We start from the raw sequence: 53,590 nt of genomic DNA on the forward strand, positions 1-53,590 counted from the left end.
CGTCGCTGGCGGGGCTGTCTGTTGCCGAATATGCGCCAAACTTGGTGAAAAAGACCGTGGTCGGTACGGGGCATGCCGAAAAGGACCAAATCCGTGCCATGGTGAAAGTGCTGATGCCAAAGGCGGTTTTCAACAGCGATGATGCTGCTGATGCATTGGCCATTGCCATTTGCCATGCCCATCACCGAAAAGTGGCTGCAACAGTCATGAACAAACGGGGTGCAGCATGATCGGTAAGCTGAAAGGCACCATAGATAGTTACGGCGGTGACCATGTCATTATCGATGTGCATGGTGTCGGGTATCAGGTGCATTGCCCATCTCGGATCTTGCAGAGTTTGCCGCGTGCTGGCGAAGCGGCGGTCCTGTTCATTGAAACGGTTGTCCGCGAAGACATGATCCGCCTGTTCGGGTTTGGTGATGAAGCTGAACGAGAGTGGTTTCGCCTGCTGACGACCGTGCAGGGTGTCGGTGCAAAAGTCGCTCTTGGTATTCTTGGGATTTTGAAGGCAAGTGAAATTGCCAATGCGATTGCCTTGTCGGACAAGGCGACCATCACGCGGGCACCAGGGGTAGGTAAGCGGGTGGCTGAGCGCATCCTTTCAGAACTCAAGGACAAGGCACCCAGCTATGCGAGCGTTGATGATGCGACGGTCGCTGTCAGCCAGAGTGTCTCAGACGATGTTGCTGCGAGACCTGTTGCTGAAGCGGTGTCTGCCTTGACCAATCTCGGCTACGGTCAGCCGCAGGCTGCCGCTGCTGTCGCGAGAGCGGTCCAAAGCGCGGGCGAGGATGCCACGACTGAAACCCTGATCCGCCTCGGTTTGAAGGAACTGGCGCAATGATTGCCTTCACTTATGCCGCCATTGCCATCTTTTTTATCGTCGCTGGCCTCGGGGGCATCATGTATCTCGACCATCGGTTCTCCCTGACGGTTGTCGGGCGAAACTACGCCATGAAAGGGCGTAAGATCGAAACGGATGATCCTTATGTTCGCAGTCAGTATCGCAAATACTATGCGATGCGTGTTGCCTACTCGCTGTTCTTGCTGGTGCTGCTGTTTTGGATGGTAAGTCATGTCGGATGATCAACGGCTTGTTACGCCGGAAATCCGGGGCGATGAGATCGACAGTACCATGCGTCCGCAGGCACTGGATAACTTTGTCGGTCAGGCGCAGGCGCGTGCTAATCTGAAGATTTTTATCGAGGCAGCCAAGGCTCGGGGCGAGGCGCTTGACCATGTGCTGTTTGTTGGCCCTCCGGGTTTGGGCAAGACAACACTCGCGCAAATCATGGCGCGGGAACTTGGTGTCAATTTTCGGGCGACCTCCGGACCGGTGATCGCCAAATCTGGGGATTTGGCCGCACTTTTGACCAATCTGGAAGAGCGGGATGTTCTCTTCATTGATGAAATTCACCGTCTTAACCCAGCAGTTGAAGAGGTGCTTTATCCGGCAATGGAGGACTACCAGCTTGATCTGATCATAGGGGAGGGGCCTGCCGCCCGTTCCGTGAAGATCGATCTTGCCAAGTTCACGCTGGTTGCTGCAACCACTCGATTGGGCCTTTTGACCACACCCTTGCGTGATCGGTTCGGGATACCGGTGCGGCTGGAGTTTTATACGCAGCCTGAGCTTGAACACATCGTCAAACGAGGTGCCCGCATTGTGGGTGTCGGAATGGCTGATGATGGTGCAACGGAAATTGCAAAGCGTTCTCGTGGAACACCGCGTATCGCAGGTCGCCTGCTGCGCCGGGTCCGGGATTTTGCAATTGTTGAGGGCGTTGATAGCGTTGACCGAGCGCTGGCCGACAAAGCGCTGTCGCAGCTGGAAGTGGATGCTGCCGGGCTGGATAGCCTTGATCGGCGTTATCTCAATCAGATTGCGCGCAACTTTGGGGGTGGGCCGGTAGGCATTGAAACGATTGCAGCGGCCTTGTCAGAGCCGCGCGATGCCATCGAAGAAATCGTTGAACCCTACTTGATCCAGAATGGGTTTTTGCAACGAACGCCGCGCGGCCGGGTTTTGACCAATGTTGCGTTCTCCCATTTGGGGCTCGCTGTTCCTGACCGCCCGGATATGCCGCAACTCGGCCTGTTCAGTGAACCGGACTAGTCGGCTACTCAACTACCCGGGCAATTGAGGAGACAGATGTGAGCAATTGGCCGGATTTGGCAGGACGCCTCGAAGATAGCACGCATATCCTTCCCGTTCGGGTCTATTACGAAGATACAGACTTTACCGGGATCGTTTATCACGGATCTTATGTGCGTTTTTTTGAGCGTGGCCGTTCCGATATGCTCCGGATGATCGGCATTCACCACGCTGAATTGCAAGAGGGTGGGGCAGACGGTCGCTCACTTGCTTTTGCAGTCCGTGGCATGACCCTCGATTTTGCTCGACCTGCAACGATTGATGATGTGCTCACAGTGCGCACACAGCTATTATCGGCACGCGGCGCAAAAATCGAACTCCATCAGGAAATCTGGCGGGAAGTCGAAAAACTTGTCAGTGCAAATGTCACAGTCGCGGTGATCACATCTGAGGGCCGGCCAACGCGTCTCACAGAACGGATGCGTGAAAGCCTTGGCAAAATCACCCCGGCCAGCTGAGGCTTTTTGTCCCGATTATCCGTCAAGTTCGCAATATTACTAAAAAGTTATCGGGAATCCGCGCCCTGTTAAGGCTGCGGTAACCATAATTGATTCCTCTAGGGCTGATGTAATTCGAAGCAGGAAGTCCCAGTTTCGCCAAAATCCGGCGTCAAGGAGGCTGCGAGACTGGCCTGCGGGTCAGCGCTGTATTTGCCTGTCTTGAAAAGCGCGCGGTATTTTTTCGACCAAGAGGTCTAAGGGTTCAATGGAACAACTTGTTCAGACGACACTGTCGGCGCCAGAAGGGGATCTGTCTTTCTTCTCGCTGTTTTGGCAAGCCCATATTGTCGTAAAGATTGTCATGCTCGGTCTGGTCGTTGCATCTGTATGGTGCTGGGCGATCATGATTGACAAGGCGTTGCTTTATATGCGCGCCAAACGTCAGATGAACCGCTTTGAAACGGTGTTCTGGTCAGGCAGTCTCTGGAAGATCTCTATGGAACGCTGCAGAACCGGACCAATCACGGTATGGCCGCGATTTTCGTTGCTGTCATGCGCGAATGGAAGCGCAGCCATGAAGGCGCGCGCCCGGCCATCGCCAGCCTGCAGCAGCGCATTGACCGCGTGATGGATGTCACCATCCAGCGTGAGGCCGAGCGGCTTGAAAGCCGTCTGTTGATCTTGGCGTCTGTCGGCTCTGCCGGACCATTCATTGGCCTGTTCGGAACTGTCTGGGGCATCATGACCGCGTTTCAGGCAATCGCGAATGCAGAAAGCACAAACTTGGCTGTCGTTGCGCCTGGTATTGCGGAAGCGCTTTTTGCGACCGCGCTGGGCCTGCTTGCCGCAATCCCGGCGGTGATCGCCTACAACAAGTTTTCCTCAGACGTTGGCAAGGTTGTAGGCCGAATGGAAGGCTTTGCGGACGAGTTTTCTGCAATCCTGTCCCGTCAGATAGACCAGAGCGTATAAGCCATGGGCATGAATGTCGCATCCGGGGGCGGGTCAGGTGGTGGACGGAGACGCCGCCGTCGGCGTAGCCAACCCATCAGCGAAATCAACGTGACGCCATTCGTGGATGTCATGCTGGTGCTGTTGATCATTTTCATGGTTGCAGCGCCACTTTTGACTGTGGGAGTGCCGATTGATTTGCCCGAGACACGGGCAAAAGCACTGGAAGGCGACACTGAGCCGATAACGATTTCGATCAACTCCGCAGGACAGATCTTCATTCAAGACACCGAAATCGCGTTGGAAGAAGTGGTTCCGAAACTCGGGGCCATTGCTGAAAATGGCTACGAAGAGCGGATTTATGTGCGCGGTGATCAAACCGCTGACTATGGCACCATGATGAAGGTCATGGGCCGTATCAATGCTGCCGGGTTCAAGCGCCTTGGCCTTGTGACCCTTGAAGAACAGGATTCGTAACGCGCCATGCGTGTCGGTCTTATTGCATCCGTGGCGGGCCATTCGGCCATTTTCCTCTGGGGGCTGATCGTCTTTCCGGGTGCTGACACCTTGCCGACGCCGTCTGTGGATCCGCTTCCTGTCGAACTCGTTCCGATTGCAGAGCTGACGCGCTTGCAAAAGGGCGAAAAGACTGCCGAGGAAATTCGCGAGGTTGCAGCTCTGCAGCCAAGTGAAACGCCTGTGGAAGATGTTCCCACTCCGGCTGAAAGGCCAGGTGAACAGCAAGTCCAGCAACCGACACCGCCAGCCCCGGCGCCCGAACCTGCCCCGGAACCTGAACCAGAGCCCGTGGCAGAACCGGAACCGGCACCAGAGCCGGAACCTGAAGTCGCACCTGAACCCAGCCCTGAGGCGGAACCTGCACCTGCTCCGGAACCGCAGCCAATCATCACGCAGGCGCGGCCACGGACCAAGCCGAAGCCACCGCGTCCAGAGCCGCAGCGCCAAGAGAATTTCAACAGCCAGATCTCGGCGCTTTTGAACAAGGTTGAGCCGGAAGGTGGGGCCTCGTCTGCTTCGCAAGAACCTGTGTCACTTGGATCTCGCCGTGGGCAGGAAAATGTCCAGATGACACAGTCAGAGCTGGATGCCCTGCGTGGTCAGGTATCGGCCTGTTGGAACCCACCTGTTGGGGCTGCAGGAGCGGAAGACTTGCGGGTGCGCGTCCGGTTTAATCTTGATCAATCCGGAGGTGTATCGGGCAGTCCGGAAGTGATCAACAACAGCTCAAATCCGGCCTTCCGGGCCGCTGCGAGCAGTGCCGTGCGCGCTATCATGCGCTGCGCGCCTTATTCCCTTCCCATTGCCAAGTATGATGCGTGGGAGGAAGTCATCCTGAATTTCGATCCCAAGGAGCTTTTGGGCGGTTAGTATGTCGCATTACCAAGGAGTCGAAGGCCTTATGCGTTCAACAGTCAGTATTCGCGGTTTGCAGTTGGCCGCTCGTGTCGCGTGCTTGATGCTGGTGGCCTTTGCGGGTTTGCTTACGGCCCTTGGCCCGGCGCGTGCCTTGATCGAGCTTGATATTACCCAAGGCAACATCGAGCCCCTGCCGATTGCCCTGCCTGATTTTGCAGCGGCTGGCAGTGACCCAAAGCTTGCATCGGACATGATCGGTGTAATCACGGCAGACCTGAAACGCTCTGGTCTTTTCAAGCCATTGGATCCGGCCAGTTTCATCCAGAAAAACATGGATGTGAACACCACGCCGCGTTTCGGGGATTGGCGGACAATTGGCGCTCAGGCTCTGGTCAGTGGCACTGTGTCCAAGCAAGCCGATGGTCGCCTGCGGGCTGAGTTTCGGCTCTGGGATGTCTTTGCTTCTGAGCAGATGTTGGGACAGCAGTTTTTTACCACGGAAGAAAACTGGCGTCGTTTGGCTCACATCATTGCCGATGCGATCTACGAGCGGTTGACCGGTGAAAAGGGCTATTTTGATACCCGGATTGTTTATATTGACGAAACGGGGCCAAAGGACAAACGGGTCAAGCGCCTAGCCATCATGGATCAGGATGGCGCGAATGTTCGCTATTTGACTAAAGGCGATGACCTTGTGCTGACGCCGCGCTTCTCGCCGACCAGCCAGGAAATCACCTACATGTCCTATTCAGGGGCAGACCCGAGTGTCTATCTCCTGAATATTGAGACCGGACAGCGCGAGATCGTTGGCAATTTCCCCGGTATGACCTTTGCGCCGCGGTTTTCGCCGGACGGACAAAGTGTTGTCATGAGCCTTCAGCAAGGCGGAAATGCCAATATCTTCAAAATGGATTTGCGCTCGCGTCGAACCACACGGCTTACAAACACAGCCGCAATTGATACGAGCCCGTCCTATTCGCCAGATGGCAGCCGGATCGTGTTTGAATCCGATCGCGGTGGAACCCAGCAACTCTATGTCATGAGTGGAAATGACGGGAATCCGCTGCGGATCTCGTTTGGTCCAGGCCGCTATTCAACCCCGGTCTGGTCCCCGCGCGGCGATCTGATTGCCTTCACAAAAATGCATCAGGGCCGGTTCATGATTGGTGTAATGAAACCGGATGGCAAGGGTGAGCGGATTTTGACCGAGGGCTATCACAATGAAGGTCCAGCCTGGTCACCAAACGGCCGTGTTCTGGTGTTCTTCCGCGACACACCGGGCGCAAATGGTGGGCCGCAGGTTTGGACCGTAGATTTGACGGGTTACAATGAGCAGCGTGTGAACACACCAGCCTTTGCGTCCGACCCCTCATGGTCACCCTTGATCGATTGAACCAATATGGGCGAACCGGGAATTTCTGGTTCGCTTTCGTAAATTAGGTAAAAATTTACCATGTTTGCCAACGCCGCCTTAACCATAGTTGGATAGCAGCTGGACATTCAGTCGGGCGGGTGGCTGGCAGTAGGAGATGAGAATGGCTTTAGTAAGCGAACTTGGTCGAGGTGCGAAGCTGTTCGCGACCGTGGCTATCCTGATGTTTTTGGCTGCATGTGCCCAGACCAAGCCGGATCTGGCAGGCGGCGCAGGTAATGTTGCGCCGGGCAGTGGACAGGACTTCGTGGTCAATGTCGGCGACCGGATCTATTTTGCTGAAGATCAGTCAACCCTGTCTTCGCAGGCCCGCGCCACATTGGACAAACAGGTTCAGTGGTTGAACCGTTATTCCCAATACACGGTTACTGTTGAAGGTCACGCGGATGAGCGCGGCACTCGTCAGTACAACCTTGCACTCGGGGCCCGCCGTGCGAACTCCGCTCGGGACTATCTTGTATCTCGCGGCATTTCTACAACGCGTATCAAAACCATTTCCTACGGCAAAGAACGGCCTGTTGCTGTGTGTAACAATGACAGCTGTTGGACCCAGAACCGCCGTGCTGTAACCGTGTTGAACAACGCGACAAACTAAGCCTTGGCTTCGTCAATACCGACGGGCTAATAAGACAAGTGGGCCATCAGATTACGATCTGATGGCCTTTTTCGTGATCCTGTCAAAATTTGGCCGAACTCGACGCGCCCTGTGGTATCGGTATTTGGGTGACATCTGTCGGCATGGATTTGCCGCTGCTCGGAGGAAGGAATGGGAAAAGCACGAGTGCTCGTGATGGGTTTGGCTGCATTGCTGGTGGTGATGACCAGTATGCCGTCCCAAGCGCAGCTGTTTGGAAAACGAAATGACGATTCAGCCGTTCGTCTCAATGAAATGGAAGAGCGTTTGCGTCGGTTGACCGGCCAGATCGAGCAATTGACCTATCAATTGCGCGAAATGCAGGAACAAATGCGGCGTATGCAGGAAGACAATGAGTATCGCTTCCAGCAACTTGAAAGCGCGCCCAATGGCAAACGATCCGATCTTGCACCGTCCGGAAATTCAACGGCTCAGGCCGGGTCTACGGGTATCTTGGGCACGTTGCCAGTTGATGGATCCGGCGATGGGAATTGGGATCAAACGGGTGGATATCAAGATGGAACCGGCGGAGAGACGACCGGCGGTCCCATCGACCTATCTGCGCTTGCCAATGGTCAGATCAATCCCGGTGGCAGCAATGCACTGAGGTCTGTTGCTCCTGAGCAAACGGTCCCGGATACAGGTGATCAAATTGCCGGATTGATTGCCACCGGAAATCCGCGCACCGATTATGACAGTGCTTATGGTCTTGCGGTGAACGGTGACTACCAAGGCGCTGAAAACGGTTTTCGGGCCTTTTTGTCGAACTATCCCGGGCACCAGCTCTCCTCCAATGCCCAATATTGGTTGGGCGAAAGCTTGCTTGCCCAAAACAATTATCGGGATGCGGCAGACGCCTTTCTCAAAACCTATACAGATCACCCCAATTCATCAAAGTCCGCTGATAGCCTCTTGAAGCTCGGTGTCTCTCTGCGTGGTCTTGGCGAGATTGACGCCGCATGTGCGACTTTCACAGAACTTTTGAATAAATTCCCGAACGCGGCTCCGGCTCTGCTTTTGCAGGCGCGTGATGAACAGCGCAGGGCCAATTGCGCTTAAAGCGATGGGACTTGATGTGAGCGCTCTTGCGCCGACGGATATCGATCCGCTTCTGGATATTCTTTCCCCTTATAAGTCGATCACATTAGGCGTGTCGGGCGGTGCCGATTCCCTTGCGCTTTTGTTTCTTGTGGTCGAATGGAAAAAACGGCAATCATGGTCCGGCGCACTTGATGTGGTGACTGTTGATCATGGTTTGCGGGCAGAAAGCGCGAAGGAGGCGCGGTTTGTCTCTGATATCTGCCGCAGCTTACAGGTCCGACATACAATTTTGGAATGGCGACCTGAGGGCGCACTTTCAAACCTCCAAGGCCGGGCGCGTGAAGCCCGCTATGCCCTTATCGCAGAGCACATGGAAGAGAGCAGCTCCGAGGCGCTGGTTCTCGGACATCACCTTGATGACCAAGCGGAAACATTTCTTGACCGATTGACCCGTGGGAGCGGTGTCTATGGCTTAAGTGCGATGGCTTCCGTCGAACACCAAGGTCCAAATGGGCTTCAAATCGTTAGGCCATTGCTTTCACTCTCCAAAGACCAGCTTGTTTTGTCGTTAGAGGCGAGAGGGCAAAGTTGGGTCGAAGATCAAAGCAACGAGGTTGAAGCCTATAAGCGCGTTCGCCTCAGAAAATTGCTCAAAGGCCTTTCGGATGAAGGCCTTTCTCGAGACGGACTTGCGGAGACTGCAAAGCGGATGCGAAGAGCCCGCGAGGCTTTGGAAGAGTGGGTTTCAAGCTTTTGGTCAACACGTGTGACACAGCATCCAGCAGGGCCATTGGCAATTTGTTTTGATGCCTGGCAGAATCTACCACTTGAGATGCGCCTTCGTGTGTTGTCCCAGGCTTTGTCCGCGACTGCTGGAATGGAGTATCCTTCCAGACTTTCAAAACTTGAAGCACTGGAGGCTGACCTACAAAAACAAGCTCAGCTCAAGAAAACTATGAGCGGATGCATAGTGTCAAAGACTGTCCGTCATCTTTTGGTTTGGAAAGAAGTCGGGCGAAGTGAAATTCCCTCCGTCGGCCTTGCAAAGTTCATGAATGGTTGCAGGCGGCGTATTTGGGACGGTCGGTTCGAAATAACGCTGGAAGACCAGTTCGGTGAGCTCGGAGATGCCATGTCAATCGGCCAATTGATTACGGCTCCCAAGCCGGAAGAAGAGTTTGCTGATTGTGCACCATGGCCTAAGGAGGCGTTTCGGGCATCACTTGCCATTTATGAGAACGAGCGCTTGTTGCTGGTGCCGGGCCTTTATGCGAATCGCAACCGCAATTTGGACGGTTTGAAAATTCAGATTGTGGGACGAAAGTCCTAGGCGTACAGCCGTTTTTCGGGCGCCAGATTATTTTGCCTGCCAATCAAATTCTCTTGATGAGGCGACATCGGCATAATCACCGATAAAAACTCGACTTATTTTAAGAAAAAACTCAAAGAGATTGAGCAAGAATGGCGCACCGCCTTGGCATAGCCTTCATGCCGACCTATCTTGGCTCCTAAGTGGAACCCCGTGTACAGGCCATACCGGATGGCCGAGGGAAAGAAATGAACGCACATTTTCGCAATTTCGCATTGTGGGTGATTATCGCCCTATTGCTGATCGCTCTGTTTCAGCTGTTTCAAAGCCCGGCGCAAACCGGTGCGACGAACGACATTCCGTTTTCGGACTTCCTGAACAGGGTCGAGCAAGGTGATGTCAGGGATGTCACCATTCAGGAGCAGCAGGTCACAGGACATTTCGTCAGTGGCGGAGCGTTCCAAACTTATGCACCGGACGGAGCGCAGTATGTCGAGACGCTTCAGGGTAAGGGCGTAACGATTAACGCACGACCCAAAGCAGAGGGCATTTCGCTTGTCGGGACGCTGATTTCCTGGTTCCCGATGTTGATCATCTTGGGTATTTGGCTCTTCGTTATGCGGCAGATGCAAGGTTCTGGCGGCAAAGCGATGGGTTTTGGCAAGTCCAAGGCCAAGATGCTGACTGAGGCCAATGGCCGGGTCATGTTCGAAGACGTTGCGGGCATTGACGAAGCCAAGGAAGACCTGCAAGAGATCGTCGAATTTCTTCGCGATCCGCAGAAATTCCAGCGCCTTGGTGGCCGTATTCCGCGTGGAGTTTTGCTTGTCGGTCCTCCTGGTACCGGTAAAACCCTGACAGCGCGTGCCGTCGCCGGGGAAGCAAACGTTCCGTTTTTCACGATTTCTGGTTCTGACTTCGTTGAGATGTTTGTCGGTGTTGGTGCAAGCCGCGTTCGGGACATGTTCGAACAGGCCAAGAAAAACGCACCTTGCATCATCTTCATCGATGAAATTGATGCGGTTGGTCGTCATCGTGGCGCAGGCCTTGGCGGCGGCAATGATGAGCGCGAGCAAACGTTGAACCAGCTTCTCGTGGAGATGGATGGTTTTGAGCCGAATGAGGGCATCATCATCATCGCGGCGACAAACCGTCCGGACGTTTTGGACCCGGCATTGCTGCGCCCGGGCCGTTTTGACCGCCAGATCGTGGTACCAAATCCGGATATCACTGGCCGTGAGAAGATCCTCAAGGTTCACATGCGCAAGGTGCCGTTGGCTCCGGATGTCGATGTGAAGACACTCGCACGTGGTACGCCGGGCTTTTCTGGTGCGGACCTGATGAACCTCGTCAATGAAGCAGCTCTGCTTGCGGCGCGTCGCTCCAAGCGCCTGGTGACCATGAGCGAGTTCGAAGACGCCAAGGATAAGGTGATGATGGGCGCCGAACGTCGGACGCTTGTCATGACCGAGGAAGAGAAAAAGCTGACCGCCTATCACGAGGCTGGCCACGCACTTGTTGCCTTGCATCAAGAAGCATCTGATCCAATCCATAAGGCGACGGTCATCCCTCGTGGTCGCGCGCTCGGTATGGTTATGCGCCTTCCGGAAAAGGATCAGGTTTCCCTGACGCGCGCTAAGTGTAAGGCAGACCTTGCCGTTGCGATGGGTGGCCGCGTGGCTGAAGAAATGATCTTTGGCTATGAGAAAGTGACATCGGGTGCTTCTGGCGACATTCAGATGGCTACCAAGTTGGCTCGTGCCATGGCGACCCAGTTCGGCATGTCCGACAAGTTGGGTCCTCTTCTCTATGGTGAAAATCAGGAAGAGGTCTTCCTTGGACATTCGGTTGCCAAAAACCAGAGCGTCTCTGATGAAACGCAAAAGGTGGTTGATGCCGAGATCAAGTCTTTCGTGAACCGTGGATATGAAACGGCGAAGAAGATCCTGACAGATCATGAGGATCAGCTTCACACGATTGCGCAAGGTTTGCTTGAGTATGAGACCTTGTCGGGTGACGAGATCAAAGACCTGTTGGATGGGAAGCCACCTGTGCGCGACACGGATGATGACCAGCCGGTTGGTCGCGGTTCTGCTGTTCCATCTGCTGGAGCAAAGCGCGGCGGCGATGAGCCAAGTGGTGGTGGTTTGGAGCCTCAACCACAGGCCTGACCCTGATCCATTCTCAAAATTATGGAGACGCCCGGTTGATTGACCGGGCGTTTTCTTTTCCAAACGTTACAGAAAAACACAATAATTGAACTGCCGATCAGCGTTTAAGGGATTAAGAAGCCCTCACAATACGCAAGGGATGAGTTTTTCATGCGAAAGTATTTCGGAACCGACGGTATTCGTGGTCGTGCCAATGTGCCGCCAATGACAGCAGAAGCTGCACTCAAGGTCGGCATGGCTGCTGGTTTGACCTTCAAGAACGGCGGGCACAAACATCGTGTTGTTATCGGCAAGGACACACGCCTGTCCGGCTACACGATCGAAAACGCACTTGTCGCCGGTTTTACCTCTGTTGGAATGGATGTATTCTTACTCGGTCCAATGCCGACACCCGCAGTTGCAATGTTGACCCGGTCTTTGCGGTCAGATGTGGGGGTGATGATTTCTGCATCTCACAATCCTTTTCAGGACAACGGCATCAAATTCTTCGGCCCCGATGGCTTCAAACTGTCTGATGAGGTGGAGATGCAGATCGAAAAGCTCATGGACAGCGACCTGAATTCCTACCTCCCGGATGCTTCCGAGCTTGGGCGGGCGAAACGGATCGACAGCGCTCAGCATCGTTATGTTGAATTTGCGAAGCGCACCTTGCCGCGGGCGATGAGCCTGGAGGGGCTGCGTGTCGTTGTCGACTGCGCAAATGGCGCGGCTTACAAGGTGGCTCCTGAAGCCCTGTGGGAGCTTGGCGCTGAAGTTATTTCCTTAGGCGTCGAGCCAAACGGTACGAACATCAACAAGGAATGCGGCTCCACCTATCCCGAGGCGCTGTCGCGCAAGGTGCAGGAAGTCCGTGCCGATATCGGCATTGCGCTTGATGGTGACGCAGACCGGGTCATCATTGTTGATGAAAACGGTGCGGTCATTGATGGTGATCAGTTGATGGCGGTCATCGCGCAGTTCTGGTACAAGCGGAACCGCTTGGCTGGCAACGGTATTGTTGCAACCGTCATGTCAAATCTCGGGCTGGAGCGCTATCTTGAAAGCTTGGGCCTAGGACTTGCCCGGACAAAAGTGGGGGATCGCTATGTGGTGGAACATATGCGATCTCACGGGTTTAATATCGGAGGGGAGCAGTCCGGTCACATTGTGTTGTCTGACTTTACGACAACTGGGGACGGCTTGATTGCGGCACTGCAGGTTCTGGCCTGTATCAAAGATCAAGATCGCCCGGTGTCAGAAGTCTGTAAACGGTTTGATCCGGTTCCGCAGCTCTTGAAGAACGTGCGTTATTCGGGTGGAAAGCCTTTGGAACTTGATAGTGTCAAAGCCGCTATTTCTGAGGGCGAGGCCCGCCTTGGGAAGGAAGGGCGTCTTGTCATTCGGGCCTCCGGGACAGAGCCTCTAATTCGGGTTATGGCAGAAGGGGACGATGCCGCCTTGGTGCGGGAAGTCGTCAATGAGATATCTGACGTGGTGGCGCAGTCCGCAGCCTGACTGTTGCACTTATTGAAATGATAAACAGGCGTGCTGTCGGGCACGCCTTTTTTCTTTATAAAATGTAAATAATATTTCTGAATGGTAAGGTTTAATTAAGGTAAAAAAACGCAGTTAAAGAACAGGGTTAAGTTCGTCTTAATCAATTTTCACCATGATCCCAAGGTGACTCAAGTGCGAACCGCAGCTGACATGCGGATGCTTGAACTGAAGACGAGGACATGGACATGTTTTTAAAGAGATTGTCTTTGGCTGGCGCTGCTGCGGTCATGTCAACCGCGGCCATCGCCGCCGATCTCCCGGCACCGATCATCGAACACGTGCCAGAAATACCGGCTCCAGCCGCTGTTGGCGGCGGGTTCTATCTGCGTGGTGATATCGGCTATAAGATTTATGGGGATCCGACCCAGGAATACAGCGATACCACCCTCGGCGACATTCGGTATGATCGGGAAAGTCTTGATGATACCTGGATGATTGGCGTCGGCGTTGGTTATAAATTCAACAAATATTTTCGTACTGACCTTACTATCGACTATGAAGCAGCGGCTGAAGCAGTCGGGTATGTTGAATGTGCTCATCCGTGTGGTAGCACTTCACGGGATACAGCTGACATAGATGTTTGGACAGTTATGCTCAACGGATATGTTGATCTGGCGACCTGGAACAAAATCACACCATATGTAGGCGCTGGTATCGGAGCCGCCTATGTGAACACGAGCGACTTCTATTCCGGAAGCCCAACGACTCCGTATCAATTCGACGGCTCGAACGGTGAATGGAACTTTGCTTGGGCCTTGATGGCTGGTGCTTCTTACGCCGTCACGAATAATTTCGCGATTGATGCGGGATACCGCTATAAGGATCTCGGTGAAGCCAAGACCACAATTCTTCACAATGTGGGCTCGAAAGATAGTCGGATGGAATACAAAGACCTAACGGCACATGAGTTCCGGCTAGGTGCGCGTTACACCTTTGGTGGTGGCGCTGCAGCAGCTCCTGCTTATTATCCTTCAGGACCGATCAGCAGCAACTTCTGATCGCACGCAGAAAAGAGTTTGGAAAGGGTCGGACATCTACCGACCCTTTTCTTTGCGTAAAAAGTTTGACGCGCTTCCAGAATGCCCGTACTCCTGACTGTGGGACACCCCTCCCCAACGAGGGGTAGCGAGCATTCATTTAAATCATTGTAATTATTATATTATTTTCTTTGCAGTTTTGGCGTGTGCCACTGGTGTGTCAAAAACCCGATCGATTACACCATTGTCTTCGCTTGCGTGGCCGTAGGTCCGGAAGAGCTGCTGGGTGTCTTTCCACCCTCCGCGCTTTGCAACGGTGACCGGGTCCACACCGGCCTGAAGCATTGTCGTCGCAAAGCCGTGACGGCAGGCGTGAAAGGATAGGTGTTTTATTCCTGCTCGCTTGATCACCTTGTTCCATTGTATTTTGGCGGTGTCACGCGAGGAGTATTTGAATACCTTACCTGTGCGATCCCCTTCGATGTTGGCCATAGCGGCAACCAGGTGGGCAGGTAGATGCGCTCGGCGTTCGTCCATGATCTTCGTCTGGCGAATGAGGGCTTTTCGATCTGTTAGGGATACGTCTTCCCAATGCACATTGAGCGCTTCTGAAATGCGTGCGCCAGTGCAGAACATGAACAATGCCAATGCGCCCAAGTGAGGATTGGCGGAGACCATGAATCGCTCGATCCAAACCGCAGTTGCCGGCTCTTTTTCTTTCCGCTCAACGGGGAAACGCTTAACAGAAACTCTGGAGCATAGTTCCAGTTCAGCAGCGTGATTGATGATGGCTTGGGTGGGAACAATGACCTGCCGGTTTCGTGTCGCCGCACCGGCATTGGGGTAAAGATCGAGGGCGCTTTTTCTGATTGCGCCTGGTGTGATTTGATTGACCAGAGTGTTTTTCCAGTAGTCTTCAACTGGAACAAGGAACCTGTCGGACTTCTCGGCCTCGCGATGGAGGAGAGCTGCTTGCGCAAATGTCAGGACTGCTTCTGGGCCATTGAGATGACTTTGCCAGTACCGCGCTTCGACCTTTGCGGCGATTTGCTGCGCGGTCGTTTTTTGCGTCGTTCGACAAGATCCGCGTAGTCGATGTCCGGCAACAGTTCCGGCGTAGTGCCAGACTTCGCCTCGTTTGTAGAGCTTGAGTGGCATGGTCTATGCGCCTCCACTATCCGTTGCACATCTTCTGCGGTCAGCTTCATGCTTTTGCCGAACACATGGCAAGCGCCAATTTGTCGGGCGATCTCTCTAATTCGTCGCTCAGAGCATCCAACATATTCGGCAACTTCGCCAGGAAGGTAATATCTCGGAAGAATGTCTCGCAAGCTGCTCATCTGGTGCGCCTCAGTGCTGACGGTTGGAAATGATGTGCTGCCCTGGCCGGTGTTCCGGCTTCAGGGCAGCGGAGCGCGCGATGGGGCGTGCTTGTTGGTTCAAGTGCGGCCTCTGCGCTTCAGGGGGGAGCGCAGAGGCCGGGCGGGCCCCATGCCTTTCTTGTCGTCTGCCGGGGAGGAGGACGGCAAACGACGGCATTCTTGCGGGGCGGGAAACTGTTCAGAGGAATTTACGTCTGGCCAAGCATTGAATTGATGGCGCTGACGAGAGCCGCTGCATTCGCGGAATAGGATCAGTGCGGTTAATGCGGCGGAAGTTCCAATGGCGATGTATGGGGCATTTAGTCCTGCGATGACGAAGATCAGTTCCCACATTCCACTACCTCCTGAATAATCCCTAAAACGATTGGTGTTCGGCAGATTTTGTGACTGCTTTTTGATTGCCGTTATGCCGGTCTCTTTCGGTAGGAGGACGCGTCACGCGGATCAAAGTAGCGGCAATATTCTGACAATAAATTGCCAAATAGGTAATATTGGTTTGATCGATTCGGTAAGAAATTGATCAAATGGCTGAATATAATGGCAATTCTCCGCCCAACCCGGTGGGGAGACTGTGTCAAAATTCAAAGAGGGAGTAGTTCGCGTGATCGTCAATAAGCTTGAACTTCAAGATGCATCCGCTCAATTAAAAGCACAAATCCATGCGCTCAATAGGATAAGTGCGGTCCGGCTAATCCATGATATTGCGGCAATGGAAGAGGTTGCCGAGCTGATTGGCAAAGGCAGTTTGGGCCATCACTTTGCTCGGAACGCAAATGATCTATCACCCGGCCAGCTAATGGTAATCGCCGCATATAATGAAGATGGCGCTCCCGTTGGAATGGTCGCTGCCCGACGTGATAGCGTGCCGGGTTGGGATTTAAGAACTTTCTTGGCTGCGCACTGGCTTAGGTTATATCCCGGGGAGAAGCTGGGCACGTTCGCAACATTTGATGAAAACAGCAGTCAGTATGCGTCCGGCCTCAAGGGGGCATTTGCATATATTGGTGATGGGTGGATCTCAAAGGAGTATCGCGGAGGTAACTTGCTTGCCCTCATACAGCGCTGGCTCCTTCTTCTTGTCTACGATGAATGGAAGCCAGACTTAATTTATGGTTGGATGCGTCCTGATAAAGTTCGGAGCGGCTACGCAGCGCGTTGGGGTTATTCGATTGTTTATCCAAAAGGCATCACGTGGAAGATCAAACCGAAGCAAACGGATCTGCATGACTTGTATTTTGTGGCCGTTGATCAACACGGAATTCGTCAATTGATTCTTGATGAAACTGTTGAATGTAGCGGTTAGAGGAAAAAGAGTAACAGGCTATAATATTCGCTCCCGCCTTGGTTGAGACGGGCAGGATTAGGCGCTCATAGACCAGGTCTATTTTGTGTGTTTTTAGTTTGAATGGTGTGGTGACCAGGTCGTAAGCGGGGCGCTGTGTGTTGTGCGCTATTGTGTATTGTCGCCCAACTAACTCTCTATAGTCTCGATCAAAGGCGGCTGCGGCTGTTTCAGCGTTATCTGCCCATTCCCTGCCCATTATCTTTGCGGCCAGTGCTTCTTCCCCGCAATAGAGAATATCAGGAGAGTTACCGTCAGCGTTGGCTGGATCGAGCAATACTAACTTGGGCAATGCGTAGCATAAATCATCAAGGAGGTGACCTTTGCTAGCTTCCCAAGAAGTCAAAAGATCTTTTGATAGTTCGTCAGCGAAGCCGTTCGATATCGCTTTGATATCAAGCGAAACCACTTTTCCATTCATGTTCATACCGAGGTGATCTTGATCGCGCATAAGCGCTGTAGGCGAGACGCCATGATCAAAGGCCTAATTAAGTCATCGAACTGGATCACTTGTTCATCAGTAAGTTGGTCCACCTGATAATGACGAGCAACTCTGTAGCAAATCGCCTGCGCAATGCCGTCCAATTTTTCCTGCCTGATAGAGGCGAGCGTATCCAATAAAATATCACTTGGATTGTACGGAGACTTGTTTTTGTAAAGCGGAGCTAGTTGTCGAAAATGCATGGCTCAATCTTCTTCAGTAACGGGGGCGTGTTGAGCTGCTATGTCCGAATAAGCCTGCTCTAATATTATCGCAAAGTCTGCATTGGAGCCGCGCCCACCAAGCATGGTTTGTTCTATGGCACGTGCTCGTTCGTATGCTTTTTTGAAAAGATTCGGATCAATTAATAGCGCATCGTTAGCTGAATGGCCGCTAAGTGCTTCCTGTGCTTCTAATATGTCTGCGGGATGAGTGCCCAACAGGCTGTAGAATTCATCTACAGATTTCCCGCTGATTTCCGCCAATTTCTCGATGTGTTCAGTGGTTATTCGTCGTTTGTTGCTTCCCATCCGTGACAGGTGGGTTGCTGATACGCCTAGTTTTTCGGCGAGTTTCTCACCGGTGAGGCCGGTAAGTGATTTGGCTAGGGAAATAGGGCTCTTGGGCATAACTAAATTATTGCCCGTTAAAATCAACGGTCTAGCGCCTATTTGGCAATCTGATGGGTATGGTTTTTGATCAAATATATTGCCTTAAAGGTAATATTGCGGCAATTATTGCTAAATGGTTGCGCTAAAGACATACTTGAAACGAGAAGGCATCACCGGGAATGACTTCGGCGAGAAGGTCCGGGTTAGTGCCTCTACAATTTCGCGGATTTGTAGTGGCAAACGATTGCCGTCTGCACGCCTTGTGCGATTGATTGTCATGGAAACTGCTGGAGCTGTCACGGCGGTTGACCTCCTGAATTTGAACCTAGTTTCCACCTCGAGAAACAATAAGTCATCCCGCAGAGCTGAAGAAAATTGCGGGGTGGATCAATGAACGCACCCCGTCCAGCAGATCCCAACGCACTCAGGCGGATCAAGATTGCGACCCAACGCAGTATCGAGCTGTGCGGAGGTCAGGAAAGTACGGCAACAATTACCCGTGTCGGGCGCAATACACTCTCCGACTACAGCAACACGGGAAGTGAGCGGCACCAAGCGACATACATGCCGGTTGATGTGCTGGCTGACATCATTCTTGACCGAAAGCAGTCGGGTGAAGTGCCAGCATTGCTTCATGAGCTGTGTCGGTTAGCGGGCGGGCGGTTCGTCAAGCTTCCGGAACCGGATACGTCAGCCAATGCCCGGCAGTATGAGTTGGCAGCAGCGGGTGTTGCCCTTTTGGAAGCTGGAACCGCCATTGCCCGCCAAGTCGCTGGCCCGTCAGAGGTGGAGTTTCCCGCTGTCATGAGCGCCATTGAAGACGCGCTTGGCAAGCTTTTGGAAGTTCAGTCTCAATTGAAAGCCGGCTCTCCCTTGCCCGTTACCGATAAGGAGGGCGGGGAATGACAAGATTTGTTCCTTCATCCGGGATAAAACAGAGCTGGCTGAGAGTCCTACCGCCAGCACCGACCAATGACAATTCAGGTGTCGTTGAAGTGGGGAGAGCCGAAGTCCACGTTCAGCGTACGCTTTACCCGCTTCGCTTCGGGCTTTGGCTCAAAAAAATATACATTCGAAAACTTCTCGCATACCCGGCAGGGCTTCTCGTGCTGTCCTCCCTGCAGAATGCTTATGTGCGCATTCTCATAGCATTTTGGGCAGGCGTAGTGCTTTGGCTGTTCTTTTGCGTGCTCTTCTTTAAGGCGGTACACGAGGCTACCCGAGGCCGTTTCCCAAAGCTCATAGCGGTCAAGTTTGTTTTGCAGTTTTTCTGTGTCCAGAGCCGCCTGTTTGAACTGAAGCAGTTGCTCCTGAAGCTCCATATTCGCCAGCTTCGTATCCATAATCTGCTGCATAAGTTCCGTGACAAGCGGCTGAAGCTCTTCACGGTTTGGGAGCTTCGGTCGCTCCGTAAGGGCTTTAAGCTTCTTAACAATGTCGAGGGCGGTGCTGGCATGTCGAAGGCCTTGGCCGAGAGCATTGGGGTCGCGTGTCAGCATCTCGATGATGTCGATCATGACACCCTCCTAAACCTGTTTCTTGGGAAAAGCTGCAAACCCCGCCAGGGGTCGAGAATCTCCACTAGTCGAAAGGCAGGTGGGGGATGACAGCATCAGCCGCTAAGTCGTTGCACTGCGATTTCCAAGGCGCAGCCGGGTTTTCAGCACGCAAGGCGTTCATCATATTCACTTCCTTCTGCTTGTTTCAGATCGAGGTGATAGGGGCCGGTGCGCGTCGCCAGGCGCACCGGCTCTGTGCATACATTAACAGGCTCGCTTGTTACTCCCTAGTTACCGCTCTCCATCTCCAAAATGATCCACAAGGGATCGGGGTGCCCTTAATGGCGCGTGAGGTGCGGTTATGACCTCTGGAACGATCATTGAGGCCCTGCCGTGGGCAGCGCTGACGGCACGCGAAAAAACAAAAGCTGTCAGCCATTGCTTTGAAGCAGGCTTAACCGTGGCTGAAACCGCTGAGCGCTTGTCGGCTACATATGGAGTGGTTTCTGACGGTGCTGTGCGGGGGCTAGCCTTCCGCCAAGGGCTTCGGCCAAACCGGGACGCAGATCGCGAAGCCTTTGACAGGCTTAAAGCCGACCGGGCCATGCGCGGAAAGTCTCGGGTAAAATCATCCCCCGCGCCGCGAGTTACTCCCGAGGCTTACCCGGTCATTTCCCATGAGATCCGGGGGAGCGCTGTCAACATCTTCACGGTGAAGCAGGGGCAGTGCCGGTTTCCGCTTTGGGGTCATCAGAAAGTCCCAATTGGTCAGAAGCTCTTTTGCGGGAAGCCTGCCATAGAAGGCCAGAGCTTTTGTCCTGCTTGCTATGAGCGGACCCATCGCAGGCCGGGAGAGGGTGAATGACCGTCTCCGATCATCAAATCCTTGCCTTGTTCACCATGGCGCGGGCCGTGCATCTGGATCGCTCGCGCCCCTTTGGTCTGTTGCCCTGGTTGTTGGCACGGCGGATTGGCATACGAACCGAGCAGGTGCATGCGCTCTATGACGGAATGCCGGAGCGCATCGGGACGACAGCCCGCAAAAAGCTTCTGGCCTTTAATGGCTTGACTGAGGCAGACCTTACGAACCGTCCTGACTTTTCAATGCCGGAGCCTGTTGCCGAACAAGCGGCGATCGAGGCGAAAGTGCTGGCCTATCGCCTGACGGCGGGAGGCGCGGCATGAACGAGGATTATGCGCATCTTCTGCAGGATGCTCGTCTGAGTTTTGTCCGTGTCGGAACGGCTTTGAAGGCTGTGATGGCGACGCGCAACATGACCCTAGCTGAGGTGGCGTCTGAGAGCCGCGTCTCTCGTGCAACGTTGAGCCGGGTCTCCAATGGCTTTCAGGTCGGAACTCTTGAATTTTTGAAAATCTGCATTTGGGCGGACCTCAATCCGTTTGAAGCGTTGTGCTCGCTGGAACCGTCCGAAGACACACTGGATGTCTTGTTGTTTCACGGGAAAGCACCTCAGAAACCATCTGAAAAATCTCAGGAATTTGAAACGGAGAGGCCAGATAATGGGTAAATACTCCGATTTCAAACGCATTCCCAAAGACCTCTACATGACGCGTGATCCGCTGGCCGCGGCGCGTCTCATCCCGTTTTTGAAGGCAGAAGGGATTATGAGTTTTGTCGAGCCTTGTTATGGCTGGGGGCACCTTGTCGGGCCATTGACGGCGGCAGGGCTGGAATGTCGGGGGCGTTACGACATCGAGCTGCGGGGCAGGGCGGTCAAGGATCATCTTGCGCCTGCCGCCTTCGGAACCTTGCAGCGACGCGACGGGTGGCAGTTGTCCTTTTTTGATCTGCATAACGCAGATGCGATAATCACCAATCCCCCATGGACACGAGCTGTCCTGCACAGATTGATCGCCCGGTGGGCGTTCATGGTGCCGACATGGCTGCTGTTTGACGCTGGCTGGAAGCACACACGGCAAGCGCGTCTCTTGATGCCGCTTTGCACTGACATTATGGCTCTGCCGCGTCTTCGCTGGTTTCCGGGAACAACCTCCAAGGCAGCAGATGATTGCTGCTGGTACCGCTTCCATGCGGCAGAGGCGGAGCGCATGGATTGCGCCCGTTTCTGGCCGCTCGGGTCAAGTCCGAAAAGTGATGGAAGCAGGAGGGCGTTGTGATGCTCGGCTCAGGGTTTCAGCTTGCCGATGAGTTCGACCACATTCGGTTGGGCATCTTCCTTGGACGAAACTTCGGCTGTTCTAAAGAGGGTTCTCAGGAACAAGATACGCTCTTCCTCAGTCAGCTTGGTATCCGGGTTTTCCTGAAGGCGGACATAAGACACCAGCAGGGCAAGCCGCTGGCGAGCATCATTTTCCAGTGCGAAATGGGAGGCGTTTTGCCGACTGAAAATGCGCAGCAACCATGCAACACCCAAGACAGGCAAGAGAATTCCTTTGAGGCTCAGGATCGCCCAGAGCCAGCTGGTGTTGCCTTTAGCCGTCAAATAAGCGTCCTGCCAGAAGTTTTGCCATGGGGTCGGGCAAAGGCTGTCATTGTTGCAAAGCTGCAGGACAATGGCCTGAAGAATACCAGTCTGGTTAAGGCCAAAGAGAAACAGAGCTGCGACCAACGTAACTGCAAACCACATAAAGTTGCTGGCACGTCTCAACTGGTGGTGTTGGATTTTGTCGTGCCAGTGTTTGGTCAAGCGCTCCAACCCTTCCGCTGCCGCTTCAGCACCAAGTGCAGCGTCGGTTTTCCGATGCGCGTCTTCTTCTATCGCATCGGCTTCACGTGCAGTTTGTTTTGCTTCCCGGAGCCTCCCAATAGCTTTTTGCTCGTTGGTTCGGGCGAGAACTTTCATCTCCCTTTCAAGTGTCCGGCGCTCCGAAAAACTGAGTTTTTCAACGATTTCAGGAACTTCAACAATAATGTCCTGAATAAATGCAGCAATAATTTCATCGGTGTTGGGTGTGGATTTGCGCCTTGCCACTGACGACAGCGACACACGCGCACTGACTTTGACCAAGCTTGCGCTGCCGTCTCTGAAACTCGCCAAGGCAACCCATGATCCAGCCGGTGGTCCGGGGGCCGTTGGCTTCGTCAAGCCGAAGCTGGAGGAACTCAGCCCAAAGGCCGAAATTGCCGGTCTTGATGAGCGCTTTATCGGCCTGATCGGTACGAAACAAGCATTCGAGTTCGCCAAGGTCTGGACGGACAAGGAAGACGGGCAGGACTACAGCGTTCGCGGTGAAATCCACGGTGTTCTGATGTCTTGGGAGCCGGATGAAGCCGGAGGCGGAGCCGAGATCCACAAGTGCAATCACGAGTTCGCTGAGGTCACGCGCTACACCTATTACATCAATGGGCGGCGGATCTTTGATTACGATTACTTCGCGATCAAGGCGTTCTTTGGCGACAATGATCTGTTCGAGAGCTATCGCCGTGGTCTTGGGATCGGTGGAGCACGCGGTTAAGTGAGAGGGAGAGATTATGCTGAAACCGGTAAAACTGCCTCTGACTGCAGAGGCTGAGTGGGAAGGCGAAACGATTTGCGAGCTGATCATCAGACCGGTTCGGATGATCGATCTTGAAAACTCTGATGGGGCGGAAAACGAGGAAGAGGCTTTCAAGATCCTCATTGCCGGAATGATCCGCATGCCCATCGAGTTTTTAGGCGAGCTTGGCCCGGATGATTGGGAGGCGCTTGCGCTTGCCAGCCCGCCATTGATGGGAAAACGGGCTCAAGATGTCATGGCGCAGCAGAAACAAAAGACTGCTGCGCCCAAAAAAAAAGCGACCCGGGCTCGGTCGAGGCGCTCCTAGAAAAGGTGCATGGTGAACCGGAGCAAACCTTTGTTCCCATTCGCGACATGATCATCATCATGGCTCGGGAAACGATGACCCCGGTTCAAGACATCAGGCTCTGGACTGTCGACGATTTTTTTCTCTACGCCGACAGTCTGATGCGGCTCCGCCGTCAGTCGGAAAAGCCATAGGATTTGGCAACACGTCGGATCTGGGCGCAATGCGCTGTTTTGGTTGATGGGGTCATCTGGCCAAGATTGTATTGCGCACCCTGTGTCATCATTCCCAGTTCCGCCGCAAATTCCATGTCATCTGCGGGCACGGTCTTTTCGATATAGGCTTCGATTTTCGCCTGATTATAGGTAAACTCGCACGGCTCTTCACTCGCCAGAACGTTGGAAAGCTGCATGACCGCCTGCATGCGTTCAAGGTCCGACCAGGCATGTGCAGACCCTAAAGTTCCAGTCAACAATGCGACTGCGACCAAAAACTGTTTCATCTAAACCTCCAATAAAAACGGGGCAAGCTTAGCCGCTTGCAAGTTTGAAGCGCAATGGCAGTTCTTTCGTCAAAACTGATCGTCTCATTGATTGATCAGGTCACTCGGCCTGCGCGGTCGATTGCGGGTCAAATGGGCCGCATGACTGACCAGTTGCGCCGCAACCAGCGTGACATGGCACGTATGCGCGGATCGATGGTGGAAGGGGCGGCAGCAGGCTATGCACTTGCCCGTGGTCTGGCGGCTCCGGTCAAAGCGGCGATGGCCTTTGAAGATGCCATGGCCGATGTCAACAAGGTGGTGGATTTCGACGCGTTCGAAAAAGAAACCACGCTTGAAGACCTCTCTGCCTCCATTTTGGAAATGAGCCGTTATGTTCCGCTCGCTGCCGAAGGCATTGCCTCGATCGTGGCAGCGGCTGGTCAGGCGGGCATGAAGGGAGATGAGCTTCTACAGTTTGCCGAGATCGCAGCCAAGGTTGGCGTTGCCTTCGATATGACCGCCGATGAGGTCGGCACCAGCCTTGCCAAGATCAAGACAGCGCTTGGCCTGAGTGTCAGTGAGACTGAACTCTTGGCCGACGCCATCAACCACCTGTCGAACACCTCTGCCTCGGAAGCGCCGTCGCTACTCGATTACATGCGCCGGGTCGGCTCCATCGGCAAGCAATACGGCTTCACGGCGGAACAAACCGTTGCCATTGGCTCGGCCATGATTGCAGCGGGCGCGCAGGCGGATGTTGCAGCAACCTCATTCCGCAATGTGGGTAAAGCTCTGGCACGCGGGGAATCGGCAACCAAGCGGCAAAGGACCGCTTATAAGCGCCTCGGGCTGGATGCGCGTGTTGTTGCAAAGTCCTTGCAAAAGGACGCTGTTGGAACGCTCAACTCTGTACTGGAGCTGGTGCGCCAACTGCCTAAGGAATTGCAGGCCTCGACCGTGTCCGATCTATTTGGCGACGAAGCTCGCGCCATCATGCCCTTGATCGAAAACACAAAGCTCCTGAAGCAATCGCTTGGGGAGGTCTCTGACGAGTTTAACTATGTCGGATCTGCGCAGAAGGAATTTGATGTCCGGGCCAACACGTCGTCCAATACGCTCCAGCTTCTGCAGAACCGGGCGAAGGAAGTCGCCATCGCCATTGGGAATGCCTTGCTTCCGGCAATCATGGATGTGGCCTGGCATCTCGGGCCAATCCTTACAAGTATCTCGGAGTGGGTGAAGGCCAATCCGGAATTGACGGCAGGGATCGTCGGGTTGGCGGCAGCTCTTGTGGCGGTGAAAGTTGCCGCAATTGCCTCCGCCTTTGGTTTTGCGTTTCTGAAGGGCGGCGCGCTGACTGCGGGTCTTGGGGTTGCTCGGGCAGCATCGCTTATTGTGGCAGCATCCAAGCAGGTGCGCATGGCCATGCTCGGCATGTCACTCCTGTCCAGTCTTGGCTCGGGCGCGATGGTGTCTGGCATCGCGCCGGGTTTGGTGGCTGTTGGCGCTGCTCTTAAAGGGGTTGCGATTGCCGTTGCTGCAGCGGTTGCCACGATCAGCGCGCCGATCTGGCTGTTGATTGGAGGCATCGCTGCCGTTTCCCTTGCCATCTACAATTATTGGGAGCCGATCCGCGAGTTTGTCACCGGGTTTGCATCCACGATCATGGAGGCTCTTGATCCGCTCATCACGGCCATGACGGATTTTGGCAAGCGGCTCGCCACGGCGGCTGGAACCTGGGCGAAAGAAAAGCTCGTCGATATCGGTGAGCTGATCGGGTTCGACCGGGCCGAAGTGGAGGCGATGATCAATGACGCGGTGACCATGGTCACTGGTCTGGCGGATCGGATCATCGCCGCGGTCAGGGGAATACCGTCGGCTGTTGGCGACTGGATCTCCGATCTCTTTTCCATGAACGATTATTCCGCCGAGCAGGAGGCCGAGTTCAGAAGCGCTGGCGAGCGGGCAGGGCGTGCTGCCGTGGATGCCATCAAGAATGCCTTTTCCAGCCTCGCCAACGGCATGCAGGCGCTCGGCAAACAGATGATGGACGCCTTGCTTCAAGGCATCATCGACGGGGCCAAGGCAATCTTGAGCTATGTCGGCAATCTGGGCTCGCAGATCAAGTCCAAGATCATGGGTTCGGTCTCCGGTGCGTTTGACAGTGTGAAAGGGTTCTTTGGCGGCGGTTCTGACACAAAGGTCGCAGGCGAGCGGGCGGCAGGCGGTCCAGTCAAGGCGGGCATGACCTACATGACCGGCGAGCGCGGGCGCGAACTCTTCACCGCGCCAGCTGATGGCTATGTCCACAATGCCTCGGACACCGACGCCATCGTGAAAGGCAAGGGCGGAGCGGCTGTGCCCGGTGGTCGAAGCACGACCATCCAGAACCTGACCATGAATATCTATGAGCAAACCGATGCCCATTCTCTTCTGCAGCAGCTCGAAGACAAACTCGCTGATGCAGAGCGTGGGCTTCATGCCGACCTTGAACATGCGAGCACGGGCTGATGCTTTACATTTTGGGAAATGTCCGGATCGACACCTTTCCATTTTCCGTGTCCGGGGTGCAGGAAGAAGGCGAGGCCAGTATCGTCTCCAAGGGTGTGTTGGGCCGCCCTCCTGCAAAGGAGTTCACCGCACCAGCTGACGAGGTCTTGACCCTGACTGGCGAAATCCTGCCGCACAAGATTGGCGGCATGGATGAGCTGGATGAACTCAGGGCCATGCGTGACCGCGGCGAGCGGTTCCGGGTGGAGCGCGGCGATGGTGTCGGGCTTGGCTGGTTTTCCATCACGTCGATCAGCAAGTCTCATCGGGACATCATGGCGGACGGTGTCGGTTTCCGTGTGGGCCACACGATCAAGCTAACGGAAACCGAGCGCAGCCGGGAAGACGGTCAGGCAACGCTCCAAAAGCTCTTCTCACTCTTCGGGTAAGATCATGCGGGAAATCACCATCAGGCGGGAAGGCGTCACCCTGGATACGCTTTTAGGGATGCCGGAAATCCCACGCGCGGCCATGCTGCTCGCCAAGGCTTATGACCTCAACAGGGGCATTGCAGATGGCGGCTTGTTCCTGCCGGTCGGGTCCGTGGTCAAGGTGCCGGACGAGATCGAAGTGCCAGAAGAAGAAATCATTCAAACCGCAGTGTCTCTCTTCAGCTGATCATGTCGAACAAGACAGTGACAGGCGACAAACGGAAGTTCGATCTGTTTCGGATAGGAATAGCAGCCCCAAAGTTCCCACTTGCTCTGGGGCTGCCTGCCTCCGGAGGCGTGTTTAGGAAACGCGGCTTTCTTGAAAATCCTGTTCGTTGATGTCCGCTTCTTGAAAGAACTCGTCCTGATAGTATTCAATCATGCGCTTCAATGAACGTGTTTCTGTGGTGTTCGGTAGTAAATTGGCAAATCCGGAAAACACCTCATAAAGCTGTTGATGTTCTGCAGGAGTGCGGACGGTTATGACTTCAAGAAGGGTGGCGGCATTCTTCGCCAGTGCGCTTGTATAGTCTTCGTTGATTGCTTCTCGTATTTCTTGTTCGTTCGTGGTCTTCATTGTGAATTCTCCATAACGAAAGTCGATGGGGTACTCGGCACAAATCGATGGGGTACTCGGCACAAAACACAAAACAAGTTGACGTCTATCCCAAGGTAAACACCTTGAGAAATAACTCTGTTTATTTAAGCGGCGTTCGAGTACTAATCCTTCCGGAATATTATTGGAATGAGAGAACTTACCGCTAGAAATACAAGTTAAGTAGATGCTGCAATAAATACACAAAATTGCAACTCATGAGCCGTGAAAAGTGGAAAAATAACGAATTAAAGAGATAACATGCTGAAAATATGAGCAAAAATACGATTGGTTGAATTTCGGTTGTAGTATTAATTCACGGAATTTCAGTTATTAAGTGGGAAAATTCGCGAAATTTGTAGCGCATGCGAATCAAAATTATGTAATTTGTAGTATAGATTTTAATTTATATATCGTCATTTTTAGCATTATTATTGAATTCATTCAATTTTAAAGCCCTGCGACACTATGGAAGCCGAGTGGCCGTTTCTTCTGGGTCTCTTCATTCAAATTCCATCGGCAGTTAACCACCAATACACCCAGTGAGCGTTGCAAGGTGATGACAAATGACAACTGGAAAGTTGACTGGAAGGTCTTTGTCGGCGGCAAGGATCGATCTTCTGTCATGCATCCCTATCTGCTGTCGGTGGGGGTGACGCTGATGGATGGTGGATCGGCAGACAAATGCCGGCTGTCCTTCAATGATGCGATTGGCGAAATAAAGCTGCCGCAACCGGGTGACCCTATCCAAATTGCTGTGAGGGGGAAGATTGTCTTTTCCGGGATCAGCGATGAGCCGGAGTTCATAATCAACAAGAATGGCGGCTCCCTGCTGTCTGTCTCTGGCAGCAGTGTCGACATGACAAGCGCCGTCAAAAAGCCGCTCTCCTTCCACATGGATGATGCAACGCTTGGTGATGTCATGCGCAAGGCGGCTGATCTGGCTGGCATTCGCAACATGCGCATTGACCCAGCTTTTGACCAGATCCGCCGCGACTATTGGCTGGTCAATCGCCAGAGCCTGATGTCGCTTGGGGACCGCTTTGCCCGTGAACTGGCAGGCACATTCAAGTTTGCCGGGGATGAGGCTGCGCTGGCAAAGCGCGGAACGGGTCTTGCTCCAAGTGGACTGCTGTTACCAACGGTGGTGGCGGAACGCGGAAAAAACCTGAAATCAGCCCGCGTCAAACCGCTCTCGCTGCGCCGGGTGTTCGGCTCAACCAAAGTCACTTGGTTCGACCAGAAGACAGGCCAGCACCGCGAAGTCGAAGAGCAGGGCGAAGCGGATGCCGGAGACGTTGATGCTGTAAATGTCACGCGCCTTCTGGCAGCCAGTGAAGATCAGGCGCGTGAGCAGGCATCTGCCCGCAACCGGGAAAGCGCGCAAAACCGGGGCTCTGGCCGGATTACCATTGATCCCAACGCCCAGCCGGAAGGTTTGTGTGTGCTGAAAGGCGCGCGGGTCGGCGTTGATGGCAATTACCGGATTGGTCAGGTCGATCACACCGGTTCCAAGCCGAGCGGCTCAATCACACAAATGTCGGTTCGCCATCCGCAAGGCGGGGCGGGCAAGGACACGCGGCCCACCCGCTGAGATCCCGACACTTTCAAATCATCACAGTGCCTGCCGGTTCGGCGGGCTTTTTTCATTGAAAATGGAGACCTGCATGCTTGGAAAGGGAAGGGCGGAAGCCCTGGATGATGGTGCGTTTGAAGCACTGGCAATTGAGCTGGCTTGTCCCCCTCAAAATCTGGAGGCCATTGCCAAGGTGGAATCCAAAGGATTTGGGTGGTTTCCAGATGGCCGGATCAAGATCCTTTTTGAAAAACATTGGTTCTACAGGCTTTTGAAAGGCGCAAAGCGCAAACAAGCGGTGGCGGCTGGTTTGGCGCGGCGCAAGTGGATTGCTCCCAAAAAGGGCGGATACAGGGACCAGAGCACGCCGGATGATCGGTATGCGCTGCTGGCGCGCGCGATGGACATCGATGTTGAGGCCGCGCTTCAGTCCATCTCCATGGGAACCTACCAGATCATGGGGTTCAACTATAAGACTTGCGGGTTCTCCAGCGCCGGGGAGATGTGGGCTGCTTTTCTCGACAGCGAGAAGCACCAGCTTCGCGCCTTCGCGAACTTCCTGAAAGAAAAGGGTCTGGTTCGCGCGTTTCAAACCGGGGAGTTTGAACAGGTTGAAGAGATCTATAACGGTGGTGGTCTCAACGGCACCTATGCCGCCCGAATGAAAAAATGGACGGCGAAACTTGGGGCTGGCAAATGGGCGGATTGGGATCCGACCTCTGTTGTGATCAATCACCCCATGGAGCATCCACCAGTTCCCAATTCCAAACCGCTCGCGAAAAGCCGGACGGTGGCCGGTTCTGGTATTGCCGGGGTGGGTGGTGCATCCATTCTTGTCGAACCCGTCCAGAAGGTGGTGGAGGTCGTGGAAGGGCAGGAAGCTGCCTTCAGCGGTGGCGACCTGACCGCCATGGTCATCGGGCTCGTGGTGGTCGCTGGTGCTCTCTTCGCGCTTTATGCGCGTTGGGATGACGCGGGCAGGCCGTTGCCATGGGGCGAGGCCTGATGTTCGGCCTTCCATCAATGAACTTGATCGGGGCGGCGGGGCTCGGCGTCCTGATCGCTCTCGGCGCTGGTTATGGTTGGGGCAGGCTGGATGGCACGGCTCTGACCAAGGCCGCAATTGAACGCGCGTTGCGCAAAGCAGAAAAATCCACCGAGGATGCAATCAATGAACTCGCGGAAGAAGCTGACCGGGCTCGTATGCGCCGGCGCAATTGCCTTGATCGTCGGGGGCGTGTGGTCCTTCGCAAACAACGAGTGCGTCAAAACCGAAACTGAACCTGACGGCTCGGCAGATCGTCGGAACGTCCCTGATCGGAGCTGAAGGCAGGACGCTGCAAGATCAGGAGAAAATTGACAACACGGTTGCCGGACTATGCGGGGCCGGAACCTGGACCAAATCGGAATGTCAGAGACACGAGGCGCACTGATGGATATCGAGCAACATTTTGGCGTCAAGATCTCTGCGCTTGTGGCAGGCCTTGTCGGGGCAGTGGTCAGTTTGACCTTCATGCGTGATCTAAGTCCGGCGCGGGCATTGCTTTACATCATCACCGGGACAGCCTGTGCGGCCTATGGCACGCCCTTGGTGGTGAAATGGCTCAGCCTGACAGGCCCAACGGAAAACGGGATCGCGTTTATAACCGGCATGGTCGGGATGAATATTCTGGCTGGTGTCTTCAAGATCAGTGAGCGGTTCAAGCGCGAGCCGGTCAAGACGTATCACGCGATCAAAAACGCGCCGCTGGATGCTTTGAAAGACAAGAAGCCGGACGGAGGGTCCGGCTGATGGAGAACTTTCATCTCTGGCTCACGGTGATCCTCGATCCGATTGCGGGAACCGTGATCCTGATTGCCCTGCTGATCAATCCCTGGCTGAAGGTCGCGCCGCTTTGGCATCGTTTGGGAATGACATTGGCTGCGGCGGGGCTCGATGGGCAGACCTTTCGAAATTACGTCGCGCTGACAACCGGCATGGCACCTCGCGATAGTGAAATCCCGTGGTGGGTGCTCAAAGACCTTGGACTGGTCCTGCTCGCGTTTCACTTCCTGTTTTTGTGTTTGAGGAAGTGCAAGGAAGCAGGCTGATTTTTATCAGGGAGTTAGTAGTTTACTTACCCTTCAATGAGGTTTCTGCTCACGGCAGTGATTCTATTTACCGGCACTGTGTTTTATACCGCTGGTCCGAAGGGTTTCGCGAAGTCGCTCTTTGGGCAGTCAACTGGGGAGGGCGTCTGGGTGATTGACCGTTGCCAGACGCTCTTCTCTATTGGGGCCATCGATGTGCGAAGGATGGAGATCACACGTGCGAGACCTAAGGGTTTCTAAGATGTGAGTGCCGCTATTTCATAGACAACGAGCCAATTGCTTCGTGGATGTTGCCTGACTGCTTAAGACGTTTGACAGAAGGCATCTCTCAATAATTCTGAGGCCTTTGACAGCCTTTTGTTCGATCTCCAGATCACACCTACATCCATTTTCGGGATGGGTTCAGCTATATCAATTCGCTCAATACGTCGCCCGTCTAAGGTCCAAGGACGATAAACCACGTCGCTCAAAATAGTAACAGCGCCTCCAATGCCGACAAAGTTTCGAACCGCTTCAATGGAGGATGAGGCAAACTTCACTTTCGGAGAAGTTATTGGGTTTTTCCAATAGGAGAGCGCCTGTTTTTCGGCTTCATCAGAGCGCAACACCGCATAAGGTTCGCTTGCAACGTCTGTTAAGCTTATTTGTTTGTAGTCTGCGAATGGATGATTACTGGCGACCCAAAGACGGCGGGCAGATACATGAAATGTTTTGTTTTCAATATTGGTTTTTCCTGAAATATTTGAAGTTAGCACGAGTGCTAGATCGAGCTCATCATCGTTGATTTTTCTTTCCAATTCCTCCCTGAAATCTTCGGAAACGTCCAGAATGATTTCTGGATATCTTCGTGCGAAACGCTCAATTACTGGAAATGCAAAATAACTTGATAGTGTCCAACTCATGCCGAGTCGAACGTTTCCAGTAACGCAATGGGCTTCAGATTTAACATTTCGTAAAGCCGCGTTGAGCTCGGTTGAAATGATATGTGCGTGACTTTTAAACCGATGCCCCGCATTCGTTAATCTTAGGTGTCGTGGAAGGCGTTCAAAGAGTTCAACTCCTAGATGCGCCTCTAGCTCCTTGATGGATATCGTAATTGTCGATTGGGATACATTCAAAGCGCGGGCCGCAGCAGAAATCTGCTGTGTTTCTGCGACAGCTAAAAAGTAGGTTATTTGCCGTGTTGATATCATATGAAAAAAATCAATACCGACTATTTAGTATTTGAAATTTAAATGTATTTATTGCTGTGTCAAGGTCGCTCTGCTTACGTGGAGATAGGTCATGAAATTAAAGGAAGAACGCTTACATTCTGAGGTTTATAGGGGCAATGAAGGAAAGTCAGAGGATGCTGCTTCAGCTCCAGATGGCAATGACCTGCTGAGCCATAGTTTGCCACAAGACGTACCTAAGAGGAAATCGGACTGGCTCTCCGTTTTAAAAAGTTTTTTGAGATCCTTTCGAACGCGAACTGGCGAAGAACAAACCCCCGATTTCACAAACATGGGAAACACTGATTTCTCAGAACCAAATTGGCACGGGCATTGGCAATCAACAAAATGGCTATAAGCAGCGTAATCTGGGTGACTTTTTAGACCGATTATATTTGTCGGCAGTACCAACTGACCTGTTTGGAAATCTTGTTTGAGGAGCGTCATTCGTGAGTAAAGTGATGCATGGCCGGTGTCTTTGCGGAGATATCGAGTTTCAGGCGATAGTCCCGAAAAAGGAATACTACGCCTGCCATTGTAATATGTGCCAAAAATGGTCGTCGGGGCTTCACTTCAGTGTAATAGCTGAAGAATTGAATCTTAGAGCACATGAAAACTTGCAGACCTTCCGGTCGTCTGAGAGCGCGGAAAGAGGTTTCTGTCGCCGTTGTGGTAGTAGTGTCCTTTATCGCAACGACAAGTCCAATCTGCTGGTTGTTAACCTTGGTTTGTTTGATCAGAGGCAGGACTTTATGATCGTCACCGAACTCTTCATTGATCAAGGCCTTTGTTCGCTAGACGGCGGGCATAATCGGCTATCCGAAAAAGATATGGAAATGCGTGACTTATAAGGAGTTTCAAATCATTTTCTCGTCTGAGTTGGAAATCAAGAAAATAGCCGCCGAGGAAGCGATTGATATTCGTCATCGGGTTATGTGGCCTGATCGTCCTCGGAGGGATGTTATCCTGGCAGATGACATGAAAGCCCTGCACTTTGGTGCTTTCAAGAACGGACAGTTAGTTGCTGTTGGCAGTTTTTTTAACGACAGTGGGGTCGTCCGACTGCGTAAGCTAGCGGTTGAACATGAACACCAAGGCAACGGTATCGCCAGTAACTTGCTGCATACCGCGATAGAAGTGCTTCGTCGTGAAGGATGCACGCGAATTTGGTGTGATGCACGTGTTTCAGCGTCCGAATTTTATCTGCGGAATGGTTTCAGTCTGGACGCGCGTGTCTTTCAGAAAAGGGGTAAAGACTACGTTGTCGCAAATCGAGCCCTGTAAAAGAGCTGGTCGTGCGGGTTAAGCGAACCTTCGCATTCGAAAAAGCTACTGGATCATGTTTTCGGTCTTGGCACCTTGAGGGTGAAGACGGGAAACCACTGTTTCCCGATATCGAGCAATCGAGGTGGCGCAGCGAATGTATGGAAGCTCCTATCGTGAAATTTGTATTGGAAATGTCGAGCTCCTATATATGAAGGGCAGGGAGCTTCCGATGTACGAAAAACTGAAGTATTTTCTTGGTGGTGCGATAGCTACGCTGGGTGTTGTCGTAACGATTACAGACCCCGAGACACTTGAGAATGTGCTGACCTTCCCTGACCGTTTGTCGAGTCACTTTAAGGATGACGAAGCCTCACAAGTGGATTTGGTTGCAGCTAAAATCATCCTTGAAGCCCGCCTCAGTCGTGTTTTTGAAGAGAAGCTTGATCTTCCAGATGCAAGCAAGGACAAACTTGCAGCGCACTTCGCGGATAAATGCACAGCCGGGATTGCCGATACGGCAAGTTTTGGAAACGATTTCTCGTTTGTCGGCAGTAGGGCTGTCATTCGAGAGCCGATGGACAGAGGGGCAACCTTCGAAACCGTCTCCGGCAACATCGCTACGTCAATCAAATCATTGCCGGTTCTGACAACTGGCTGTTCCTATTATGCTGGCGTTGTTTTGGGTCAAATGGGCCCGCTTGAATACCGGGACTTTGTCGAGAAACCATCTTCAGTCCCCCTACAAAACGGAGCGATACGATTGGTGGCAGGTGGTGGGTTGTTTGCGCTGCCAATAGTTTATGAGGCAATGCAAACCACAGTAGGAGACGGGAGCCAGCCTTCAGGCATCATAATTGATTCAGTTGGCGCTTCTTTTGATCTTAATAATTAATACCCGAATGATACACGTATTTCTAAATCGAAAATAGCGCGCCTCTATTCCAGTTGTAAGGTCGAGCAAAAGTTGTCGGCTCCAAGCGCCATAATCGCTGGTGCATTTTGGTGGTTCTTGATCAGGGTAGCGGAAGCTCAAATTAAGCGGTTGTTTTGGCGATTTTGGCTATTCTCTCTGGCTGATTGTAGGGATGGTTGCGAAGAATATCTTCGAGCTTTCTATGGAAGGTTACACTTTACCGCTTCAGGCCAATGTGGTGGTCGGCGAAGATGTTTTGTTGATCACCGGCGCTTGCCTCGTGACATGTTGAACATACCTCCCTTGGCATTAATTCTGCGGTTGTGGAATAAGGTTCTGGATGGTGCCCGAATTGGAAAAAGCCCAGATATCCTGTTTCCGCCGTATAACGCTCGGTGTCCTTGATGATCATGCCGAGACCATTATAGTGGCTTTCGGAAACGGGTTCTCCAGCCTCCGCTGGGTGTGCAGGTGTGAATTCCTTCGCAATCTGCGTTCCGTTCGGCCAAACCCCTGTTGCCATTTAAATCGCAAATGACTGAGGTTCGACGTATGTGTCGATGTATTCGTCATTCGGGATGGGTAGGTTGTCGATAATGTTGACTGTCCCTTTCGGAAGGAGCGTTGTTCCAACGTTGACCCATTGGAGATAGTGCGGAGGGCGATTAAGCGTTCCATCTTTGTTGATGGAAACTGGCAGTTTGACTTCCTTATTGGTTGCCGCTCCAACGCTGGCAAAAATGAATAAAATTGTGATGGCAGCTATGGTTCTCTTCATCTGAAACACCGTCTGAGGAAAAGGGCAGCCTTCTGCAGCACAAGGTTACAGAAGGTTGCTTGCATTATTTTGCTGGGCTTATGTATGGAAACTCTTCGCGATAGCGTTTTCCATCGTTTGCAAAATCGTCGATGGCCACACCATTCATCAATTGAAGCACGGTATTCATGGCGTCATCTTGAAGAGGGCGGCCATTGAGCTCATCGACCACATAGTTTGCTTTTGAACCAATGGTGTAGGTGATGACATCAGGCATTACCAAGTCCGCGACCGTTTGAGCGTATTCCATCTCCCGCCCCTTTTGAGAGCCTGAAACTGAAACAGCCCAGAAGGTATTGTTCACCACAGCCTGCCGGCGTTCTTCAACATCAAGATCGGGTCTATGTTGCTGGTGATCTTCTTGTACTGCCGGAGTGTCTGCCAGAAAAACGTATGGGAACAAGACGTTAGCCAATCGATCAACTTGTCGCCACTCACCCTTGTGCATTGTGGCTGTGGTTGTGAAATATTTTACCTTGTCGCCAAGCATGCTGTTTGGGATGTCTGCGACAATAAAGCTTGCAGTCGCATTGGCGAACAGGTCGCCGCCTTCCTTAAACGCGTCGGGTTTGAACTGGCCGCGCTGTCTGCTGTCATTAAAATCGGCTAAACCGATGCCATTTCCGAAAAACGGATCGTTTCCCCGTCCGGCCCAAATGCGGATGCCACCGGTGATCTCGAAGGCTGCTCCTACTTTTCCCTGCCCAATCGGGTTTCCTTTTTCCCCTATGGGCGAATTGGGGGATGTGAGTTTGGACACCGTGATGTCTTCTCCAAGGAAAGAAAACGCGAGTGTCATGCCTGTTTTGAATTTTTCATCCCCGGCTATGTGGAGGTTATACAATCCGCCTTGCCCGAAAACCACTCCGGCGGGAGGCTTGTTGGAGCCCGGTGTGCTTGGATTGGAGGAGAGGATGAATGACGTATATCCTTCAGTGCTTGATTGGAACACGTATGCGTCATCGAGGTCATAGGCCGGATACATACTTTGCAGGCCGGATATAAAATGTCCAGCAGCTAGCGTGGGCGATGCGAAGGCTGACATAACGATGGCCGAAATCGCAAAAACTGTCCCATTTGAATTCCCTATTTTCATATGCACGGTCCCTGAACTCGCTCAATTGACTTTTCGCTTCGACAGAAACACAAACTCGGTTTTTCTGTCGCCTCGGAGAATAGACCGCCAACATTGATTGAAAAGGAATAGAATTTATAACCGACGTATGCGGTTGTTACGAAGGTGGCACCCAAATAATATTGTGCTTGGATAAGCATCGGTTTCTCGATACGAGGCGCGCTCAGGTTGGATACAAAGCAAATCGGATATTTCGTTACTCTTGCGCAGACGCTGAATTTTTCAGACGCAGCAGACATTCACAAAGTGACGCAGCCGGCCTTGACCAAAGCAATTCAACGGCTGGAAAAGGACCTCGGTGGCATGCTCATTCATCGGGATGGAAAAGATACTAGACTCACGTCCTTAGGGCGAATGGTTTTGCCCGATTTTACTTCAATTGCAAATATGGAAGAACGGGCACGGGAGTTGGCGAACGCCATTACAATTGGGTATCAAGACAAAATCCGAATTGGGCTCGCCAGCACTATTATTCCCCAACAGTCTTCGGAGATTCTGAGAAGAATTTTTGCTGAAGTTCCAAAATCAAAGATCGTTTTTGATGTCGTTAAACCAATAGAACTGAACAAGCTTATCCTATCCGGAAAACTGGACTGCTGTTTCTGGTCCGATTTTGGGTACGAAAATATCAAACTATCGACAATCAAGCTTTACAGTGAACGGCTGCTGTTGGCATGCAGCCCCGATCATAGGTTCGCATCGATGGAAAGCGTTCCCATTAAAGAGCTCCAACAGGAACACTACCTAGAAAGAACGAATTGCGAGTTCCGCGATACTGCACGCGAAATTCTTGCCAGATATGGAACTTCGGTGAGGCCTGTGGCCGAATCTGCGAGAGAGGATTGGATTCAGCACATGGTGATGAACAACCTAGGTGTCACCACGCTACCGGAACATTCTAGGCTGTTTTCAGCACTAGTTGTTAAGCCAATAGTGGGGCTCAACCTTGGTAGAAATGTTCATTTTGTCATGATTTCGGGATCTACTGCCTCCGAAGGTGCCAAGAAGATCGAGAATATAGTGAAGGAAACTCACTTTGCGCGACGGTCCTGACACCAATAATTTTCGTTCAAAAATGCAAATATGCTTTTTCTATGACTTCCTTCAGGACAAAGAAACTTCTCAGCTGGCGGACGTTGGGTAGCGTTAGTAACTGGGCACGGTGCCGATTGTTGAAATCGGCAATGTCCTTTACGCGGATTTTTAAAAAATAGTCAAAGTCTCCTGCAACGCAGTGGCATTCGAGGACAAATGGGAAACGGGCAATTTCAGCTTCAAAGTCCGCGAAACTCTCAGGTGTTGATTGATCCAGTATAGCGCCGACCAAAACCAGTACGCCAAGATCTACGGCTTCAGGTCTTACACGCGCTGAAACCCCATCGATGATGCCCTCATCAAAGAGGCGCTGGATACGCCGATGACAAGTCGCTGCGCTGACATTCACCTGGGCCGCAATATCGGCATTGCTCATGCGACCGTCTGTCTGCAGGTACCTAAGAATCTTACGATCGATTTTGTCGAGATCGGACATGAAAGAATCTTCCGAATAATCTGAATAATTTCTGTCATTGAGCGTTAATTGACAGGACTAATGAAGGAAGACAAGAAAAAAGCCTTCAAAATAGAGAGTACATTTCATTATTGCTTCGTTAGGGTTTCTCGAGCGCTCAATGCTGGGAGAAAATGCAATGAAGCTATCTAAATTCGAACGATATCCGTTGACTTTTGGTCCGACGCCCATCGAATTTTTGCCGCGACTATCTGATGCTATTGGAGCGGAAGTCGAATTTTACGCGAAGCGGGAAGATTGCAACTCTGGGCTCGCGTTAGGTGGCAACAAGCTCCGCAAGCTCGAGTATATAGTACCGGATGCAGTGGCTTCCGGTGCAGACACGTTGGTTTCAATTGGGGGTGTCCAATCCAATCATACTCGGATGGTTGCGGCGACCGCGGCAAAGATAGGCATGAAATGCGTCGTAATACAGGAAAGCTGGGTGCCTCACGATGACGCGGTTTATGACCGAGTCGGCAATATCCTTATGACCCGACTTATGGGTGCTGACAGCCGTCTTGTAGATGACGGGTTTGATATTGGCATTCGTCGGAGCTGGGAAGAGGCGATGCAGTCCGTCCGGGATGCCGGAGGTGTTCCCTATGCAATACCAGCAGGGGCTTCAGTCCATAAATATGGGGGGTTGGGTTATGCGAATTTTGCTGAGGAGGTGCGCTCTCAGGAAGCCGATCTGGGCTTCAGGTTCGACTATGTTGTTGTTTGCTGTGTGACCGGTTCAACACAGGGCGGAATGATCGTCGGGTTCGCAGCAGACAACCGCGCCGACCGGGTAATCGGGATAGATGCTTCTGGGACGCCGGATCAATTGCGTGTGCAAATGCGCGGTATCGTCGATACGACCGCAAAACTGGTCGAGTTGGGCAGAGCGGTTCGCGAAGACGAGATTGTAATCAAAAAAGATTACGCCTATCCCTCCTACGGGGTTCCAAGCTCGGAAACCAATGACGCCATCCGTCTAGCCGCGCGAACAGAAGCGATGATTACTGATCCGGTTTATGAGGGAAAGTCTATGCAAGGAATGATCGACTTGGCGAAGAAGGGATTTTTTCCAAAAGGTTCCAAGGTTCTCTATGCCCATCTAGGCGGAGTTCCGGCGATCAATGGATACAGTTACACCTATCGAAATGGCTGACAACGCGCACCTGCTCATTAGATGTACCTATCAAAGGGTATTTCTGGTTTGAACGAAACAAATCCAATTAGGGCAGCACTGGTTTAGAGCATTTCAACCTGTGTCATTTGCCGTGTCGATTGATTAACAAGAGCGGGGCCGTTTATCTCGGCCCCGCTTTTCCCATCATACAAAGTGGAAGTCATCCAACTGCAACTGGCCGTCAATGCTATTGGTCGCGTCCGCCCCCCAGACAACATTGTTGCCGCTACCCATTTGAGCATTTTCAAATGCGCCTTGGGCCAGGGAGTATTGGCGATCGTCTGTGCCGAGATAAATCAGGGTGTCGATTCGCGCATCGCCTGAGAACCAGATGTCGTCTGCATCTGCATAGACAGTGTCGTTTCCATCGCCGCCCATAAGTGAATCTGCGCCTGATCCGCCGATCAAGGTGTCGTCGCCACCGTAGCCATGGATTACATCATTTCCGGCCTGCCCGCCTATGATGCTGTGACCAGCTGTTCCCCAGACGGTGTTATTGCCGGCGCGCCAACTCGTCTCTCAATCCATGGTTTGTTTTTCGCATCCTCACTCAAGGAAACTTATGCGCGAGTTTCTATTCGATGCCCAATGCGCACGAAACAGTGAGCAGAAATGGGGAACATAGATCGAACAACGCTGTGTCAAACTTGTGTCAATTTCTGGCACAAGTTTCAGCTTTGTTCCGCAAGGTTTGGTTAGGTCCAGCAAGAACCTGCAAGTGTTGGGTCAAAAAACCTAGGTTTTTCAATGTGAATTGACAGCGGTCCTCTATTTCAGTTAGTCCAGTAAGTGGGACACCCCTCCCCAACGAGGGGCACCTATCTGGAAGGGTAGTTACATGACTGGAAGTACTTCGAAGCCGGATAATCGTCCGGCTAATTCGCATTTTTCGTCCGGACCTTGCTCAAAACGTCCGGGTTGGAGCCTTCAAGGGCTGTCTGACGCGCCGCTCGGTCGGTCTCATCGCGCAAAAATAGGCAAAGCCAAGCTTGCTGAAGCGATTGAGGTGACGCGCTCGGTGCTTAATGTTCCTGATGAATATCGTATTGGCATTGTGCCTGCCTCCGATACCGGAGCGGTCGAAATGGCCATGTGGTCTTTGCTGGGAGAGCGCCCGGTCGACATGCTGGCGTGGGAAAGCTTCGGGGCAGGTTGGGTAACCGACGTGGTTAAACAGCTGAAACTGGATGATGCGCGTAAGCTTGAAGCGCCCTATGGCGAGCTGCCAGACCTCTCGAGCGTTAATTTTGATCATGATGTTGTCTTCACATGGAATGGCACCACCTCCGGGGTCCGCGTTCCAAACGGTGACTGGATTGCAGATGACCGAGAAGGACTGACCATTTGCGATGCAACGTCAGCTGCTTTCGCTCAGGATCTGGATTTTTCCAAGCTCGATGTGGTGACTTTCTCTTGGCAGAAGGTGCTTGGTGGGGAAGGAGGGCATGGTGTCCTCATTCTAAGCCCTCGAGCTGTCGAGCGCCTCGAGACGTATTCCCCTCCTTGGCCGTTGCCTAAAATCTTCCGTTTGACGAAGGGTGGGAAACTAATTGAGGGCATTTTCCGAGGGGAAACCATCAACACGCCATCCATGTTGTGTGTTGAAGATTACCTAGACGCCTTGAAGTGGGCCCAATCGCTTGGGGGGCTTTCCGCTCTTATCAAGCGTGCGGATACCAGCCTTTCGGTTCTGGATCATTGGGTTTCCAAAACGGATTGGGTGGATTTTCTTGCCGCAGATCCGGCGACACGGTCCAATACATCGATTTGCCTGAAGGTCGTTGATCCCGACGTGTCTGCCTTACCGCAAGATCAACAATCGGCTTTTGCTAAGTCCATCGTCTCTCTCCTTGAGGCGGAAGGCGTTGCTTTCGATATTGGCTCCTATCGCGATGCGCCTGCTGGCCTTCGTATCTGGACTGGTGCAACCGTTGAAAGCTCTGATGTTGAGGCGCTAACTGCCTGGCTCGACTGGGCCTATGCGGAAGCCAAAATCCAGCTTCAAAAAGCGGCCTGAGGGCCTCCTTTTCCTGAAACGGGCGGAGGGCGGCCTTATCGCTGCCCGCTTACGAAAAAATTCAGTCTGAAAGAGGCCAATATGGCACCTAAAGTACTTATTTCCGACAAATTGTCGGAAGCCGCTGTCCAGATCTTCAAGGATCGGGGCGTCGATGTCGATTTCTTGCCAGATGTTGGCAAGGATAAGGAAAAACTTGCAGAAATCATCGGCGAGTATGACGGCTTGGCCATTCGCTCTGCCACCAAGGTCACCGAGAAGATCATTGTTCATGCCGATCAGTTAAAGGTGGTTGGGCGCGCTGGCATTGGCGTAGATAATATCGATATTCCGAAAGCGACGGCGCGCGGAATTATCGTTATGAACACGCCGTTTGGTAATGCGATCACCACTGCTGAACATGCTATTGCGATGATGATGGCAGTGGCGCGACAGATCCCAGCTGCCGACGCATCAACGCAAGCCGGCAAGTGGGAAAAGTCCCGTTTCATGGGCACAGAGCTAACGGGCAAAACGCTTGGGCTCATCGGCTGCGGCAATATTGGGTCAATCGTTGCAGATCGTGCGCAAGGGCTGAAAATGAAGGTGATTGCGTTTGATCCCTTCCTCACGCCTGAACGGGCAGCAGACCTTGGAGTTGAAAAGGTCACTCTCGAACAGCTCTTCCCACAGGCAGATGTAATCACGCTGCATACGCCTTTAACCGACAAAACCCGGAATATTGTTGATGAGAAGGCCATCGCTTCCATGAAGTCGGGAGCCTATCTTGTGAACTGTGCCCGGGGCGGTTTGGTTGATGAGCAAGCCGTTCGATCTGCGCTTGATAGTGGCAAGCTTGGTGGTGCGGCCTTTGACGTTTTTGTTGAAGAACCAGCCACGGAAAATGTTTTGTTCGGCGCACCCAATTTTGTGTCCACACCTCACTTGGGCGCGGCAACCTCAGAAGCGCAGGAAAACGTTGCTCTGCAGGTCGCCGAACAAATGTGCGATTACCTCCTGCATGGGGCGGTCAGCAATGCCCTCAATATGCCGTCAATCACGGCGGAAGAAGCCCCGAAACTGGTACCATTTGTGCGTTTGGCTGAACAATTGGGGTCCTTTGCCGGGCAGTTGACAGAGACAGGCATCAAGGAAATTCGCCTGGAATATGCGGGTGTTGTTTCCGACATGAAAACCGAAGCTCTGACGGCGGCTGCTCTCAGCGGGCTTTTGACGCCACTTTTGCAAACGGTGAACATGGTGTCTGCACCGGTTTTCGCGAAAGAACGTGGTATTGAGGTTGCTGAAGTCAAGCGTGGCAAGCGCGGGGCTTATGAAACCTATATCCGGCTGACGCTTGTGTCAGAGACCCAAGAGCGATCTGTTGCTGGAACTGTATTCGCTGACGGACGGCCGCGCATCATTCAGGTCAAGGGCATCAATATGGAAGCCGGACTGAGCGAGCACATGCTGTATATCACCAACGAGGACAAGCCCGGTTTTATCGGCCAGTTGGGTATGGAGCTCGGTAGCAATGGTGTGAATATTGCTTCGTTCAACTTGGGGAGAACTGCGCCGGGTGAGGATGCAATATGTTTGATTGAGGTTGATGGTGAAGTGCCTGCCAGCATTATGGCACGCCTCTCTGCAGTGCCACATGTCAAACAGGTCAAGGCGCTTCAGTTTTAGACTTTGCGTTTCTGGATGGCGGGAAGCCGCAGCACCCTGCCATCCAACAACAACAGGCCAAGCAATAGGCAGGTAAACCCGGCGATTTGCACGGCAACAAGCTTCTCGCCCAGCAGCAGGTAGCCGAATAGAACCGTATTGGCCGGTATAAGCAGGGTTACCAGGGCCGCATTTGTTGCTCCTGCTTGGGCCAACAAGCGAAAGTAGATCAAATAGGCTGCAGCGGTGGCGACGACGCCAAGCGCGATGACATTCGCCCACGCTACTGCACTTGTTGTTATCGGGGACCAGCTTCCCGCGAAAACAATCGCCGGGACCAATAACAAAACGGTTGAACCGGTCAGCTGCCCCGTTGCTGAAACGATCGGTGGTGTGCCTTTAAAGCGTTTTGCATAGGCGGCTGCAAGACCATAGGAAACTGCTGCGCCTAGGCAAGCGATCTGAGCCCAAACCGGTGAACTTTCCAGGTCGGAGAAGCCGGATGAAAGAATAAGGGCAACGCCTGCAAATCCGGCAAACACACCGAGAAATCGATGCAGGGCAATGGCTTCTTGCTTCTGCCAAACGCCTGCTATCAGAAACGCGAATATCGGGGTCGTTGCATTCAAGATCGCGGCCAATCCTGCTGCGATCTGTGTTTGCCCCCAGAACAAAAGCGAAAACGGGACTGCATTGTTCAATAGCCCCATGACCAAAAATGGGACCATGGCGCTAAGGGACCAATTGAAGCGGTGGCCGGTCATGTAAAGGGCGATGTGCAAGACAGCAGCGGCCGAAGCGACGCGCAAGAATGCCAACATGAGCGGCTGAATTTCACTGACAGCAACTTTTGCAAACAAAAAGGCTCCAGCCCAGATGAGGCTTAAGATACAAAGGAGTGCCCAGTTTTTCGCGTTCATTTGATCCTCCGCAGGTCTCAGCCAGATGTGCCCGAGATTTGGCGGGTAGACCACCCGAAATGCGATGTTCGTCTAAATGCGTGTCATTTTTGGAATTTGGCACCCCGTCACTCAGGTCAAGTGACTGATGTTTATCGGAAAAAACGACATCTACGAAAAACGTCACAATTGGCTCGCCAGCGCAGCGGCAAATGTCTATAGTCCGCCGCGTTTGCCCCGGAGGTTGTCTGGGGCTTTGAGTGTTTGCACCTTCGGGTGCCAATTGCCGCTTCAGGAGGGCGTTGCAGGATATGGCCAATGTGGTTGTTGTCGGGTCGCAGTGGGGCGATGAGGGCAAAGGCAAGATTGTGGACTGGTTGTCCGAGCAAGCCGATGTCATTGTCCGCTTTCAAGGTGGTCATAATGCTGGCCATACGCTCGTTATTGACGGCATCAGCTACAAGCTTTCCCTTCTGCCGTCCGGTGTCGCCCGGAAGGGTAAACTGTCGGTCATTGGCAACGGTGTTGTCGTCGACCCTCATGCATTTGTCAGCGAAGTCGAGCGGATTACCGAGCAAGGTGTTGTGGTCAACCCGGAAACACTTCGGATTGCTGAAAATGCCACGCTGATCCTGTCGCTTCATCGTGAACTGGATGCCATGCGTGAGAACTCCAATACGGGCACCCGTATTGGCACGACGCGCCGCGGGATTGGGCCGGCTTATGAAGACAAGGTGGGACGCCGCGCCATTCGGGTCATGGACCTGAAAAACATGAACACCCTGCCAGCCAAAATTGACCGCCTGCTAACGCACCACAATGCGCTGCGCCGGGGGCTTGGTCAGGAAGAGATTTCAGCCACTGCGATCTTCGAGGAACTGTCCAGCGTGGCAGACAAGATGCTGCCTTACATTGATTCTGTTTGGCGTCTTCTTGATGAGCAGCGTCGTCAGGGCAAGCGCATTCTTTTTGAAGGGGCGCAGGGCGCACTTTTGGATATCGACCACGGAACGTACCCGTTCGTCACGTCGTCGAACACGGTTGCTGGTCAGGCAGCAACAGGCTGTGGTCTTGGTCCGAATTCCATTGATTACGTTCTTGGGATCACCAAAGCTTACACAACCCGCGTTGGCGAAGGTCCGTTCCCGACCGAACAAGAGAACGAGATCGGCGAGTCCTCGGAACGCGCGGTCATGAGTTTGGACAGTGACTGGCCGCAGCCGCCGTGTGCTGTCGATGCAGTCTGTCGTCAAACGGTTGCACATCGGCATTAGCGGTATCGCGCTACCAAACTTGATGTCTGATGGTCTTGATGAAATCAAGATCTGCGTTGCTATGAGTTGGACGGCGAGCGGATTGACTATCTGCCAGCTTCCCAGGGCGCTCAGGAGCGGGTTGTTCCAATCTATGAGACATTGCCGGGCTGGAAAGAGTCTACGGAAGGGGCCCGCAGCTGGGCTGACCTTCCGGCGCAGGCGGTTAAATATGTTCGCCATGTGGAAGAGTTGATCGGCGCACCAGTGGCGCTTCTCTCCACAAGTCCTGAGCGGGATGACACAATTCTTGTGCAGAATCCATTTCAGGATTGAGAATAACAGTTGTAAAACCGCATAATTCGAAAGTCATAAAATGACTTGATTCGTGTGGTACGGACCCGGGTCTGAGCTCTGGCAAAGGCTATTGCCAGACAAACCAACGCCGTGATGCTTCCACGAAGTGTCCCGGCGTTTGAGGCGTGGATCCGTTATCGGCTGGCTGAGCTTGCAGCAATCTGCCAGATAGACACGGGAAGAATGGGCCGCGTATGGGCCAACGGGCAGGAATATGGCTGATTATTATTCGATTTTGAAAAAAACGATCGCGTCTTTGCCTGAGAGTAACGGGTCGGCGCGCAGAAGCGTCTACAGCCGCGCCCGAAATGCGATCGTCAGCCAACTCAAGGCTTATGAACCCCCTCTTTCCCCCTCTGAAATTACGGCTGAACAGCTGCGCCTGGAAGAGGCAATCCGGAAGGTTGAAGCTGAGGCGGCCCGTGAGGCGTTAGGTCTCGGCCCAAGCACCACGATTGCGCCAGAGCCATCCCCGCAAGAAGCACCTGCAGAACTGGAACTTGAAAAATCTTCTGAGCCTGAAGCGCCAGCACCTGCTGTTACAGCAAACGATGTTCCAGAGGTTGCTAGCGAGCCGACTCTGTCCGCCGACCTCGATAGTCCTCTAACCGGCGGCCCTTCGCATTCTCCGCTCAAGTCTGAAATTGAAGCAGCCGAGCAACTCGGATCTGCCTCGCATGAAGCGGTTCAAAGTGCGCGTGAAGCTTACGAAGAAGCACCGGAGCCGGTTGAGGAAAAGGCAGATACCTCTAAGGAGCGCAAGGAGCCGACGCTTGGTAATGTCGCTTCTCGTGAAGATGATAGCACTGGCAATGGTGATGACGACGCTTCGTCGTTGTTTGCGGATGAGGAGCCCGTGGCTCCTTCAGCGACGTCAGAGGTTGTTTCCAAGGCGGAGGCGCGCGAGCGACGCCGGGCTGGACGAGAAAAGCGGAGTGCTTCGGCTGCGCTTTCCAAAAATGGCGGTCGGTCTTCCAATGTGATGCCGATAGCCCTGGCAGCTGTTCTTGCTGTTGTGATAGCTGGGGTTTCCTATTTCGTCCTTGTTCCTCAGGACAATGGCGCTTCTCTTCAAGAGACAGCTCAGGAAACCGGCACGGATACAGGTACGGAGAAAATCGAGGCTCCAACCCCTGCACAGCAGGCAGCTGTTGAACCGGAAGCATCTGAAACAGAAGAAGCTTCAAATAAAAACACGGATCGTTTGCTGGATGATAACGGTGAACCAGCTGCTGCGCCTGATGCGCGCAGCGTAACAACCACCTTGATTACTCCCGGCCAGACCGAGACGGTTTTGGTAGAGCCTCAACCATCTGCGACGCCATTGCCCAGCCTTCCGGAAGACGGGGCTCCAGCAGATGGGCAAGCGTCAGGCACAGATGTTGCGAGCACTTCGCCTACCGAAACGCCGCCTGCGCCTTCGACCGCAGCAACTGCGGATGCGCAGCGGTCTATCCTCTATGAAGAGGGCGAAGATGGCAGCGGGTCAGGATCAGCTTCGCAGGGCGCAGTTGTCTGGTCTTTGGAAGATGAAACGGACCTGAGCGGTAAGGCTCAAAAGGTTCTGGTGGCCGATGTGACGATCCCTGAGCGAGATGTGAACGTCAACCTTCGGATCAAGCCGAATGACGACACGTCGCTGCCAGCTAGCCATCTTGTTGAAATCAAGTACGAATTCCCCGAGAACTATTCTGCGGGTGATGTTGTCAACGTTCCAGGCCTTGTGATGAAACCAACGGAAGAAGCACGGGGAGATGCGCTGTTGGGGGCATCTGTGAAGGTGTCTCCAGGATACTTCTGGATCGCGCTCTCCAGCTTGACCAGTGAGCGGGACCGGAACCTCGGATTGCTACGTGAGCGTGGCTGGATCGATATCCCGATGCTTTATGACAACGGCAAACGCGGTATCCTGACCCTTGAAAAAGGCGGTGTAGGGTCTCAGGCCGTAGATCAGGCGATCTCCTCCTGGACAGCGGGTTAAGCGTCGACATCAGAACGTTTTGGCAGTTTGGACAGCGGGCTTCTCATCAAGCCCGCTGTCCTTTTTTTTGAAAAACCGTATGTCCGGACTTCTTGCTCTTGCCAATCGCGATGAGGTTGTGCATGTTCGACCTTGGTCCGAGGGGTGTTCCTGAAAGGGAACTGAGATAGCAGACGCTGAACCCTTAGAACCTGATCCGGGTCATGCCGGCGAAGGGACGGAAGCCTTTAGCCTATTCCCGGATCTCCAGTGTCAGTTTCGGTTTGTCCGAAGACGGGAGATCCTTGTGTGTTGAATGCAAAAACGCCAAATGGCGTTCAAAAGCGCAGTGTATCTGCAGCTGCGGGCAGACAAATGCCAACACCTTGGGGTGTTTTTGGCAAGCTAATGCGGGTCGTTCTGGGCTTTGCCTTTTTCCTCCTCGCATGGGACGTTTTGGTCCGCCTCCTTGATATTCCGCCTTTCATGTTACCGGGGCCGATGAAGGTTTTGGATGCGTTTCAGGCGCGTGGTTGGTTCTTGCTGGAGCATGCGGCGATCACCGCGCAGGAAACTGTTCTCGGTTTTATTCTGGGGGTTTTTGCAGGCACCTTGATAGCCGTGGCAATGTGGCTTTTTCCGCTGGCCCGGCGTGGTCTTCTGCCCATGATCCTGATCACGCAAGCTTTGCCGGTTTTCGCCATTGCACCCATTCTTGTTCTTTGGCTTGGGTTTGGGTTGGCCTCGAAAATCGTGATGGCCGTGTTGGTTATCTTCTTTGCCGTAACGTCCACGTTTTATGATGGCTTGAGGCGGGCTGATCCGGGATATTCGGATCTGGCGAAACTCTATCGCGTTGGACGTTGGAAAGAACTGATCTATTTCCGCTTCCCGGCTGCCCTTTCTGCGCTCGCATCCGGCATTCGAATTGCCGCTGTCTTTGCTCCCATTGGTGCCATCGTGGGCGAATGGGTTGGGGCAAAGGGCGGCCTTGCTTTCATCATGCTTCAAAGCAATGCGCGCATGCAGACAGACATGATGTTTGCCGCGCTCATCCTGCTGGCGCTGATGGTTCTCACGCTCCGCTACACGGTGGAGCGCCTCACCACATTGATGGTCCCCTGGCAAGTCGAAGAATGACTGCCTGTTTTATTGGAGGTGTTTTATGACACATCGTTTCAAGGCTGGGCTCTTTGCTCTGGCGCTGGCGTTCTCCAGTCCTGCGCATGCAGCTGAAAAGCTGACGGTGCTGCTGGATTGGTTCACAAACCCGGATCACGCGCCGATCATCGTCGCCAAGACAAACGGCTTTTTTGAAGCTGAAGGCCTTGATGTTGAGCTTATTGAGCCAGCTGACCCGTCCATGCCGCCAAAGCTGGTTGCTGCCGGGCAGGGCGACATTGCGATCTCCTATCAGCCAACTCTTCATGCGCAGATTGACGAAGGCCTGCCAGTCAAGTGGATTGGTACACTTGTTGAGACGCCACTGAACTCACTGATTGTGCTGGAAGACGGTCCGATCCAGAAACTGGAAGACCTGAAAGGCAAAAAAATCGGCTTTTCCGTTTCCGGTTTTGAAGATGCAATGCTTGGACAGATGCTGAAGTCTGTTGGCCTGTCTGTCACCGATGTAGAGTTGATCAATGTGAACTTTGCCTTGTCGCCGTCTTTGATGTCGGGCCAGGTGGATGCTGTCATTGGTGCCTATCGCAATTTTGAACTCACTCAGATCGAGATTGAAGGTAAAAAGGGCCGTGCCTATTTCCCGGAAGAGAACGGTGTACCGATCTTTGACGAACTGATTTACGTGGTTCACAAGGACAAGACGGATGACCCGCGTTACGCCAAGTTTCTTGCCGCTGTAGAGGCTGCAACTGTTTATCTCACGAACCATCCGGAAGAAGCCTGGAAAGCCTTTATCGGCGCATATCCGAGCCTTGATGACGAGCTCAACAGTCGCGCCTGGTACGACACGTTGCCCCGTTTTGCCAAACGCCCGGCAGCCCTCGATGAAGGACGTTATCAGAGGTTTGCGGAGTTTATGGCGGCCAATGAGCTGATTTCAAAAGTTGTTCCTATCGAGATATACGCGCAGGAAATTCGCTAACTGCGTCTTTCCTGACATGCAAAAAAAGAAAGCCGCCGAGAGGTTCTCGGCGGCTTTTCGTGTTTCTTATCGGCCAATAACGTTAGGCAGCAGGCAATTCCTTGGCCCGCGCACTGTTTTTGACGGCCTTTTGAACCTTTTCAAAAGCGCGAACTTCAATCTGGCGTACCCGCTCACGGCTTACCCCGAACTCAGTCGACAGATCTTCCAGAGTGATCGGATCTTCCGACAGGCGGCGCGCAGTAAAGATGCGGCGTTCGCGTTCGTTCAGTTCGTCCATCGCCTGGCTCAGGAGCTCGCGGCGTTGGTCCAGCTCTTCCTGATTGGCCAGAAGCGTTTCCTGACTATCAGCTTCATCAACCAGCCAGTCCTGCCACTCTCCAGCATCAGCTTCTGCGCGCACAGGCGAATTGAGGCTGGTATCGCCGCCAAGTCGGCGGTTCATGGAGATAACTTCTTCTTCGCTCACACCGAGCTTGGTCGCAATCTCCTGAACCTGATGTGGCTTCAGATCACCTTCTTCAAGAGCCTGAATTTTGCCTTTCAACCGGCGCAGGTTGAAGAACAGACGCTTCTGGTTGGCTGTGGTGCCCATTTTAACGAGCGACCAGGATCGCAGGATATATTCCTGAATTGCGGCCTTGATCCACCACATGGCGTAGGTGGCAAGACGGAAGCCTTTATCCGGCTCAAACCGCTTGACGGCTTGCATCAGGCCAACATTACCCTCGGACACGACTTCGCCAATCGGCAAACCATATCCGCGGTAGCCCATGGCGATCTTTGCCACAAGACGCAAATGAGAATTCACCAGCCGTTCGGCTGCTTCCGGGTCCGCATGCTCTTTGTAACGCTTGGCGAGCATGTACTCTTCCTGCGGCTGCAGGAGCGGAAACTTCCGGATTTCATCGAGGTAGCGGCTCAATCCGCCTTCCCCGGCAGTCAACATTGGTACGTTTTGGGCCATTGAATGCGCCCCCTTTCTCCCAAATAAAAGCGCGTTCCCTTATCGGAGCAGGTCATCCCTCCCGGGGTCAAACGCTTGCGCCAAGGCGAACACAATCTCGTAGACGTCCGATTACGGCACGTCAGTCACCTACATATAGGTATAAATATGCTGATTACATGGCTTTTGGGCGAAATTGAATTCTAATATTTTTGTAATGTTGATAATAACGCGTTGAAATCAGTCGGAAATGGCGATTCAAACCGCAACGTCTCGCCGCTAACCGGGTGCGCGAATGCCAGAAGTCCGGCGTGCAAGGCCTGTCGCGTGAAAGTGTTAATCGTGGTTTTCAGCGGATCTTCAAGGCGTTTTGTCTTGGTCTTGAAACCGGCACCGTAATCCATATCGCCGATCAAGGGGTGGCCAATATGGGCCATATGAACGCGAATCTGGTGTGTTCTGCCTGTTTCAAGTCGACACTCCATGAGTGAAGCCAAAGCTTCCGTGTCTTTTTCCCCAAAGCGTTCCTTCACTTGCCAACGGGTAATCGCATGTCGTCCGGCCGTTTTAACGACGGCGATTTTCTGCCTGTTTGCCTGTGATCTCGCCAAATTGGCATTTATGGTGCCTTTTAGGCTGCTTGGTGCACCCCAGACGAGTGCTGAATAGGCGCGTTCCAGCGGACCGGTTTTCCCGTGATCTGCGAATTGTTCGGACAGCCCCTGATGGGCCTGATCCGTTTTGGCCACGACCAGAAGGCCGCTGGTGTCTTTATCGATGCGATGAACGATGCCTGGACGCTTCACACTACCAATGCCAGACAGACTGTCGCCGCAGTGATGAATAAGCGCGTTGACCAACGTTCCCGTCAAGTTGCCGGCCCCTGGATGGACGACAAGGCCTGCAGGCTTGTCGACAACAATCAGATGATCATCTTCATAGATGATGGAAAGCGGAATGTTCTCGCCTTTGGGGTCCGGGTCTTCAGGTTCTGGCAAAGTGAGGGTAAGAGTCTGACCTTCATTGACCCGGTGTTTGGGCTCCACTATTTTGCGCCCATCGACGGTGACCTCGCCGCCTTTGATCAACGTCTGGATCCTGTTCCGGCTCAGAGATGCAATCTGACCGGCAAGGACGGCATCCAACCGTTTTCCGTGGTCATCTGCATCAACCTTCAATGTGAAATCCTGGTCCAGTTCGACCGGATCATCCGGAGTATTATTTGCCATGAGTCATTCCGATTTGCGTGACGAAGACCAGGAAGAGGCACCGCTTGACCCGGCCGCGCAACGTTTGCAGGCGAAGCTGCGGCGGTTGTTGCTTGGATCGTCTCTTATCATGTTTCTGGGCTTCATCGCTGTCTTCGCAGCAATCATGTACAAGATCAATGCATCTGGCGGGAATGAAGCAGATCGTTTTGCAGAAACGATTGAATTGGCTCCGGGCAGTGAAGTGCAAAGCGCGACGCTTTCCGACGGTGTGCTGGTCTTGCTTGTTCGCAAGGAAAACGCGACGTCCATCGTCTATGTTGATGCAAGTACCGGGGCAACGCTCGGGACAAGCGGCTTTGTTGGCCGATAAAGTTATAAACAGACAAACATAAAAAAGAGCGGTGAGGGGCTTGCGCGGTGTCAAATAGCCCCTTATACGCACCATCCAACGACCGGCGACAAGCGTCGCCGCACGAAAGTGCGCCCATCGTCTAGCGGTCTAGGACGCCGCCCTTTCACGGCGGAAACACGGGTTCGAGTCCCGTTGGGCGTGCCATTTCTCTCTCAAATGTGCATTTAAGTTCTGTTCGGCCTAAGATTCAGTTCAGTCGTCGAAGCTGCCTGTTTCGACAAGGGCAACGTCATGCTCCTGTGCTGTTTGCAGCAGGTGGTCTGACGGGCAGTGGTCGGTCACAAATGTGGTGACTTGAGACAAATGCCCCACCCGAACCGGTGCTGTTCTCTCGAACTTGGTGCTATCTGCCACCAGAATAACGTGCCGCGCGTTTTGCATGATCGTCTGCGTGACCCGGACTTCCCGATAATCATAGTCGAGAAGAGAGCCATCGGGATCTATGGCTGAGGCGCCTATGATGGCGAAGTCCACCTTGAATTGGCTCATGAAGTCGACAGCCGCTTCACCGACGATGCCGCCATCTGAGTGGCGCACCACGCCACCTGCAATGACAACCTCAATTTGTGAATAGCCGCGCATCAGGCTCGCCACGTTGATGTTGTTGGTGATCACCATCAGGCCCTGATGTTGTAGTAGCGCTTGTGCTACAGCTTCCGTGGTGGTGCCGATATTGATTGATAGAGAAGCGTTGTCCGGAATCATGGAGGCGACATGCGTCGCAATATCAGCCTTTTCCCGACTGGAGATGATGCGCCGGGCTTCATAACCAACGTTTTCAATGCCGGATGATAGGAGAGCCCCACCGTGCGTACGGGCCAACAGGCGGCGGTCGCAAAGCTCGTTCAGGTCCTTGCGAATGGTTTGGGGGCTGACGTCAAACCTTTTTGCGAGATCATCAACGCTCACACGCCCATTTCGGCGGGCCAGTTCCAGAATTTCGTTATGTCGTGGGATCAGCATGGTGGGAGCAGGGTCATCTTATAATGTACGATGGCGCCATGGATCTTCCCAGTTAGGCGGGGGGCGTCAGGCGACATCCTTGTTTTTTTGTTTTCTTGAACTGCGTTCAGACTTTTGCGCTGCGACCGCTTCCTCAGTGACCGGTGAATCGTCATTCGTTTCGGAAGTGGTATCAGCGCGCTGGCGGTCCGGCTTTTCGTTTATGCTCTTGCCTGAATTGGCTTTTACAATCTTCTGTACCAACACGCTGGCGGGGGACGGAAGGTCTGAAGAAGATGCTGCACCGTTTTCCGGCGATTGATCGGAGTCTGACTTTTGTGCGCCGTTGCCAGTGATTTTGAGCTTTGCACGGTCTGCTTCGGGTAGTTGTTCTTGGGCAAACGCCACAAGGTTGCTCCGGAGTTTTGTCAGTTTCGAAGCATTTTGCAGGTCAGTGCGGTACTGTAGAAGTTTATTGTGCGCGCGTTTCAGGGCCCGTTCCCGATCTGAGACCATTGCCTGTAGTCGGGCCTTGTCCTCTATGGCTTCTTTCAGGTTGTTTTCCAAGGATGAGGAAATTTTCTCAGATGGTGCTCCAGCCATATCTTGCAGGGCTACCAATTGAGCAACATGGCTTTGGGCTGCAATATATTTTGCTTCAATATTGATCAGTTGTTTTTCGAGATCCTTTATGACACGGCTTTGGTCGGCAGGATCAATATCAATGAGTTCGATGCCTTTTTCAGCCGCTTGCGCCTCACTCAGCATCTTTTGCAATTCGACGACCTCTGCAATTTCCTCGTCCTGCGCAGCCTCTTGTTTCGAGGGGGTATCTGAGGAGGGGAGAGGCTGTGCAGCATTCAAGGCGTCGACCTCTGCGCGGTAGCCATTTGCAGATTTTGTGGCTTCCTGCAGTTGCTTCTTTAGAGCTGCTATTTCC

At 53.1% G+C, this 53,590-nt stretch carries 62 protein-coding genes, 1 tRNA gene, 3 pseudogenes and 1 riboswitch (1 of these 67 running past the window's edge); of the genes and pseudogenes, 47 read left to right on the forward strand and 19 right to left on the reverse strand.

Annotation, left to right across the window (positions count from 1 at the left end; translation table 11 throughout):
- The 15 genes and pseudogenes from TRICHSKD4_RS14085 to TRICHSKD4_RS14155 form a co-directional block, all read left to right on the forward strand.
- The coding region (locus tag TRICHSKD4_RS14085) for a crossover junction endodeoxyribonuclease RuvC (RefSeq protein WP_040616930.1) at positions 1-230 on the forward strand (230 nt) is incomplete at its 5' end.
- Positions 227-844, forward strand: coding sequence for a Holliday junction branch migration protein RuvA (gene ruvA / locus TRICHSKD4_RS14090; protein WP_009759627.1), 618 nt, complete (start codon positions 227-229; stop codon positions 842-844). The genes TRICHSKD4_RS14085 and ruvA, both read left to right, overlap by 4 nt.
- Positions 841-1,086: a hypothetical protein gene (locus TRICHSKD4_RS14095; protein WP_009759628.1), complete on the forward strand. Its 246-nt coding sequence runs from the start codon at positions 841-843 to the stop codon at positions 1,084-1,086. Before ruvA ends, TRICHSKD4_RS14095 begins: the two co-directional genes overlap by 4 nt.
- A complete protein-coding gene (ruvB, locus tag TRICHSKD4_RS14100) occupies positions 1,076-2,116 on the forward strand; it encodes a Holliday junction branch migration DNA helicase RuvB (RefSeq protein ID WP_009759629.1) in 1,041 nt (346 codons plus the stop codon). The genes TRICHSKD4_RS14095 and ruvB overlap by 11 nt, the downstream gene beginning before the upstream one ends.
- Before the next feature lie 38 nt (positions 2,117-2,154).
- Positions 2,155-2,613 carry a tol-pal system-associated acyl-CoA thioesterase gene (ybgC, locus tag TRICHSKD4_RS14105; protein ID WP_009759630.1) on the forward strand — a complete coding sequence of 153 codons (459 nt, stop codon included), beginning with the start codon at positions 2,155-2,157 and terminating at the stop codon, positions 2,611-2,613.
- A 247-nt stretch (positions 2,614-2,860) separates the two neighbouring features.
- Positions 2,861-3,567: pseudogene (gene tolQ, locus TRICHSKD4_RS14110) on the forward strand (protein TolQ).
- A gap of 3 nt (positions 3,568-3,570) precedes the next feature.
- A complete protein-coding gene (gene tolR / locus TRICHSKD4_RS14115; RefSeq protein ID WP_009759632.1) occupies positions 3,571-4,023 on the forward strand; it encodes a protein TolR in 453 nt (150 codons plus the stop codon).
- A 6-nt stretch (positions 4,024-4,029) separates the two neighbouring features.
- Complete coding sequence (locus TRICHSKD4_RS30785; RefSeq protein WP_009759633.1) at positions 4,030-4,935, forward strand: hypothetical protein; 906 nt, start codon at positions 4,030-4,032, stop codon at positions 4,933-4,935.
- A gap of 31 nt (positions 4,936-4,966) precedes the next feature.
- Positions 4,967-6,316: a Tol-Pal system beta propeller repeat protein TolB gene (tolB, locus tag TRICHSKD4_RS14125; protein ID WP_009759634.1), complete on the forward strand. Its 1,350-nt coding sequence runs from the start codon at positions 4,967-4,969 to the stop codon at positions 6,314-6,316.
- 142 nt (positions 6,317-6,458) lie between these two features.
- Complete coding sequence (gene pal / locus TRICHSKD4_RS14130) at positions 6,459-6,950, forward strand: peptidoglycan-associated lipoprotein Pal (RefSeq protein ID WP_009759635.1); 492 nt, start codon at positions 6,459-6,461, stop codon at positions 6,948-6,950.
- A gap of 171 nt (positions 6,951-7,121) precedes the next feature.
- On the forward strand, positions 7,122-8,048 hold the full coding sequence (ybgF, locus tag TRICHSKD4_RS14135; RefSeq protein ID WP_009759637.1) for a tol-pal system protein YbgF: 927 nt from the start codon (positions 7,122-7,124) through the stop codon (positions 8,046-8,048).
- On the forward strand, positions 8,020-9,360 hold the full coding sequence (tilS, locus tag TRICHSKD4_RS28195; RefSeq protein WP_009759638.1) for a tRNA lysidine(34) synthetase TilS: 1,341 nt from the start codon (positions 8,020-8,022) through the stop codon (positions 9,358-9,360). Before ybgF ends, tilS begins: the two co-directional genes overlap by 29 nt.
- Positions 9,361-9,587: 227 nt before the next feature.
- A complete protein-coding gene (ftsH, locus tag TRICHSKD4_RS14145; protein ID WP_009759639.1) occupies positions 9,588-11,510 on the forward strand; it encodes an ATP-dependent zinc metalloprotease FtsH in 1,923 nt (640 codons plus the stop codon).
- A 150-nt stretch (positions 11,511-11,660) separates the two neighbouring features.
- On the forward strand, positions 11,661-13,004 hold the full coding sequence (gene glmM, locus TRICHSKD4_RS14150; protein WP_009759640.1) for a phosphoglucosamine mutase: 1,344 nt from the start codon (positions 11,661-11,663) through the stop codon (positions 13,002-13,004).
- Positions 13,005-13,231: 227 nt separating this feature from the next.
- Positions 13,232-14,044: an outer membrane protein gene (locus TRICHSKD4_RS14155; RefSeq protein WP_168157031.1), complete on the forward strand. Its 813-nt coding sequence runs from the start codon at positions 13,232-13,234 to the stop codon at positions 14,042-14,044.
- 156 nt (positions 14,045-14,200) lie between these two features.
- On the opposite strand, the gene TRICHSKD4_RS14160 is transcribed toward TRICHSKD4_RS14155, so the two are convergent.
- Complete coding sequence (locus tag TRICHSKD4_RS14160; RefSeq protein WP_009759642.1) at positions 14,201-15,181, reverse strand: site-specific integrase; 981 nt, start codon at positions 15,179-15,181, stop codon at positions 14,201-14,203.
- Positions 15,182-15,462: 281 nt separating this feature from the next.
- Positions 15,463-15,738: a hypothetical protein gene (locus TRICHSKD4_RS14165; RefSeq protein WP_009759643.1), complete on the reverse strand. Its 276-nt coding sequence runs from the start codon at positions 15,736-15,738 to the stop codon at positions 15,463-15,465.
- Between the two features lie 268 nt (positions 15,739-16,006).
- On the opposite strand from TRICHSKD4_RS14165, the gene TRICHSKD4_RS14170 reads away from it, so the two are divergent.
- Positions 16,007-16,708, forward strand: a complete 702-nt coding sequence (locus TRICHSKD4_RS14170; RefSeq protein WP_009759644.1) for a hypothetical protein — start codon at positions 16,007-16,009, stop codon at positions 16,706-16,708.
- On the opposite strand, the gene TRICHSKD4_RS30280 is transcribed toward TRICHSKD4_RS14170, so the two are convergent.
- Positions 16,605-17,198: a hypothetical protein gene (locus tag TRICHSKD4_RS30280; protein WP_139052124.1), complete on the reverse strand. Its 594-nt coding sequence runs from the start codon at positions 17,196-17,198 to the stop codon at positions 16,605-16,607. The genes TRICHSKD4_RS14170 and TRICHSKD4_RS30280 overlap by 104 nt on opposite strands.
- 236 nt (positions 17,199-17,434) lie before the next feature.
- On the reverse strand, positions 17,435-17,884 hold the full coding sequence (locus tag TRICHSKD4_RS14180) for a helix-turn-helix domain-containing protein (protein ID WP_139052125.1): 450 nt from the start codon (positions 17,882-17,884) through the stop codon (positions 17,435-17,437).
- 88 nt (positions 17,885-17,972) lie between these two features.
- Here TRICHSKD4_RS14180 and TRICHSKD4_RS32355 point away from each other — a divergent pair, with 88 nt between their 5' ends.
- Both TRICHSKD4_RS32355 and TRICHSKD4_RS14190 read left to right on the forward strand, forming a co-directional pair.
- Complete coding sequence (locus TRICHSKD4_RS32355; RefSeq protein ID WP_040616897.1) at positions 17,973-18,233, forward strand: helix-turn-helix transcriptional regulator; 261 nt, start codon at positions 17,973-17,975, stop codon at positions 18,231-18,233.
- A complete protein-coding gene (locus TRICHSKD4_RS14190) occupies positions 18,230-18,745 on the forward strand; it encodes a hypothetical protein (RefSeq protein WP_040616898.1) in 516 nt (171 codons plus the stop codon). Before TRICHSKD4_RS32355 ends, TRICHSKD4_RS14190 begins: the two co-directional genes overlap by 4 nt.
- A gap of 74 nt (positions 18,746-18,819) precedes the next feature.
- Here TRICHSKD4_RS14190 and TRICHSKD4_RS14195 read toward each other — a convergent pair whose 3' ends face one another.
- Positions 18,820-19,356, reverse strand: coding sequence for a hypothetical protein (locus TRICHSKD4_RS14195; RefSeq protein ID WP_040616899.1), 537 nt, complete (start codon positions 19,354-19,356; stop codon positions 18,820-18,822).
- A 343-nt stretch (positions 19,357-19,699) separates the two neighbouring features.
- On the opposite strand from TRICHSKD4_RS14195, the gene TRICHSKD4_RS14205 reads away from it, so the two are divergent.
- The 4 genes from TRICHSKD4_RS14205 to TRICHSKD4_RS14220 are packed head-to-tail and all read left to right on the forward strand — an operon-like array spanning position 19,700 to position 21,477.
- Positions 19,700-20,203 carry a GcrA family cell cycle regulator gene (locus tag TRICHSKD4_RS14205; protein WP_009759650.1) on the forward strand — a complete coding sequence of 168 codons (504 nt, stop codon included), beginning with the start codon at positions 19,700-19,702 and terminating at the stop codon, positions 20,201-20,203.
- A complete protein-coding gene (locus tag TRICHSKD4_RS14210; protein WP_009759651.1) occupies positions 20,200-20,523 on the forward strand; it encodes a hypothetical protein in 324 nt (107 codons plus the stop codon). Before TRICHSKD4_RS14205 ends, TRICHSKD4_RS14210 begins: the two co-directional genes overlap by 4 nt.
- Positions 20,520-20,867, forward strand: a complete 348-nt coding sequence (locus tag TRICHSKD4_RS14215; RefSeq protein WP_009759652.1) for a helix-turn-helix transcriptional regulator — start codon at positions 20,520-20,522, stop codon at positions 20,865-20,867. Before TRICHSKD4_RS14210 ends, TRICHSKD4_RS14215 begins: the two co-directional genes overlap by 4 nt.
- The gene (locus tag TRICHSKD4_RS14220) at positions 20,860-21,477 is read left to right on the forward strand and encodes a hypothetical protein (RefSeq protein ID WP_009759653.1); all 618 of its coding nucleotides are present in this window, start codon (positions 20,860-20,862) and stop codon (positions 21,475-21,477) included. The genes TRICHSKD4_RS14215 and TRICHSKD4_RS14220 overlap by 8 nt, the downstream gene beginning before the upstream one ends.
- 8 nt (positions 21,478-21,485) lie before the next feature.
- On the opposite strand, the gene TRICHSKD4_RS14225 is transcribed toward TRICHSKD4_RS14220, so the two are convergent.
- Positions 21,486-22,292: a hypothetical protein gene (locus TRICHSKD4_RS14225; RefSeq protein ID WP_009759654.1), complete on the reverse strand. Its 807-nt coding sequence runs from the start codon at positions 22,290-22,292 to the stop codon at positions 21,486-21,488.
- Between TRICHSKD4_RS14225 and TRICHSKD4_RS14230 the strand changes: the two genes are divergently transcribed.
- The 3 genes from TRICHSKD4_RS14230 to TRICHSKD4_RS30795 are packed head-to-tail and all read left to right on the forward strand — an operon-like array spanning position 22,273 to position 23,298.
- Complete coding sequence (locus tag TRICHSKD4_RS14230) at positions 22,273-22,776, forward strand: phage major tail tube protein (protein WP_168157026.1); 504 nt, start codon at positions 22,273-22,275, stop codon at positions 22,774-22,776. The two genes, TRICHSKD4_RS14225 and TRICHSKD4_RS14230, sit on opposite strands and share 20 nt — an antisense overlap.
- Before the next feature lie 16 nt (positions 22,777-22,792).
- Positions 22,793-23,125, forward strand: coding sequence for a hypothetical protein (locus tag TRICHSKD4_RS14235; RefSeq protein ID WP_009759656.1), 333 nt, complete (start codon positions 22,793-22,795; stop codon positions 23,123-23,125).
- Positions 23,126-23,130: 5 nt separating this feature from the next.
- A complete protein-coding gene (locus tag TRICHSKD4_RS30795; protein WP_009759657.1) occupies positions 23,131-23,298 on the forward strand; it encodes a hypothetical protein in 168 nt (55 codons plus the stop codon).
- Here the strand turns inward: TRICHSKD4_RS30795 and TRICHSKD4_RS14240 are convergent.
- The gene (locus tag TRICHSKD4_RS14240) at positions 23,280-23,606 is read right to left on the reverse strand and encodes a hypothetical protein (protein ID WP_009759658.1); all 327 of its coding nucleotides are present in this window, start codon (positions 23,604-23,606) and stop codon (positions 23,280-23,282) included. The two genes, TRICHSKD4_RS30795 and TRICHSKD4_RS14240, sit on opposite strands and share 19 nt — an antisense overlap.
- Positions 23,607-23,660: 54 nt before the next feature.
- Between TRICHSKD4_RS14240 and TRICHSKD4_RS14245 the strand changes: the two genes are divergently transcribed.
- From TRICHSKD4_RS14245 to TRICHSKD4_RS14255, 3 genes are read left to right on the forward strand one after another with little or no spacing between them, the layout of a single operon-like run.
- The gene (locus TRICHSKD4_RS14245) at positions 23,661-26,099 is read left to right on the forward strand and encodes a phage tail tape measure protein (RefSeq protein ID WP_009759659.1); all 2,439 of its coding nucleotides are present in this window, start codon (positions 23,661-23,663) and stop codon (positions 26,097-26,099) included.
- Positions 26,099-26,527, forward strand: coding sequence for a phage tail protein (locus tag TRICHSKD4_RS14250; protein WP_009759660.1), 429 nt, complete (start codon positions 26,099-26,101; stop codon positions 26,525-26,527). Before TRICHSKD4_RS14245 ends, TRICHSKD4_RS14250 begins: the two co-directional genes overlap by 1 nt.
- A gap of 4 nt (positions 26,528-26,531) precedes the next feature.
- Positions 26,532-26,756, forward strand: coding sequence for a hypothetical protein (locus tag TRICHSKD4_RS14255; protein WP_009759661.1), 225 nt, complete (start codon positions 26,532-26,534; stop codon positions 26,754-26,756).
- 114 nt (positions 26,757-26,870) lie between these two features.
- Here the strand turns inward: TRICHSKD4_RS14255 and TRICHSKD4_RS14260 are convergent, their stop codons facing one another.
- Positions 26,871-27,146 carry a hypothetical protein gene (locus TRICHSKD4_RS14260; protein WP_009759663.1) on the reverse strand — a complete coding sequence of 92 codons (276 nt, stop codon included), beginning with the start codon at positions 27,144-27,146 and terminating at the stop codon, positions 26,871-26,873.
- 574 nt (positions 27,147-27,720) lie between these two features.
- On the opposite strand from TRICHSKD4_RS14260, the gene TRICHSKD4_RS30800 reads away from it, so the two are divergent.
- The 5 genes from TRICHSKD4_RS30800 (at position 27,721) to TRICHSKD4_RS14285 (ending at position 30,831) form a co-directional block, all read left to right on the forward strand.
- Positions 27,721-28,758: a phage late control D family protein gene (locus TRICHSKD4_RS30800; protein WP_168157027.1), complete on the forward strand. Its 1,038-nt coding sequence runs from the start codon at positions 27,721-27,723 to the stop codon at positions 28,756-28,758.
- Positions 28,759-28,831: 73 nt separating this feature from the next.
- Positions 28,832-29,746 (forward strand): N-acetylmuramidase family protein, encoded by a 915-nt coding sequence (locus TRICHSKD4_RS28200; RefSeq protein ID WP_009759665.1) that lies wholly within the window; start codon positions 28,832-28,834, stop codon positions 29,744-29,746.
- On the forward strand, positions 29,746-30,021 hold the full coding sequence (locus TRICHSKD4_RS14275; protein WP_009759666.1) for a hypothetical protein: 276 nt from the start codon (positions 29,746-29,748) through the stop codon (positions 30,019-30,021). Before TRICHSKD4_RS28200 ends, TRICHSKD4_RS14275 begins: the two co-directional genes overlap by 1 nt.
- 127 nt (positions 30,022-30,148) lie before the next feature.
- Positions 30,149-30,532 carry a hypothetical protein gene (locus tag TRICHSKD4_RS28205; RefSeq protein ID WP_009759667.1) on the forward strand — a complete coding sequence of 128 codons (384 nt, stop codon included), beginning with the start codon at positions 30,149-30,151 and terminating at the stop codon, positions 30,530-30,532.
- The gene (locus TRICHSKD4_RS14285) at positions 30,532-30,831 is read left to right on the forward strand and encodes a hypothetical protein (RefSeq protein ID WP_009759668.1); all 300 of its coding nucleotides are present in this window, start codon (positions 30,532-30,534) and stop codon (positions 30,829-30,831) included. The genes TRICHSKD4_RS28205 and TRICHSKD4_RS14285 overlap by 1 nt, the downstream gene beginning before the upstream one ends.
- Before the next feature lie 302 nt (positions 30,832-31,133).
- Here the strand turns inward: TRICHSKD4_RS14285 and TRICHSKD4_RS14295 are convergent, their stop codons facing one another.
- Positions 31,134-32,024 carry a LysR family transcriptional regulator gene (locus TRICHSKD4_RS14295; protein WP_009759669.1) on the reverse strand — a complete coding sequence of 297 codons (891 nt, stop codon included), beginning with the start codon at positions 32,022-32,024 and terminating at the stop codon, positions 31,134-31,136.
- A 91-nt stretch (positions 32,025-32,115) separates the two neighbouring features.
- Between TRICHSKD4_RS14295 and TRICHSKD4_RS30285 the strand changes: the two genes are divergently transcribed.
- The 4 genes from TRICHSKD4_RS30285 to TRICHSKD4_RS28210 all read left to right on the forward strand — a co-directional run bounded on the left by TRICHSKD4_RS30285 (position 32,116) and on the right by TRICHSKD4_RS28210 (position 34,200).
- Positions 32,116-32,400: a hypothetical protein gene (locus TRICHSKD4_RS30285; protein ID WP_139052127.1), complete on the forward strand. Its 285-nt coding sequence runs from the start codon at positions 32,116-32,118 to the stop codon at positions 32,398-32,400.
- A 91-nt stretch (positions 32,401-32,491) separates the two neighbouring features.
- Positions 32,492-32,893: a GFA family protein gene (locus tag TRICHSKD4_RS14300; RefSeq protein WP_139052128.1), complete on the forward strand. Its 402-nt coding sequence runs from the start codon at positions 32,492-32,494 to the stop codon at positions 32,891-32,893.
- Positions 32,883-33,326, forward strand: a complete 444-nt coding sequence (locus TRICHSKD4_RS14305; protein ID WP_050763430.1) for a GNAT family N-acetyltransferase — start codon at positions 32,883-32,885, stop codon at positions 33,324-33,326. The genes TRICHSKD4_RS14300 and TRICHSKD4_RS14305 overlap by 11 nt, the downstream gene beginning before the upstream one ends.
- 211 nt (positions 33,327-33,537) lie before the next feature.
- A complete protein-coding gene (locus TRICHSKD4_RS28210; protein WP_009759671.1) occupies positions 33,538-34,200 on the forward strand; it encodes a hypothetical protein in 663 nt (220 codons plus the stop codon).
- A 238-nt stretch (positions 34,201-34,438) separates the two neighbouring features.
- On the opposite strand, the gene TRICHSKD4_RS14315 is transcribed toward TRICHSKD4_RS28210, so the two are convergent.
- The 3 genes from TRICHSKD4_RS14315 to TRICHSKD4_RS14325 all read right to left on the reverse strand — a co-directional run bounded on the left by TRICHSKD4_RS14315 (position 34,439) and on the right by TRICHSKD4_RS14325 (position 36,134).
- The gene (locus tag TRICHSKD4_RS14315; RefSeq protein WP_009759672.1) at positions 34,439-34,744 is read right to left on the reverse strand and encodes a cytochrome P460 family protein; all 306 of its coding nucleotides are present in this window, start codon (positions 34,742-34,744) and stop codon (positions 34,439-34,441) included.
- Positions 34,745-34,999 (reverse strand): cytochrome P460, encoded by a 255-nt coding sequence (locus tag TRICHSKD4_RS14320; protein ID WP_009759673.1) that lies wholly within the window; start codon positions 34,997-34,999, stop codon positions 34,745-34,747.
- Between the two features lie 64 nt (positions 35,000-35,063).
- Complete coding sequence (locus TRICHSKD4_RS14325; protein WP_139052129.1) at positions 35,064-36,134, reverse strand: hypothetical protein; 1,071 nt, start codon at positions 36,132-36,134, stop codon at positions 35,064-35,066.
- A 207-nt stretch (positions 36,135-36,341) separates the two neighbouring features.
- Between TRICHSKD4_RS14325 and TRICHSKD4_RS14330 the strand changes: the two genes are divergently transcribed.
- A complete protein-coding gene (locus tag TRICHSKD4_RS14330) occupies positions 36,342-37,226 on the forward strand; it encodes a LysR family transcriptional regulator (protein ID WP_009759675.1) in 885 nt (294 codons plus the stop codon).
- Between the two features lie 16 nt (positions 37,227-37,242).
- On the opposite strand, the gene TRICHSKD4_RS14335 is transcribed toward TRICHSKD4_RS14330, so the two are convergent.
- Entirely contained in the window at positions 37,243-37,704 is a 462-nt protein-coding gene (locus TRICHSKD4_RS14335; protein WP_009759676.1) for an Lrp/AsnC family transcriptional regulator, read from the reverse strand.
- Between the two features lie 157 nt (positions 37,705-37,861).
- Here TRICHSKD4_RS14335 and TRICHSKD4_RS14340 point away from each other — a divergent pair, with 157 nt between their 5' ends.
- Positions 37,862-38,878, forward strand: coding sequence for a 1-aminocyclopropane-1-carboxylate deaminase (locus TRICHSKD4_RS14340; RefSeq protein WP_009759677.1), 1,017 nt, complete (start codon positions 37,862-37,864; stop codon positions 38,876-38,878).
- 165 nt (positions 38,879-39,043) lie between these two features.
- Here the strand turns inward: TRICHSKD4_RS14340 and TRICHSKD4_RS14345 are convergent.
- Positions 39,044-39,391 (reverse strand): annotated as a pseudogene (locus TRICHSKD4_RS14345) (calcium-binding protein); the annotation flags it as partial.
- A 346-nt stretch (positions 39,392-39,737) separates the two neighbouring features.
- Here TRICHSKD4_RS14345 and TRICHSKD4_RS14350 point away from each other — a divergent pair.
- Complete coding sequence (locus TRICHSKD4_RS14350) at positions 39,738-40,916, forward strand: phosphoserine transaminase (protein ID WP_009759680.1); 1,179 nt, start codon at positions 39,738-39,740, stop codon at positions 40,914-40,916.
- An 81-nt stretch (positions 40,917-40,997) separates the two neighbouring features.
- Complete coding sequence (gene serA, locus TRICHSKD4_RS14355) at positions 40,998-42,584, forward strand: phosphoglycerate dehydrogenase (protein ID WP_009759681.1); 1,587 nt, start codon at positions 40,998-41,000, stop codon at positions 42,582-42,584.
- Here serA and TRICHSKD4_RS14360 read toward each other — a convergent pair.
- Complete coding sequence (locus tag TRICHSKD4_RS14360; protein ID WP_009759682.1) at positions 42,581-43,483, reverse strand: DMT family transporter; 903 nt, start codon at positions 43,481-43,483, stop codon at positions 42,581-42,583. The two genes, serA and TRICHSKD4_RS14360, sit on opposite strands and share 4 nt — an antisense overlap.
- 290 nt (positions 43,484-43,773) lie before the next feature.
- Between TRICHSKD4_RS14360 and TRICHSKD4_RS14365 the strand changes: the two are divergent.
- The 4 genes and pseudogenes from TRICHSKD4_RS14365 (at position 43,774) to TRICHSKD4_RS14380 (ending at position 49,139) form a co-directional block, all read left to right on the forward strand.
- A pseudogene (locus TRICHSKD4_RS14365) lies at positions 43,774-45,051 on the forward strand (adenylosuccinate synthase).
- A 235-nt stretch (positions 45,052-45,286) separates the two neighbouring features.
- Positions 45,287-47,053 carry a signal transduction histidine kinase gene (locus TRICHSKD4_RS14370; RefSeq protein WP_009759685.1) on the forward strand — a complete coding sequence of 589 codons (1,767 nt, stop codon included), beginning with the start codon at positions 45,287-45,289 and terminating at the stop codon, positions 47,051-47,053.
- A gap of 130 nt (positions 47,054-47,183) precedes the next feature.
- Positions 47,184-47,288, forward strand: a riboswitch (TPP riboswitch).
- A 53-nt stretch (positions 47,289-47,341) separates the two neighbouring features.
- On the forward strand, positions 47,342-48,172 hold the full coding sequence (locus TRICHSKD4_RS14375; protein ID WP_009759687.1) for an ABC transporter permease: 831 nt from the start codon (positions 47,342-47,344) through the stop codon (positions 48,170-48,172).
- A gap of 25 nt (positions 48,173-48,197) precedes the next feature.
- Positions 48,198-49,139, forward strand: a complete 942-nt coding sequence (locus TRICHSKD4_RS14380; protein WP_009759688.1) for an ABC transporter substrate-binding protein — start codon at positions 48,198-48,200, stop codon at positions 49,137-49,139.
- An 82-nt stretch (positions 49,140-49,221) separates the two neighbouring features.
- Here the strand turns inward: TRICHSKD4_RS14380 and rpoH are convergent, their stop codons facing one another.
- Together rpoH and TRICHSKD4_RS14390 are read right to left on the reverse strand one after the other, a co-directional pair.
- Positions 49,222-50,106, reverse strand: coding sequence for an RNA polymerase sigma factor RpoH (gene rpoH / locus TRICHSKD4_RS14385; protein ID WP_009759689.1), 885 nt, complete (start codon positions 50,104-50,106; stop codon positions 49,222-49,224).
- Between the two features lie 182 nt (positions 50,107-50,288).
- Positions 50,289-51,314: an RluA family pseudouridine synthase gene (locus tag TRICHSKD4_RS14390; protein ID WP_009759690.1), complete on the reverse strand. Its 1,026-nt coding sequence runs from the start codon at positions 51,312-51,314 to the stop codon at positions 50,289-50,291.
- Between TRICHSKD4_RS14390 and TRICHSKD4_RS14395 the strand changes: the two genes are divergently transcribed.
- Both TRICHSKD4_RS14395 and TRICHSKD4_RS14400 read left to right on the forward strand, forming a co-directional pair.
- Positions 51,313-51,666 (forward strand): hypothetical protein, encoded by a 354-nt coding sequence (locus TRICHSKD4_RS14395; protein WP_009759691.1) that lies wholly within the window; start codon positions 51,313-51,315, stop codon positions 51,664-51,666. The genes TRICHSKD4_RS14390 and TRICHSKD4_RS14395 overlap by 2 nt on opposite strands.
- 110 nt (positions 51,667-51,776) lie before the next feature.
- Positions 51,777-51,852, forward strand: a tRNA-Glu gene (locus tag TRICHSKD4_RS14400).
- 48 nt (positions 51,853-51,900) lie between these two features.
- Here TRICHSKD4_RS14400 and TRICHSKD4_RS14405 read toward each other — a convergent pair.
- Together TRICHSKD4_RS14405 and TRICHSKD4_RS14410 are read right to left on the reverse strand one after the other, a co-directional pair.
- Positions 51,901-52,671 (reverse strand): DeoR/GlpR family DNA-binding transcription regulator, encoded by a 771-nt coding sequence (locus TRICHSKD4_RS14405; RefSeq protein WP_009759692.1) that lies wholly within the window; start codon positions 52,669-52,671, stop codon positions 51,901-51,903.
- 66 nt (positions 52,672-52,737) lie between these two features.
- Positions 52,738-53,590 carry the 3' portion of a hypothetical protein gene (locus TRICHSKD4_RS14410; RefSeq protein WP_009759693.1) on the reverse strand. The gene runs 377 nt beyond the window's last position, so only the last 853 of its 1,230 coding nucleotides appear in the window; its start codon lies off the right edge, out of view — the gene reads right to left on this strand; it ends in the stop codon at positions 52,738-52,740.

Source organism: Roseibium sp. TrichSKD4 (assembly GCF_000148725.1).
In the GTDB taxonomy this organism is placed as follows: Bacteria; Pseudomonadota; Alphaproteobacteria; order Rhizobiales; family Stappiaceae; genus Roseibium.

Excerpts from the sequence above, each read along its gene's own strand:
- ruvA (WP_009759627.1), top strand. The coding sequence starts at position 227 with ATGATCGGTAAGCTGAAAGGCACCATAGATAGTTACGGCGGTGACCAT.
- TRICHSKD4_RS14095 (WP_009759628.1), top strand. The coding sequence starts at position 841 with ATGATTGCCTTCACTTATGCCGCCATTGCCATCTTTTTTATCGTCGCT.
- ruvB (WP_009759629.1), top strand. The coding sequence starts at position 1,076 with ATGTCGGATGATCAACGGCTTGTTACGCCGGAAATCCGGGGCGATGAG.
- tolR (WP_009759632.1), top strand. The coding sequence starts at position 3,571 with ATGGGCATGAATGTCGCATCCGGGGGCGGGTCAGGTGGTGGACGGAGA.
- TRICHSKD4_RS30785 (WP_009759633.1), top strand. The coding sequence starts at position 4,030 with ATGCGTGTCGGTCTTATTGCATCCGTGGCGGGCCATTCGGCCATTTTC.
- tolB (WP_009759634.1), top strand. The coding sequence starts at position 4,967 with ATGCGTTCAACAGTCAGTATTCGCGGTTTGCAGTTGGCCGCTCGTGTC.
- pal (WP_009759635.1), top strand. The coding sequence starts at position 6,459 with ATGGCTTTAGTAAGCGAACTTGGTCGAGGTGCGAAGCTGTTCGCGACC.
- ybgF (WP_009759637.1), top strand. The coding sequence starts at position 7,122 with ATGGGAAAAGCACGAGTGCTCGTGATGGGTTTGGCTGCATTGCTGGTG.
- tilS (WP_009759638.1), top strand. The coding sequence starts at position 8,020 with ATGAACAGCGCAGGGCCAATTGCGCTTAAAGCGATGGGACTTGATGTG.
- ftsH (WP_009759639.1), top strand. The coding sequence starts at position 9,588 with ATGAACGCACATTTTCGCAATTTCGCATTGTGGGTGATTATCGCCCTA.
- glmM (WP_009759640.1), top strand. The coding sequence starts at position 11,661 with ATGCGAAAGTATTTCGGAACCGACGGTATTCGTGGTCGTGCCAATGTG.
- TRICHSKD4_RS14155 (WP_168157031.1), top strand. The coding sequence starts at position 13,232 with ATGTTTTTAAAGAGATTGTCTTTGGCTGGCGCTGCTGCGGTCATGTCA.
- TRICHSKD4_RS14160 (WP_009759642.1), bottom strand. The coding sequence starts at position 15,181 with ATGCCACTCAAGCTCTACAAACGAGGCGAAGTCTGGCACTACGCCGGA.
- TRICHSKD4_RS14165 (WP_009759643.1), bottom strand. The coding sequence starts at position 15,738 with ATGTGGGAACTGATCTTCGTCATCGCAGGACTAAATGCCCCATACATC.
- TRICHSKD4_RS30280 (WP_139052124.1), bottom strand. The coding sequence starts at position 17,198 with ATGCGCGATCAAGATCACCTCGGTATGAACATGAATGGAAAAGTGGTT.
- TRICHSKD4_RS32355 (WP_040616897.1), top strand. The coding sequence starts at position 17,973 with ATGGTTGCGCTAAAGACATACTTGAAACGAGAAGGCATCACCGGGAAT.
- TRICHSKD4_RS14190 (WP_040616898.1), top strand. The coding sequence starts at position 18,230 with ATGAACGCACCCCGTCCAGCAGATCCCAACGCACTCAGGCGGATCAAG.
- TRICHSKD4_RS14195 (WP_040616899.1), bottom strand. The coding sequence starts at position 19,356 with ATGATCGACATCATCGAGATGCTGACACGCGACCCCAATGCTCTCGGC.
- TRICHSKD4_RS14205 (WP_009759650.1), top strand. The coding sequence starts at position 19,700 with ATGACCTCTGGAACGATCATTGAGGCCCTGCCGTGGGCAGCGCTGACG.
- TRICHSKD4_RS14210 (WP_009759651.1), top strand. The coding sequence starts at position 20,200 with ATGACCGTCTCCGATCATCAAATCCTTGCCTTGTTCACCATGGCGCGG.
- TRICHSKD4_RS14215 (WP_009759652.1), top strand. The coding sequence starts at position 20,520 with ATGAACGAGGATTATGCGCATCTTCTGCAGGATGCTCGTCTGAGTTTT.
- TRICHSKD4_RS14220 (WP_009759653.1), top strand. The coding sequence starts at position 20,860 with ATGGGTAAATACTCCGATTTCAAACGCATTCCCAAAGACCTCTACATG.
- TRICHSKD4_RS14235 (WP_009759656.1), top strand. The coding sequence starts at position 22,793 with ATGCTGAAACCGGTAAAACTGCCTCTGACTGCAGAGGCTGAGTGGGAA.
- TRICHSKD4_RS14240 (WP_009759658.1), bottom strand. The coding sequence starts at position 23,606 with ATGAAACAGTTTTTGGTCGCAGTCGCATTGTTGACTGGAACTTTAGGG.
- TRICHSKD4_RS14245 (WP_009759659.1), top strand. The coding sequence starts at position 23,661 with ATGGCAGTTCTTTCGTCAAAACTGATCGTCTCATTGATTGATCAGGTC.
- TRICHSKD4_RS14250 (WP_009759660.1), top strand. The coding sequence starts at position 26,099 with ATGCTTTACATTTTGGGAAATGTCCGGATCGACACCTTTCCATTTTCC.
- TRICHSKD4_RS14255 (WP_009759661.1), top strand. The coding sequence starts at position 26,532 with ATGCGGGAAATCACCATCAGGCGGGAAGGCGTCACCCTGGATACGCTT.
- TRICHSKD4_RS14260 (WP_009759663.1), bottom strand. The coding sequence starts at position 27,146 with ATGAAGACCACGAACGAACAAGAAATACGAGAAGCAATCAACGAAGAC.
- TRICHSKD4_RS28200 (WP_009759665.1), top strand. The coding sequence starts at position 28,832 with ATGCTTGGAAAGGGAAGGGCGGAAGCCCTGGATGATGGTGCGTTTGAA.
- TRICHSKD4_RS14275 (WP_009759666.1), top strand. The coding sequence starts at position 29,746 with ATGTTCGGCCTTCCATCAATGAACTTGATCGGGGCGGCGGGGCTCGGC.
- TRICHSKD4_RS28205 (WP_009759667.1), top strand. The coding sequence starts at position 30,149 with ATGTCAGAGACACGAGGCGCACTGATGGATATCGAGCAACATTTTGGC.
- TRICHSKD4_RS14285 (WP_009759668.1), top strand. The coding sequence starts at position 30,532 with ATGGAGAACTTTCATCTCTGGCTCACGGTGATCCTCGATCCGATTGCG.
- TRICHSKD4_RS14295 (WP_009759669.1), bottom strand. The coding sequence starts at position 32,024 with ATGATATCAACACGGCAAATAACCTACTTTTTAGCTGTCGCAGAAACA.
- TRICHSKD4_RS30285 (WP_139052127.1), top strand. The coding sequence starts at position 32,116 with ATGAAATTAAAGGAAGAACGCTTACATTCTGAGGTTTATAGGGGCAAT.
- TRICHSKD4_RS28210 (WP_009759671.1), top strand. The coding sequence starts at position 33,538 with ATGTACGAAAAACTGAAGTATTTTCTTGGTGGTGCGATAGCTACGCTG.
- TRICHSKD4_RS14315 (WP_009759672.1), bottom strand. The coding sequence starts at position 34,744 with ATGGCAACAGGGGTTTGGCCGAACGGAACGCAGATTGCGAAGGAATTC.
- TRICHSKD4_RS14320 (WP_009759673.1), bottom strand. The coding sequence starts at position 34,999 with ATGAAGAGAACCATAGCTGCCATCACAATTTTATTCATTTTTGCCAGC.
- TRICHSKD4_RS14325 (WP_139052129.1), bottom strand. The coding sequence starts at position 36,134 with ATGAAAATAGGGAATTCAAATGGGACAGTTTTTGCGATTTCGGCCATC.
- TRICHSKD4_RS14335 (WP_009759676.1), bottom strand. The coding sequence starts at position 37,704 with ATGTCCGATCTCGACAAAATCGATCGTAAGATTCTTAGGTACCTGCAG.
- TRICHSKD4_RS14340 (WP_009759677.1), top strand. The coding sequence starts at position 37,862 with ATGAAGCTATCTAAATTCGAACGATATCCGTTGACTTTTGGTCCGACG.
- TRICHSKD4_RS14350 (WP_009759680.1), top strand. The coding sequence starts at position 39,738 with ATGACTGGAAGTACTTCGAAGCCGGATAATCGTCCGGCTAATTCGCAT.
- serA (WP_009759681.1), top strand. The coding sequence starts at position 40,998 with ATGGCACCTAAAGTACTTATTTCCGACAAATTGTCGGAAGCCGCTGTC.
- TRICHSKD4_RS14360 (WP_009759682.1), bottom strand. The coding sequence starts at position 43,483 with ATGAACGCGAAAAACTGGGCACTCCTTTGTATCTTAAGCCTCATCTGG.
- TRICHSKD4_RS14370 (WP_009759685.1), top strand. The coding sequence starts at position 45,287 with ATGGCTGATTATTATTCGATTTTGAAAAAAACGATCGCGTCTTTGCCT.
- TRICHSKD4_RS14380 (WP_009759688.1), top strand. The coding sequence starts at position 48,198 with ATGACACATCGTTTCAAGGCTGGGCTCTTTGCTCTGGCGCTGGCGTTC.
- rpoH (WP_009759689.1), bottom strand. The coding sequence starts at position 50,106 with ATGGCCCAAAACGTACCAATGTTGACTGCCGGGGAAGGCGGATTGAGC.
- TRICHSKD4_RS14395 (WP_009759691.1), top strand. The coding sequence starts at position 51,313 with ATGAGTCATTCCGATTTGCGTGACGAAGACCAGGAAGAGGCACCGCTT.
- TRICHSKD4_RS14390 (WP_009759690.1), bottom strand. The coding sequence starts at position 51,314 with ATGGCAAATAATACTCCGGATGATCCGGTCGAACTGGACCAGGATTTC.
- TRICHSKD4_RS14405 (WP_009759692.1), bottom strand. The coding sequence starts at position 52,671 with ATGCTGATCCCACGACATAACGAAATTCTGGAACTGGCCCGCCGAAAT.